Here is a 52592-nt window from a genome sequence, read left to right as displayed (position 1 = left end):
TATGCGCCCGTGCCTTCTGCCGGCACGCTCTGTCATGCCCGCCTTTGTTTTTTTTGTCATGCCCGACTTGATCGGGCATCTCCCTTAAACAGAATAAACGAAAAAGCCCCGGCGCTAGGCCGGGACTTTTTCAAATGCGCTATACCGCGCGGGGCGCGGCATTCTCGTCGATTAACCGAGAACTTTCTTTTCGAAGTCGCCGAGGCAGTCAACGAGAGCCTGCACGCCTTCGACCGGCATAGCGTTGTAGATCGAAGCACGGAAGCCACCCACAGAGCGGTGACCCTTGAGCTGCTGGAGGCCGCGAGCCTTAGCGAATTCAAGGAATTCCTTAGCGAGATCGTCTGCCTTGTCGGCTGCAACGACGTCCTTGTTGAACACGAACGGAACGTTCATGATGGAACGGTCTTCCTTAGCAGCCGTACCGACGAACACCTTGGAGTTGTCGAGTGCGCTGTAGAGGAGAGCAGCCTTGGAACGGTTCACCTTTTCGATAGCGTCCACGCCACCGAAATCCTTGAGCCACTTGAGGGTGCGGTTCATCACGTACACGGCAAAGACCGGAGGAGTGTTGAACATGTTGGCAGCGTCGATGTGGGTCTGGAAGTTGAGCATGGTCGGGATGGTGCGGTTCACCTTGCCGAGAAGGCCCTTCTTGATGATCGTGACAGTCACGCCAGCGCAGCTGATGTTCTTCTGAGCGCCGCCATAGACGACACCGAAGTCAGACACGTTGATCTTACGGGCGAGGAAGTCGGAGCTCACGTCAGCCATGAGGAAGCCAGACTTCGGCTTCGGGAAGTTGTGCCATTCCGTACCGTAAATCGTGTTGTTGGCGGTCACGTGGAGGTAAGAAGCGTTGTCGCTGAGCTTCAAGTTCTTGTCGATGCGGCTGTAAGTTTCAGACTTGGTGTCGCAAGCGGCGAGAGCGTTACCGAACTGCTTAGCTTCCTTGTAAGCCTTGTTTGCCCAAACGCCGGTCAAAGCATAGTCGGCCGTAGCGTCCTGGTTGAGGAAGTTCATCGGGAGCATGCAGAACAAAAGTGAGCAACCACCACCGAGGAACACGATGTCGTAATCTTCCGGGATGCCCATCAATTCACGGAGGTACTGTTCCGTCTGGGCGAACATGTTTTCAATCGGCTTTGAACGGTGACTCATGGAGAGGATACTGATGCCGCTGTTTTCGAAGTCGATGCATGCAGCAGATGCTTCCTTGAGTGCCTGTTCCGGCAAGACCGACGGTCCTGCGCTAAAGTTATAGACTTTATTTGCCATTGTTGTGTTCCTTTTTAGGGGTTGTCTTGGGCGTGAACCCAATTTAAAAATTACGGGGTAAAAATAGCAAAAACCGCTCTATCCGGCTATATCTGTGTCAATAAAAAGATTTTATGGGCTGTTATAACTTCAAAAGGATTGTTTTTCTTCTAGAAACAAATTATTATTTCTATCGAAATAAGGAGGAATCCATGTTGGTTCGGGTAAAATCGGCCTTTTTGTGGGCTGTTTGTTGTTTTTCGTCGTTTTCGTTTGCGGCTTGGGATGGGACGGCTGAGGTTCCCTCGGCTCGGGATACCGTAATTTTTTATGATTATGAAGATTTTCATTATGAAGCTTCGCTGCCGCTTTACCATATTTCTACGCCGGAACAGTTGGCGGGTTTGGCGCAGCTGGTAAATACCGTTGATCCGGCTGAAAATCCGGAAAAAGCTACTGAAAATATCCCATGGCGCGGCGTTGTCTTATTGGATAACGACCTCGTGTTCGGAAAAGACGAAAATTCCGTCTCGGAACACCCGTGGATTCCAATCGGCAAAAATGAAAAACGCATCGGCGAGATGATTTTCGATGGCAAGAACCATACTATTTACGGTCTCGATTTAACGACCCAGTCCGATTCCATTTTCGGATTGTTTGGGTTTGTGGAACATACCGAATTGAAAAACGTGACCCTCGCGAATTACAAGGTCTCGATGAAAGCGGATTCCACTTATAGGGCCGGGGATTTTTATGGCGGTAGCCTTGTCGGGTATGCTAAGTATTCGAATATTCACAACGTTCATACCCGAGGCGGAGCGATAAAGATCGAAGTTCTTCAGAAAACAATGATCAAAGACGAAGAAAAGGGAGACTACTACGTAGGCGTAGATGAAGTTTCGATTGGTGGCATTGTTGGTTTGCTGAAGGGTTGGATTGATAGCTGTTCCAATGCAAGCGATGTTGATGTGACTTTCTTCGAAAGTCAAAACGTGGGCGGTATTGCAGGCGAAATCCTTAGACAAACCGAGGGTTCCTACGATTCGGTTACTTATTGCTCCAATTCAGGGAATATTACATCCAAGTCTCCCGAACTTTACAACGATGCCCGAGTCGGCGGAATTGCTGGATTGTCTAATGCTCCTGTAGCCTATAGCCAGAATACGGGGGCTGTTTCGGGCGATGTCGGAATGATGGGCGGCATTGTTGGCACGGGCGGTGGATATGGCGATATCGCTTATTGCGAAAATTCAGGCGATATATCGACAAAGAAACTGTATGCGGGCGGTATTGCTGGTTACGGTTCTAAAGTCCGTAATAGTGTGAACAAGGGTCGCGTGGAAGGAATCTTCGCTGGAGGAATTATCGGCAATGCCGGTCCCGTTACGCTTTGCATTAACGAAGGCTTTGTGAAAGGGCAGGTTGTTGGTGGTATTTCTGGTATGACGGATAGGGGGCTCAGCCAGGTCGTCAATCGTGGAACGTTGGAAGGGGATACGGTTGGTGGAATCTGCGGAAGAAATCTTGGCGCGATTTCGTCTTCGTACTCTTATGCATCCAAGGTGACTGCGAAGGATGTGGTGGGTGGAGTTGTTGGCTACAATCAGGGTACGATTATTACCTCGGCTTTTGATTCTACGTTGCAACCTTCAGTTAAATTGGTTGGTGTAGAGGGTGAGGGGAATCGGGTAAAAGAGTCCTTTGCGTTATCGACAAAGGAAATGCAGTCCGTTGAATTTGCCGACAAACTGAATGAAGCGGACCGTGACGATGGCAAGTCTCGAATTGCTTATGATGAAGCAGAACATCCGAGACTGACGTGGAGCTATGATGGCGGCTATCCGATTTTTAGCGATTCTACGCATTTGCCCGTTTACCGAATTGACCTCGATGATAGTGTTTTTGTGTCCTATGCTTTGACGGATGCCAAGGGACATATTGTCGATTTGCCGCCTGCTTATTCTACGGAAGGTCGTTATTTTGATAGCTGGGTTGATTCCACGGGAAAAACCGTGACGAAGACGACTGTGTTCAATGCTCCTTCGACCATTTATGCCAAGTATTCCAAGACAATCAAGGATCCTTCTTTGGTCGTGAACCGCCCGGACCCGACTACGATTGGCTGGAATGGCGAACTGAGCGTTCCGAAATGGCGTATGCACCTCGATACTTCGCTTTACGTTGCGATTTTCACTCCGTCGGAATTGGCGTGGTACTTGTCGACTGGAGCCTCCTTTACGCAACGGGCCGCGCTTGTCAATGATATTGTGATGGGGAAGGATTCGTTATCGGTAATGACGCGTGAGTTGAAGACGATTTCGGAATATGGTCGATATATCAAAGGTTATGTTTTTAATGGCAATGGACATAATATTTACGGTTTGAATGGAGCCCTGTTTGGTACGAACTATGGTACGATAAGGGATGTGCATCTGGTCAATTATCTTGTTACAGGTCATGGAGCTTTTGTAGATACCAATAGAGGAATGATTTCAAAATCGTCGCTTCGAAAGGGTGTTATGGACCAGATGGATGAGATACGGATTAGCGGCTTTGTGTCGTTGAATTATGGATATGAAACTGGATTCTCTATTATAGATAGTTGCGTCAATTACAGCAATTATGATCTTTCTGCGGGGAATAATCCGGTGTCTGTTGCGGGAATCGCCTATGAAAATCGAGGAACTATCAGCAATAGCCGCAATCTCGGGAATATCAAGGTTCAAGGCAGTGGTTCGAAGATCACTAGTGTCGCCGGAATTACGTTAATCAATGGCACTACGGGAAACATTTTGAATAGCACAAATGAGGGCGATATCGAATACGATGGAACCATAAGTGTCCGACTTGCAGGGATTGTGACGGATAATAGAGCCGATTTGATTAAAGGGGCCAAAAACTACGGAAAAATTTATGCAAGAGTGGGTGCACCGGCGTATGTTGCCGGATTAGCCATTGGTGCTAATGGTATTGATTCTTGTGCCAATTATGGTGATATTACCGTCGTTGTTGTTGCAAATGAACTTAGCGGTGGTATTAATTTCGGTGGTATTTTGGCCGGAGACTATTTGCGTACCGGAATCAATGTTAAGAATTCCCTGAACAAAGGTGCCATTACGTTTGTAGATTCTTCTTCTTCAAAGCTTGAAAACATCAGATTTGGCGGTATCGCTGCCAGGGCGAATGTCCTTTCTGGCAAGAATGAGGGCAGTGTCAAATTTGTACAGTCGAATCCTTCAAAAAAATATGATAGTTCGAAAGACGTTCTTGTTGGCGGTCTTGTAGGCGAAGCGAAAACGCTCAAGGATTGCGTTAACGAAGGCTATGTCGTTGGGGCTGGTTCTGTTGGAGGCCTTGCTGCCAAAGCGGATTCTATTGTGAAGGGTGTAAACTATGCCCGTATCGATGGGATTACGACGGGTAAATGGAGTCAACTGGGTGGAGTTTGCGGCGAATGTGGTTATTTGGAGAACGCTTTCAATGGGGGAAGTGTCTCGTTGGATGTCGCTGAAAGTAACTCTGTGTCTTATCTTGGTGGTGTTGCTGGCTCTTTAGGTAATGGTCGCATGATTGCGAATACGGGCTCTGTAAAGGCTGTCGGAAATAGTGGAGAGATTTTTGTCGGTGGTCTTTTGGGAATGATGGGATCCGACATTGTTTTAGATGATGCCTATAACTGGGGCGAAGTCTCGTCGGAAGTGGCCGCTGGTGGTATATATGGACTTGCGGCAAAAGCTCATTCGTCTGTTGCAGGTTTTGATCACTCCTATCTCGTTACCAATATTGCTTTTAAGAACGTCTATAATGCAGCCCCGGTAAAAGCCCCTAAAGCGAACCCGATTGCTGTTATGGATGAATGTGCAAATGCTACCGAACCTGAATTTGCCGTATTGGTTTATAACGATTCCGCCTTCACTCAAGAAAGGGGATGTATCGAGATTGATGAGGTGCTTGGTTTTGAGGCAGATGAGTATTATAAGATCAATTTCGTTTTAACAAGCCCGCTCAGCACGAAGTACATGCAATCCGATGAGTTTGTGGAATTGTTGAACACTTCCGGCAAGACGGTTGAAAATAGGCATGTGTGGAAAAAGAGCGATACGTATCCAGTGTTTGACGAAGTTGCGTTCGGCATGTCTTATAGCGTAGAACCGTCTTCGTCAAGTTCCGCTGTTTCTTCCTCGTCCTCGGCAACAAGCAGCTCGTCTTCTAGCAACGCCATCCTGAGCTCAAGCGAAGGATCCAGTGATTCTAAGTGGTCTTCCTCGGCGGTAAACAGCTCGTCTTCCAGCAATGTCATTAAGTCGTCGTCCTCGACCGCAAAGAGTTCTTCGTCGAGCGTCAAGGCTCCGTCTAGCAGTAGCAAGAAGGCTGATTCGTCTAGCTCTTCTGTCAAGTCGAGCAGTTCGTCTGCAAAAACGAGCTTGCCGGTGATTGCCCATCAGCGATTCCGCATGGCGGTGCAGGGCAGAACCATCACGTTGCATGCTTCGAAGGGCAGAACCGTTCAGGTGTTCGATGCGCTCGGTCACCATGTTATGTCGAAAGCGATTCCTGCGAATGGCGAAACAAGTGTCACCTTGCAGGAATCTGGCGCCTACATCGTGCGTGTCGATGGAATGAGCCAACGCGTAGTGCTGAAATAGCCCGCGCAAAAAAAAGACCCTCTGCGCGAGGGTTTTAAAAAAGAGATGCCGGCGCAGTGGCCGGCATGACATTTAAAATGTGACTGGATCCTTCACTTCGAACCTTCGGTTCTCCGTTCAGGATGACGCATTGTGTTGCCTTGCGGCATTCCGACGCATTGTAAGGTCCCTGAGCTTGCCGAGGGGACTATACTCCCAATGCCTGGATGGCTGCCTTGTACTTCTTGAGACGGAACTTCGTCTTGAGTTCGCGGCGTTCCTGGCGGTGGATGTACTTGTCGTCCATGAGCACGTTCAAGATAGCGCTCTTTGCCTTTGCTGCTGTCGGATTGTCCTTGAGCGTTTCGACAAAGCGGACAAAGTCCTTTTCGCGTGCGTCGTAGGTGGCGTCTTCGGCCGGCACACCCTTTTCCATGAGGTGGCAGCTGTATTCGTCAATCCAGGACTGGTTCTTGTGGTAGGTCATCTTTTGGATGAGATCGACCATGTCGGCCGGAACACCCATCTTGATCATGTCGTCCGGAGTTTTTTGGGTAGCAGATGTAATGGAATCCTGCAAAATAGCGAGAACTTGGACATCTTCGGATTCGCCTTTGTTTTTAAGATAATCGGCGACGTTCTGGAGAAAATCGATGTATGGACCACCGGCCTTGTCCTGTTGACCTTTGTGGACATCGGTCGCGATTTTGTAGGCGTCTTGATAAGAGAGCATTATTAACCTTTCTTTTAAAAATTCGAGCATCCACGATGCCCATGCCTTGAATATACATAAAGCATAGTTAAAAAAGCGTCTGTTGGTTTCTTTTTTGCTCCAAAAGACCTCATTTTCTTTACAAACCGACTATTTTGGTTGATTTTTCTTTGAAATTGGTCGTTTTGTCTTGACAACTAATCCAAACGGATTATGTGAAGTTCCCTTTGAATTTCTAGTAAAATAAGCTATCTTTGCGCACAAAACAAAAAAAACATAAAAAAATAGGATAATGAGTATGAACTCTCGATATCTTAAATTGGGGTTGGCCGCTTTTGCTGTTTCTCTCGGCATTACAGCTTGCGGTGATGACGTGTTAGTTTCCGAGGACCAGTTTGTTACCGTCAATTCGTTGAATGACGAAAAGTGTAACGAAGAACGCGAAGGCTCCATGGCTTTTGTGAAGTCCAAGGCCACGATGTACCTGTGCTCTGAAGGCGAATGGATTGCCATGAAGGACCAGGATGCCATCAAGTACCGTTGCGAATCCAAGGAACTCAAGGATAAGTCCGGTATTGCGATTGTTTGCGATGGCACTGACACTATCGGTGTGGTCTACAACGGTAAGGATGGTGCCAACGGTAAGGACGGTACCAACGGTAAAGATGGTTCTAATGGTAAGGATGGTACCAACGGTAAAGACGGTACTAACGGAAAGAACGGTACCAACGGTAATGATGGTACGAATGGTACAAATGGTACGAACGGCACCAACGGTACGAACGGTGTAAGTGTCGATACCGCCGCTATCAAGAAGTCTATCAACGATGCCTTGAGCGCTGCATCTGCCAACAACCAGAAGCAGATTGACGAAGCTCTCAAGAACTTGAGCAGCGCCTCTGCCAAGAACCAGAAGGACGTTGACAACGCTATCGGTAACTTGAGCAGCGCTTCTGCCAAGAACCAGAAGGACGTTGACAATGCTCTTGGCAACTTGAGCAGCGCCTCTGCCAAGAACCAGAAGGATGTCGATGACGCCCTTAAGAACTTGAGCTCTGCTACGGACAAGTATGGCAAAGATCTCGATGACAAGTTCAGCGATGCCTACAGCAGCTGGACCGCTGAACTCGAAAACAAAAAGTGCGAAATCGTCAATACGGAACGCAACGACGAAACGGCTATCATCACTGTGACCATCAAGTGCGGTAAAGCTGAAACCAAGATGGAAATCCCGTTCACGGTCCCGAACGAAAATCTCGAAAAGAAGTTCACAAAGCACGTGGTGGTTCGCCTCCCGGTGATGAGTGAAAAGAAGACCGATTCTGACGACATCTACGAAGAACTCTGGTCTCACCTGAAGAGCGGCAAGTATTCCGAACTCTCCATCATCGACCTCGACAAGAAGTACGATGCAACGGGTAAGGTGTTTGTCTCTGACCTCGTGGCTTCTGCCTCCCAGCCGTTCGTGACGGTTGAAGAAGTCAACCAGAGAGAAGTGAAGTACAACGTTGTGCGTCTCGAAGGCGACATCGATGTGACGAACTTGACAAACCCGATTGTGGAACTCCGCGTGAAGATGAACCTCGGCGGTCTCAATTTCTCGACTGTTGATTTTGCCTATAACACGATTGTGGACTTGACCGACAAGGATCCGAATGTTCTCGATGCAACGGATACGGTTGTCATTGACTTCTTGACCGACTACAAGACAGCCCGCATGAAGTACTTGCTGAAGAATGGCAGAGATTTTGATAATGCTCTCTTGCAGGCTAACGATGAACTTGCTAAGGCCCTTTACTTGAAGAAGGATGGCGAAGACTACCCGCAGTTTGAACATTATCTGCCGAACAAAGTGGACTTGAACGAATACTTCAATAGCGTATTCTGGATTATGGCTTTGGTCGACCAGGCCGATGTCGCTAAGAATGTGAACAAGGCCTACAACGACTTCCGTACGATTTTCGCAGAAGAAGGTAACTTCAAGAAGGGGGCGAAGACGCTGTTCGATGGCCGTGAACAGAGCATGTATTTTGTGGACTACCTCGCCTTGCTCATCAACGCAAACTTTGATAAGTATCATTACTGTGAAGGTATGTGCTTTGACTATATCTATGAAGACTATAATTCCGACAGGGACGATAAGTACTACAAGATTTTGCAGAAGGGCTTTAAAGAGGTTTACAGACTTGATGTAGAGGCTGCAACGGATTTTGAAGATGGTTACAAGATCCAGAAGACTTCTGTTGATGATGGCTATTTTACCTACTTCAAGTACGATACCAAGCAGGAAGTATGGTTCCCGGTTGTAAGTAGTGGTAATTACTTTATAGAAACCGTAGCAGCTACTGCTGAAAATGGTCAATGTACATCTGCAAAAAAAGGTGAGATTATAGCCATTACTTCTGAAAAGCTTGATTTCAGCTTAAAGTGCAATTGCGATTATGATTTTTGCGCATGGAACTTGGTGGATGCTTGCGAAGGTCGTGAAGAAGGATACACAGGCTTTACTAGGGAACATGGGTCTGAACCATGGGCTACCTATGAATTTGAGTGCGTGCAGAATCCTCGTTGTGAAGGCTCTGACGAAGTCTGTTCTTTGCAAGAAAAGAGACTTCCGTCTTCTGCTTCATCATCTTCTGTCTACAAGAACGATGAAGAAATCCTTGCCGATGCACTTGGTGCTTGCAATGAAGAAATCATGAAGAATGATGAGAAAAACTTCGTGAAGCTCAATTTGAAGGAGCTTATGCTTTCTACGATGACCGGCTATGGTTATTACAAGTGCGATCATGTCTTTAACGGTGACGGAGTAGATTTTTATAAGTGGGTTTCTGCTAGCGATATGGATGTTGAATTCAATCAAGCTTGTGTTGAAGCTCGTAAAAATGAAGTTAAAAAAGTTGGTGACAATCATTATATCTGCCGAGAATACGCACCAGGTAGTTCAACTTCTTCTCATTCCTGGAGTGAAGAATATGATGGTGAATTTCTTGGTGATCAACATTGCTCTTTGGACAATCAGGGTGACATCGCTACGTATGAAAAAGAAGGAAGTGATGGTGTCGGTTATAAAACTTGCAATCATGATCGAAACAATGTTCCCAAATGGATGGATACTCAAGTGGATGAGTTTTGCAAGGACAACGTGAAAATCAATGGTACGGTGACGAACAACATCTCTGCAACAAAGAAGATTGTTGCTAACGAAGATCTTAGTGGCAAAACATTTGGAGAAAAGTGCGAATTCGATGGAACGCTCTATGTCCGTAATTCTGAGGGTACTTTCCTGAATTGGATGAACGTAGAAGGGTATATCAGCTGGGTGTACAGCGACCGTTCTGGTATCGTTTATGGTAATCGCTACTATATATTCATGGATGGCTATACGGATCATAAGATCTATTTCTGCACTTACGAAGGGAACGATTTCACTTGTAAAGAAACTTCTGTTGAAACAATCCGTGGCTTGACTCCTGCTGAACCGGGTTCATGCACTGATGATAATGCAGAAACGTGCATTACCGCGATGGAACAGTTGAACCTCCTCGCCAATATGACTGATTACAAGCAAGAAACTGCAGAACATGTTTCCTTAATCGAATTTGTCACGGAAGTTCTGCTCCCGGGGGCTACCGAGAAGACTAAGGTTGTCGCTTCTGTTGTCAGAGACGATTGGCATGAATTTGGTTTAGATGATTATTGCTCTTACAATGCAAACTTTGATTATTTAGTTTATGATGATGGTTCTTCGTCTTCTACAACAAGAGACAGAATGTGCAATGAAAACGGTGCTCCTAAGTACATTAGAACTGCTGCCGGCAGCACTTATGACCGCTATTATGACTATGATGACGATGGATACAAGTCCTATTCTGACAAGTGGTATACCGTTAAGGAATACTGTGCTACGAAGAATAAACATTGCTACATAAAAGGTCTAGAACCTGCAAGTGCATCTTCTAGCTTTGACTGTGCTTTTGGCGAACCTTACGTGAATAATAAAATCTTCTATTGCGACCAGGCCGATGGTGAATGGAAAATGGATGCATCCATAACTACGGCTGAACAGTATTGCGACAAGAAGTTGAAATTCAATAGAGGCTGGGATGAATGTAGCTACGAAGCAATTGCTGCTGTAGAACATCCTAATGATTGTGCAGAGGATGATGCCGGCTGTCAGCAATGGGAATATAATGTGTATGATGAAACATGCTTTGCTCCGTCTGGTTTAACATGGCCTGAAGGTGTTGAACCCGATGGACAACCGTTGGTTGGGTACTGTGGCTTGTATACTGGAGGATGGAGTTGGGGTAATGGAGTCTAATCGCTGAGATAATCTAACAGTATGAAAAAACTTGCTTTGATTCTCGCACTTGCGCAGGCGGCGGTCTTTGCTCAGACCGGTCTCCTGGGGGGTAAAACCGGCCTCCACCAGCAAGATGCGAATACGATTGGATTTTTCCACTTCCGTGTGGGTACGGGTGGTACCATAGCAACCGATAACTGGGGCTATACTCGTGGCGCCTTGTTTACGGACCGCTTTGGACGTACCCAGCATCTCGATGTGTGGGATGCCCGCATGGAAAAGGGCCGTATTGACGGTGCTTTGGCCGGTAATTTCAACTTCACGTTCGGTCTGCGTGATGACTTGGACATTTCTGTAAGTCTCCCGATTTACTATGACCACGCGAAGGATTACTCCGGTGAAGCTATCCGCGCTCACATGGGCGAGGGTGGCCTCGGCGACTTGCAGTTCTATGCCAAGTACCGCACACCGCATTTGTTTGGCCCGGATTACATGACGACCGCAGCTGTTGTCGACCTTACGCTCCCGACCGGTTGGAAGGGCGTGGGTATGCGTCCGCGTCACGCCTGGTTCCTCGATAACGAAGGTGGCCCGACGTATGCCTACACGGCAAACAGCGTAATGCTCGGCCTTACGGGTGTTGTCGCCGTAGACTATACCAAGAAGGGAGTTCCGCTGACGTGGAATTCTTCTCTTGGACTCATGATCGGCTTTGGCGATGCCTCGAACACGCTTGTCTATAGCACTGGCGTGAACTGGCTCGTGAATGATTACTTCCAGCCGTTCCTTGAATTCAGTGGCGAAATGCGCTTTGGTAACGATGCGTATCCGTTCAGCCCGATTACCGACCCGATGGTACTCACGCCGGGTATCAATGTGAAGATTCCGTTCTTCAACATTGACTTTGCTGCTGGTATCGATATCGGTATTGGGAACCTTGTTGATGGCTATGATCGAAAAGATGCCATGGACAACTGCAAGGATTTCCAGATCAAGTACAAGGGTGAAAATGGCTACCGCGCCAGTTATTGCTATGTGTCCCAGCCGCTTATTGCCGGTATCGCAAAGCTTACGTGGACGTTTGGCTTTGACGGTGACGACGACAACGATGGCGTAAAGAACCGCAAGGACAAGTGCCCGGATACGTTCCCGCCGATTGTCGTGGACGAAGACGGCTGCGGTATCGATACGGATGAAGACAAGGTCTTTGACGGTCTTGACAAGTGCCCGGATACGCCGAAGGGCGTGCCTGTGGATAGCGTCGGCTGCCCGTTCGATACGGACGAAGATGGCGTCTATGATTATAAGGATATGTGCCCGGATACGCCGAAGGGTGTGCCTGTGGACAGCGTCGGTTGCCCGTTCGATACGGACGAAGACGGCGTGCTGGATTACAAGGATCAGTGCCCGAATACGCCGAAGGGCGTCAAGGTTGATTCTGTTGGCTGCCCGCTCGACACCGACAAGGATGGAGTCTTTGATGGACCGGATAAGTGCCCGAATACGCCGGAAGGTGTTGCCGTGGATGCTGATGGTTGCCCGCTTGATACCGATAAGGATGGCGTGCCGGATTACCGCGACAAGTGCCCGAATACGCTCCCGGGAATCAAGGTGAATAAGCGTGGTTGCCCGTTGCGTCGTAAGGAAGACTTGGATTACCTCAAGAAGGGTATCCAGTTCGAATTCGACTCGGCAAAGCTCTTGAAGTCCAGTTACCCGACTTTGGATGACATTATCGCTCTCTTGGAAAAGATTCCAGAAGTGAAACTTGAAGTCCAGGGCCATACGGATATCGTGGGTACTGAAGATTACAACCAGAAGCTTTCTGAAGATCGTGCTCACTCTGTGACGGATTACTTCCAGTCGAAGGGTATTCCTGGCGAACGTCTCCGTGCAATCGGCTTTGGTACTCGCGTGCCTATTGCTGATAACGTAACGGACGAAGGCCGTGCCAAGAACCGCCGCGTGGAACTCATCCCGTTCGGTTACTACACCGAAGGCGATAGCACCGTGGCTGCACCGTCTGATTCGCTTTTGAACGACAGCACAGCCGTGCCGCCTCCGACAAAGTCCGAGGTGAAACCGGAATCCAAGCCCGAAGTGAAGGTGAAACTCAAAGTGGATCCGACAAAGAAGGTGAGGTCGGCATCGAAGGCTGGTTCTAGGCGCAAAAAGGAAATTGAGGCAAAAGCCGCTAAGGCCGTTGAAGAACTGAAAGCCGAAGTGAAAACGAAGGCTGAAGAAATCAAGGCCAAGGCCGCTCCGCCTGCGGAAGCGCCGAAGCCTGCAGCTGAAGCTGCGCCGGCGAAGACAAGTGCGCCGGCCCCGGCAGCACCTGCCGCTAATCCGTAATATTCACAAAAAAAGACCTTGCTCGTTTCGAGCAAAGTCTTTTTTTTTATAACTTTAAAAAAATACCTTCTTTACAAATAAAAATGAACCAGAAAAACAGTGGTATGAAAAAACATTGCCTTAAGTTAGGTATGGCCGCTTTTGCGGTTTCAATTGGCATTACCGCCTGCGGTGATGACGTATTAGTTTCCGAAGACCAGTTTGTTACAGTCAATTCGTTGAAAGACGAAAAGTGTAACGAAGAACGTGAAGGCTCCATGGCGTTTGTCAAGTCGACGGCCACGATGTATGCCTGTACGGACGGTGAATGGGTTGCCATGAGCGACAAGGATGCTATCAAGTATCGTTGCGAATCCAAGGAACTTAAGGACAAGTCCGGATATGCCATTATATGCGACGGCGATACAATTGGCGTTGTGAATAATGGTAAGGATGGCGCCAACGGTAAAAATGGTTCTGATGGTAAAAACGGTTCCGATGGTAAAGAAGGTAATAACGGAAAGAATGGAACCGATGGTAAAAATGGTACCAACGGCAATAACGGTACAGATGGTACTAACGGCACCAACGGTCAAAATGGTGTAAGTGCCGACACGGCAGCAATCAACAAGGCTATCAAGGATGCCTTGAGTTCTGCATCTGCCAAGAATCAGAAGGAACTTGATGAGGCTCTCAAGAACTTGAGCTCTGCTTCTGCAAAGAACCAAAAAGACGTTGACGATGCTCTCGGCAACTTGAGTTCTGCTTCTGCAAAAAGTCAGAAAGATGCTAACGATGCTATCGGCAATTTGAGCTCTGCTTCTGCCAAGAATCAGAATGATGTTGATGAAGCTCTCAAGAATTTGAGCAGCGCAACGGACAAGTTTGGCGAAGATGTCAATAAGAGTTTCAATGATGCTTACAGCAGCTGAAACTCTGAAATCGATGGCAAAAAATGCGAAATCACCAAGACGGATCGCGATAATGAAAAGGCTATTATCACCGTGACCATCAAGTGCGGCGATGCCGAAACCGAGATGGAATTCCCGTTCACGGTCGTGAACGAAAACCTCGCCAAAGTCTATAAGAAGCATGTGGTGGTGCGCTTCCCGGTGCAGGCCACGAAGGAAGCGGATTCCGAAGACATCTACGAAGAAATCTGGAAGGACCTCAAGGGTGGCGACCATGCGGAATTGACCGTCACGGACCTCGACGAAAAGTTCGATGCGACTGGAAAGTTGTTTGTTACGGACCTCTTTGCAACGGCAAATCATTCTTTGGTGACAATCGAAGAAGCTAATGAAAGGACTATGAAATACAAGGTTGCGCGCCTTGAAGGTGACCTTGATGTGACGAACCTGACGACCCCTGTTGCTCAGTTCCGTATAAAGTTGAACTTGACCAACAACGCGTTCAATTCTTTTGGCGGATTCGGTTCTAATGCTACGGATGTTATCTACAGTGCCTATGTGGATTTGTCCGAAGATGCTGACACGGTTGTTGTGGACTTCTTGACGGACTACAAGGCTGCTCGTGTAAAGAACTTGGTGGATGCTGGTAAAGATTTTGCCGAAGCTAGCAAACTTGCTAACAAGGAACTTGCTGCCGCACTTTATTTGCAAAATAAGGATAGTGACGAATATCCGTCTTTCGAACACTTTGTTCCGGATCAGCTCGGCTTGGCTGAACAATTCAATAGCATCGTCTGGGTGATGGCCCTTATTGACCAAAGCGAAAAAACTCCAAGCTTTAACGCTGTTTATAACGCCTACCGCAAAGTCTTTGGCGAAAACGGCAACTTCAATACTGCCGTCAAAACGACTTACGCTGGCAAGGAACGCAGTATGTATTTTGTGGACTACCTCGCCATGCTTATCGATGCAAACTTCTATAGATGGAGCTGCTGGCAGAACGGAAATTATGATTGCGAAACAAACGTCTGGAACGAAACAGATGCCGCTTATTACAAGATAGTGCAGTATGGCTTTGTTGACGTGTATAAGCTTGATGCAACTAAGGCTAAGGTTTACAAGGGCTCTGACGATGGTGAAAAATCCAGAAAAGTTTTGAAGTCCGATGTCGAAGATGGCTATTTCCGCTACTTCCAGTATTTCGATGTTTCTGAAACTTGGTTCCCGATAACTTACTGGGTCGTTGGCGCTGCAACGGCGGAACAAGAGTGCAGTGCAACGCTCGCTGCTGCACATACAATGTTCTCCTATTCTATTGAAGATGAAGTATTCAATGCAATTTGCCAGTGCAATGGTGAAGATTGTGGTTGGGAAGAAGTTGTAAACCCGGGCATTACGGATGCTATTGCAGAAACAACGGTGTCGAAGAACGGCAAAACAGTGTCGGAAATCATGAACGATGGCCGATTCGGTGAATGTAACGACAATAATGCCGGTACTGAAAAAACGTTCAATTTAAGAGAAGCAATGCTTGCTACAACGACTGGCTTTGCTAAAGTTGTCTGCGATGGAAAGAGGTGGAGACTTTATTCTGAATTAGACGAAAAATATGGTGCGTGCACCAAGAGTGTCATGAATTTGGCAGAAATTAAGGATGATGGTTATGCCGCTTATAAGTGCGATTATCTTGACAAGCAGGAAATGTATTCATGGATTAACGCCACGGATTCAGAAAACCGCACTATAGGCGCCTGCCACTATGGCCGCGCCGAGGAAGGTTCCAAGAACGAAGAAGGTGATTACCAGTGCAGAACGACCGGCACGGACGACAATGGTAACCACGTCCATGAATGGATTGCATTGACTCCTGAAGAACTCTTTGGCACATGCTCTGAAGCGGTAATGATTGATATCTCAAAGAATTTGCAGAGTTTCAAGGCTGACTATTACAAGTGCGACTGTGAAAAGGATGGAAACTCCTATAAATCTTGCGGATGGGTTATGGGGTCTGAAGAAGAAATGTCTTTAAGACTGGCTTGCACGGCGAACATTCTTGGAGAAGTGTCTGGTGCGTATGTTTGCTTGGATGCCAATGTTGGCCATAACTGGCGAACGGTATCCGCTGAGGAATGGTGCCCCAAGCATGGCCAAAATTTAACTGGTGGAATGAGCTACCACGGCATTTGCGATGACGTTCCGGGGGACAACACGACATACCTCCTGATTGGTTCGGCTTCTTCTTGGGCGCAAGTTCCTAATACATACCGATGGAATGACGATAATATAACTACAGCCGATAAGAAAGCGGTAGAAGCGCAGTTGATTAGTGGCAATAGCTGCACCGATAAGGATATTGTTAGCTTGCTGTATGACTATACCATCAAGGGTACGACAGACCGTGTTCATGATTTTATCTGCAAAAATGGCAAACTGAGAGTTGCCAAGGATGAACAGGAAGCTTGCGGTAAGGTGTATGAAACGACTGAACTTTGTAAATACATGAAAAATTGGTATAAGTATGATAACGGGACATGGCGAAAGCCGACTTGCGACGACGTCTCGTTTGATGCAACGGGCCATTTCTGTGATGCCCGCGATAATGGTAGCGTGACCGTTTACAGAAAGGTGACTATCGGCGAGGGTGAAAATGCACAGACTTGGATGGCCGAAAACCTGAACTACGAAACGGAAAACAGCAAGTGCGGTGGCGGAAGCGAAACGTCCGGTGGCAATTGTGACGTCTACGGTCGCTTGTACACTTGGACAGACTTACAGAATATTTGTCCCTCAGGCTGGCATTTGCCGGATACAACGGAGTGGAGAATCCTTGCTTCCAACGTGGATCATTATTTTATGGGATTTAAAGGTGACGATCGAGATAACAACAAAGTGGGCCAGTTGCTCAAGTCAAAGAATGGTTGGGGTAATAATGGTAATGGTACTGATACTTACTTGTTCTCGGCGTTGCCTGCTGGTTATTACGATGACAGCGATGATAAGTACTACCCTAATGCATACTTCTGGACTTCTACAGAAAATAGTAATGACGATTCATTCCTTATAAGATTGACCAGTGCCAATAATTACGTGAGACTGACCACTGGCTTCAATGTTGACTGGTTTTCAGTCCGTTGCATCAAGGACTAGCAACCTAAAAAACTATCCATCATAAATTTTGAAAGACCTGGCTTACCGCCAGGTCTTTTTGCATCTTGTCTTTAAATTACCCTGCAAAGTTCTTGCCGAGGATGGCAGAGACGTTCTTGAGGATTCCTTCGGCGACGTCCGGCTTGTTCATGGAATAAACGTGGACGTTCGTGATGCCGTTGGCATAGAGGTCGATAATCTGATCGGTGGCGTAGATGATGCCCGCCTGTTTCATGGCGTCCGGATCGCTACCGAACTTGTCCACAAGCGACTTGAAACGCTGCGGCATGAAGGAGCCCGAAAGCTTGATGGCGCGTTCGACCTGGTTTGCGTTCGTGATGGGCATGATGCCGGGGAGCACCGGGCAGTTCACGCCTGCATCGCGGAGCTTGTAAAGGAAGCTGAAGAAAAGGTTGTTGTCAAAGACCATCTGCGTCGTGAGAAAGTCTGCGCCTGCGTCGACCTTTTCCTTGAGGTGCTTGATGTCTTCGGCCTGGTTCGGGCTTTCCGGATGCTTTTCGGGATAGCAGGCAGCGCCAATGCAAAAGTCTGCATCAGCGGCTTTGAGTTCGCGGATGAGTTCCACAGCGTGGTGGTAGTCGCAATCGCCACGGCCGTTTGCAATGAGTTCCGGCGTGAGGTCGCCACGGAGGGCCATCACGTTCTTGATACCGGCGGCCTTCATGTCTTCGATGCGCTGGTGGATGGTTTCCTTGGTGCTCGAAATGCAGGTGAGGTGGGCGAGCATCGGAATGTTGAAATTGTACTTGAGATTCTTCGCAATTTCGAGCGTGTACTGGCTCACGCCGCCGCCTGCGCCGTATGTGACGCTCATGAATGCGGGGTTAAGCTTTGCAATTGCTTCGGTAGCTGCTTTAACGTTTTCAAAACTCGTTTCTTTTTTAGGCGGGAACACCTCGAAGGAGAGGCTCATCTTGTCTTGCTTCAGGATGTCGATAATCTTCATTGTATCTCCGTGCAACGATTGGCCTTGTGCTGTTGATTTGCGGGGCAATGCCATGCGTTGCGCTACAGGTTTATGCAAATATTTAAATTCATGCATAAATGTAGATAAAACTCCCGCTAATGGCAATGGGGATTACGTAATTTTTTAGAGAGATTGGGGGAAGGACTGTGCGAGAATTGACGAAAAAACAAATTATTTACTATATTGTGTGCTCACAAATGCCGTCGTAGCTCAGTTGGATAGAGCAGTTGCCTTCTAAGCAACGGGTCGTGGGTTCGACTCCCGCCGACGGTATAAAAGGTTCGTGCGCCATTGGCGCGCGAACCTTTTATATTTTCAACGGAACCCACGACGATATCATGTGGGTTCGACATCTTCGCAAGGCGAGCGTCGCGGGCAAGCTTGCTTGCCCATGACCGAGCCGAAGAAGATGCTACAAAGCTCGTAGAGCTTTGTGCCTCCCGCCGGCGCAACAGTGCTTTGTGCCTCCCGCCGACAGCCCATAAAAAAGGCGACCCCGGCACGGTGGCCGAGGCTGCTTAAAAATGGAGATTCCCCGTTAGGGGAATGACAAGTCTTATTACTTCTTCAAAATGGTGTTGAGCGTAGCGCGCAAATGGTTCATGTTCGCTTCGTTCAAAGTTTCGTAGCGGTAGAACGTTCCGTCCTTCTGCACCAGGTAGACGACCGGAATGTAGCCGGTGCCATAAGCTGGTCCAAATTCACTATCAGTGTCCTGGAATACAGGAATGACGGCGTGGTACTGGTCAATGAAGAGACGGATGTCGTTCTTCTTGATGCCGCCGTTCAGACCGATGGCAATGCCCGTAAGTCCCTTGGCTTCATATTCCTTGATGAGATTCTGAATTTCGGGGAAGTGCTTTTGGCAGTGCGGGCACTTGGGGCTGAAATAGTAGATGAGCAGCGGACGGTTTGCGAAATGGCTGAACATGATGCCCGGATCGCTGATGCCCGAAAGGTGCTTGGAAAAGTCCATTTTCATGGGTTGCTCAGTCTTGGAATCCATCATCAATTTAATATCGGCAACTTGCGGTTCCGGTGCAAACTGTGCAAAACTCATTGCTGCAGCAAAAGCGATCAATGTGAAAATACGACTTAACATTCTCATACTCCTAAAGACTTTGGGTTAATCCCTGGGAATCCTATTTAAACAGTTGTAAAATACCAAAAATTAAGGGCCTTAATTGTGATTTTCGTCAAAAAAAGGCAAAAATAATGTAAAAAATAACGTTTCTCGGGCGGTGGCGCTATTCTCTCAAGATTCTCTTGAAATTCTCCGGCGAAAATAGCGGATTTTCCATGAATTCTTCCTCTAAAATGCCCATGATTTCTTCGGAGTATTCAGTTTGCTTGCTCAGTAATTTTATGGCGTCGATTTTGGTTAAAAAGGGGCCTAATTTTTGCACTATAATCCAGAAGTAAATGGCGAATTCGACTTTGGTAAGGCTGTTGCCGTCGAACAGGCTTTTTTCGTAGTAACGGAACAGCAAATAGGCTATGATTTTTTCACCATCGCTATCGGTGAAGAGTCCGACGCTCATACCGGTTGAGCTTTGTAACAACTCTTTGTACGCGCTGTCCCAAGCGGGCCCGTAGCTTTCGCCTTTGCTCAAAACTTCGATCCACGACCCGAGGATGTTGTTCGAAATTTTTGTGTTGCTTGCGCTATCGGTTGACTCTGTTGGATTACTGTTAAAACTTTGTTCAAAATCTTCAAAGCCGCTTGTTTCAACGGCAAAGTCTAGCAGCTCGATTAAACGTTCGTTAAGTGGTTTGCTGTGGTCTGCTAAGATTTTGAATAAATGATTTCGTTCTTCAAATATGGCATCGCGGGCTTCGAGTGCATCGTCAGGAATGTCGTCTGGCTCGTCATCGATTTCGCGTTCGACAAATGCAATGGGCGAGGTGGCGGTGCTTTTGCTTTCGAGCAGTAGGCGTACGCCTTCTTCGCAACAGAGGCCAATCCCTTTTTCCATGATGTCGCCGTAGACTTCGACAAAGCGGGGGTGCTCTCGGCAAATGTCGCAGAGACTGTCTTCACCAAGATGACAAATCATGTCGCAAAGTCCATCTTGCCTTAAAAACGGGCAGCGGTCGCCAGGACTCAATTTGAAGTGTCCGTCCTCGATGTTTTCGCGGAGCTTTTCTCCGAATGGACCTTTGATTTTGGCGTAGCGCTTGGCGCTTTCGTCGTCGATGTCGATTTCCCAGCCTACGCAACAAGTGTCGGTGCATTTGCCTGCGATGCAGTGGAACGAATCGTAAAAATCAGGAACACGAAGAAGCATGGAATAAAATTAGGAATTCGATGACTGCCAACCAATATCCACTTCTAACAAATTTCTTACGTAAATATTATCTTGAAATTTTAAAAATTTGCTCAAATGAGCAAATTTCTGTGTAAAATTTTGCACATCTAGGGCCAAAAGTATGCTTTTTTTAAGCTCGACCCCTGAATCATGTTGCCACCGTGGGTGAAAGTGGGTATATTTACCACGTGTGATAAGTGTTGTGGTAAAATGTGTCAAATATGAATTTCACTTCTTTCATAGGACAAGCCCAAACGGCGATCGATGGAAAGGGAAGGACCTCCTTCCCTAGGGAATTCCGTCGTCAGCTTTCGGCGTCCGAAGGGAATGAGTTCGTGGTCACTCGTGGCCCGGACCGCACCCTCCGGTTGTTCGTCCTATCCGAGTTTGAGAAATTCATGGCGGACTTGGATGCTAGGTCCGACCGCCGTCAAGCCGATTTAGTTCGGAGAGGCCTCAGCCCCACAGTTGTGGAGATGGATGGCCAGAATCGCATTTTACTCCCCAAGATTTTATTGGAGTATGCCGGCCTTAAAGACGAAGTTCTTTATGTCCAGGCCCGCGGTAAGACTCTCGAATTATGGAATCCTGAACGTTACAACGAAAAGTATGGATTGCAGACAAATGAAGCAATCGAAGCTTTCGATGCCGCGTTCTATGGTGAAGGCTTGACGGAGGGGGATAATGGCAGATAACAATCTCCGCAAGTCAGTACATGTAAATGAAATTTCGGAAGCCGCGGTCGCTGGGGTTCAAGGGAGAGAATTCTATCACGATCCGGTAATGCTCAAGGAATGCCTTGAAGGCTTGAACATCAAGCCGAACGGCACCTATTCGGACTGCACGCTTGGCGGTGGCGGCCATTCTTACGCTATTGCCCAAAAGCTTGATTCCGAGGGCACGCTCCATGCGTTTGACCGCGATGATGAAGCGGTCCAGTTTGCAACGAAGCGTCTTGCTAATGTTGCACCGAAGTTTATTGTCCATCCGGTTCCGTTTAGCGAACTCGGAAATGAAATTGCGCCAAATACACTCGATGGCGTCCTTTACGATCTCGGCATCAGCAGCCATCAGGTAGATGACTCTAGCCGTGGTTTTACGTTTGTTGGCGACAATCCGCTTGATTTGCGTATGGATCGTCGCGAAAATGTATCTGCACAGGAATGGCTCCGCACGGTAAGCGAAGATGATTTTGCGGCTGCACTCCGCAAGAATGCCGATATGGATCGTGCATTTAAACTCGCGACCCGCATTAAGGAAAAAGTGGGAGAAATTGCCACCGAAGGCCGCGATGTGCTCCCGAGCGATATCAAGGCCGTTGTTGAAGCCGTATTCCCGGACAAGCGCCGTGACGCGAATAGCCTTTTGGCTCGCGTGTTCCAGGCTATCCGCATGGAAGTGAATGGCGAACTCAAACAGATTGAAGATAGCATCCGCGCTGCGGTAGACTGCCTCAAGGTGGGCGGTCGTTTGGTCGTCATGAGCTACCACTCCGTGGAAGACCGCTGTGTCAAGGAAACTGCTGCTGAATTTGAAAAAGCATGTATTTGCCCGGAAAACTTGCCGGTGTGCATGTGCGGTGGAAACCACCAACGTTTAAAGAAAGTGAACCGTAAGCCGATTTTGCCCTCGGCCGATGAAATCAACAGGAACAGTCGGGCACGTTCTGCAAAGCTTAGGATTTATGAAAGAGTATGACTAAGGATGAGCAGAATTTGTCAGTAAATTCCGGAAGGGGCGGTGTCATGAGAATTGTGTTCTTGTTCGTTCTCATGATTACGGCAGCGTGCATGTTCCCGGTGTACATGCAGAACCGCATCAACCGTCTTTATGGCACTTTCTATGGATTAAGGGAAAAGGCAAGCTTGCTCAATCGTGAAATTCTTTTGAAGGATTACGAAATCAACAAGCTTACTTCCATGAGCCACTTGGCAAAGTTTGCGGAACAGACGGGCCTCGGTCTTTACGAGGTACCGGTAAAAGTCATGATAACGGGGGAGTCGAATGAATAAATACGGCGCAGATCCCCTGTTCATATTGAAGAGCCTTGTGCTTTGCACGATTGTCGTTTTGGTTTTCCAGACGTTTGATATCCAGGTGATGAACCGCAATCTTTATCAGGTGAATACAAAGTCTATGGTGACACATACGAAGAACTTGTATGCGGAACGCGGTTCGATTATGGACCGTAATGGCATTGTGTTTGCCGAAAGCATGCGCGATACGAGCGACAATTTGGGTTATAGTCGTTTGTTCTTGCAGGGCTCGCTTGCATCGCAGATTGTAGGCAAGGTGGGCTATAATGGTATCGGCAGCATGGGCATGGAAAAAATTTACGACGATAGCCTCCGTGGTGATGAAGGGCTTCGCGTGAGCGTGCAGGATGTGCATCGCCGTGAAGTTTATTACCGCTCGAAGAATGTGGTCGAAGCAAAGTCTGGCCTGAATCTTGTTTTGACGATTGACCGTAACATGCAGGAAATCGTCGAAAAGGCTTTGAAGGACGGTGTTGCTGAATTTATGGCAACGAGCGCGAGCGCTGTTGTCGTGGATCCGTACACGGGTGAAATCCTTGCGATGGCGAGTTACCCGACATTTGACCCGAACTCCAAGAATCAGGGTGTCGGCCGCATGTCGAAAAATGAAATCATTTCGATGTCGTATGAACCGGGCTCTACGTTCAAGGTGATTACGGCTGCTGCGGCGCTTGAAAATAATGCCGTTAGCCCGAACAAGATTTTTGTGAACGAAGGACGTTGCTGGCAGTGGAACCCGAGATCCGAAAAGATTTGCGATACGCACGTTTATGGCGACATGGACATGAGCGAAGCGATGGTGCAGTCTTCGAACATTGTATTTGCAAAGATTGCCTCTGAAGTGGGCGCCGAACGTTTGTTTAAAATGGCCCGCGCATTTGGTATTGGCACAAGAGCTTTTGATAATTACGAAGGCGAAGAAAACGGCAGACTGTTGACGCCGACGGAACTCACACGTGACGACAGAACGTTAAAGACGATGGGCTTTGGCCACGCTGTTTCTGTAACGCCGATCCAGATGGTGATGGCTTATGCCGCTATTGCCAATGGCGGTAAGCTCATGCGCCCGCAGATTGTAAAGGAATGGCGCAATTCTAATGGTGATGTTGTCGAAAGGAACAAGCCGGTAGAACTCCGCAGAGTAGTTTCTGAAAAGACGGCTGCAACGATTCGCAAGATGCTCAATCGCGTGGTGAACAGCGGTACGGCAAAGCGTGTTGCATCGCAGAAACTTACGGATGTTTTGTTTGGCGGCAAGACGGGTACTGCAGAAAAGTACAATCACTTGACCCGCTCCTATGACCGTAATTCCCAGGTGGCTTCGTTTATTGGTCTTGCTCCGTCCGAAGATACGCGCTATGTGTGCTTGGTGCTTGTCGATGACCCGCAAGGAAAACATGTGGGTGGCCTTACTGCAGGTCCGATTTTCCGCCGCATCATGGAAGGGATTTATTACCATCCGGCGCTTTCCCCGCTTGCACATAACTTAAAGCAGGTAAAGCTGGGTTCTCCGTGCGATAAGGATTTTGCGGGAATGACCGTTTCTTCGGCTAAGGAATACGCAAAGAAGCATCGTTGCCCTGTCCGCTTTGAAGGCAAGGGACTCCGCGTGATTTCGGAACGTGTCGATGCGGGCTTGGTCAATGGAAAAACGCTTTTGCTCGGCGATGCAGTGGCAAGCCGTATGCCGAACTTGCAAGGACTTTCTTTAAAGGATGCTCTCGAAGTGATGGGGAACATCCGCATGAATGTTGAATATACAGGAAAGGGACGTGTAGTCGCTCAGGAACCCAAGGCTGAAGAAACTTTGCAGAAGGGGGCGATTTGCAAGTTGACCTTAAAGGAGAAAAGCTGATGATTTCGGAAGGACTTATGGAAAAGTTGTCCGTGACGGGGCTTTGTGATGATTCCCGCCGTGTGAAACCGGGGAATTTGTTCTTCTCCGTTCCGACGGAAGGGTACGAAGCATTTGCCCGTAGTGCAATTGCGGCTGGCGCCGTGGCTGTTGTGGGCGAGACGATTGCTCCGGAAGGGCTTACGTCTAAATGGATTCAGGTGCCTGACGTCAAGGCTGCACGTCTTGAAGCCGCAAGGATATTTTACAAGGATCCGTTTAGCAAGTTGACTTGCCATGCGGTTACCGGCACGAACGGCAAGACGACCAGCGCGTTCCTTATGAACGCGATGCTCGAAGCCGCGGGCCACAAGGTGGCCCTTCTTGGCACCATCTTGAACAAGATTGGTGACAAGTCCGTGCCTGCGACGCTTACGACTCCGGGTCTTTTGGACCTTTATGCTTTTGCAGCCCGCGCCGTAGACGCCGGCTGTACTGACCTTGTGATGGAAACGTCTTCACATTCGCTCCACCAGGGACGCGTTGCGGGTATCCATTACAGAAGCGGACTCTTTAGCAACTTGACGCAAGATCATCTTGATTACCATAAGACGATGGATGCTTACTTTGAAGCAAAGAAATTGCTCTTTACGAAGTACCTTGCCGAAAATGGTGTCGCCGTAATCAATATTGATGATGAACATGGCGAAAAACTTTTCAATTCTCTCGATTGCCGCAAGGTGGCTGTTTCGAGACTGGGCAAGGCCAAGGCCGATGTAAAGCCGTTTGGCGAAGTGAAGAGCACGGAAGATGGTCTTGAATTTACGCTTCCGATGATTGCAACGGAAAAGTTTGAAACTCCGCTTTGTGGCGAATTTAACGTAGATAACGTGTTGTTGGTGCTTTCTTGGGCTCATGCGCTTGCGCTCCCTGAAGATGCTATGCGCAAGGCCATTGCAAATGTCCGCGTTCCGGGTCGTTTTGAAAAGGTCTGGAGCAAGGATGGCAAGCACGTGATTGTGGATTACGCCCACACGCCGGATGCTCTTGAACGTGTTTTGAATACGGCCCGTAGCCTTTGCCGCGGCAAGCTTTCGACCGTATTTGGTTGCGGTGGCGACCGCGATAAGACAAAGCGCCCGATTATGGGGGGCATTGCCGAACGTATTGCAGACAAGGCTTGGCTCACGTCGGACAATCCACGTACGGAAAAGCCTGCCGACATCATCGCTGACGTTCGCGCTGGCATGACGACGGACAAGTTTGAAGTTGTAGAAAACCGCGAAGAAGCGATTAATCGCGCTTGTGCGGAACTCAAGAGTGGCGACTGGCTTGTGATTGCAGGCAAGGGCCATGAAGATTACCAAATCATTGGTAAGACTAAACATCATTTTGACGATCGTGAAATTGCGATGAAGGCTATGGAACAATGCTAAAGCTTGATTTGACAATTGGCGAAATGCTCGAGATTCTGGAAACCGAAGCTGTCGGCGTTCCGGCTCGCACCTTGAAACGCAAGGTGAATCTCTGCATGGATTCTCGTGAAAAAGCCAAGGGCGTTGTCTTTTGGCCGATTAAAGGGGCCCGTTTTGATGCCCACCAGTTTATATCTCAAATGGAAAAGGATGGAGCTCTGATGAGCGTTGTAAACCAAACTGCTATCGATCCGAATTTCAAGATGTACGCTCCGGTCGATGATACGACAAAGGCTCTCTTGAAGCTTGCTAAGGGCTATCAAAGACTTTTCAAGTTGAAGAAGGTCGCTATTACCGGCAGTAACGGCAAGACGACTACAAAGGAAATGACGAAGGCCGTACTTTCCATGAAGTACAATACCCATGCCACGCAGGGTAACTTCAACAACCATATCGGTGTTCCGATGACTTTGTTCCAGCTGAAACACAGTCATGAAGCCGCTGTTGTGGAAATGGGCACGAGCGGCCCGGACGAAATCCGCCCGCTTTCTTTGGCCACTGAACCGGATGTTGCCGTGATTACGAACATTGGCGCGAGCCACTTGGAACGCCTTGGCGATTTGGATGGCGTGTTCAATGAAAAGATTAACATTGTGGCTGGCCTCAAAAAAGGCGGCACGCTGATTGTGAACGCCGATGATGAACGTCTTTGCAAGGTGAAGGCTACCAAGAATTACAAGGTCGTGACGTTCGGTGTGCGCCGAGGAGTCATCAAGCCGGAAAAGCTCAAGTGGAACGAAAACCTCTGTGCTGATTTCTATGTCGGCCGTACGCACTTTACGCTGAATGTTCCGGGTGATCACAACCTTTATGACGCTCTTGCTGCTATTGCCGTGGGCGAAGCTTTCCGCATCCCGAAGGGCGATATTGCCAAGGCTCTTGCAGGTTTTACATCCACGAGCATGCGCATGGAAGTGAAGTTGGCAAACGGCTTCAAGATTATTTCGGACTGCTACAATGCAAATCCGTCTTCGACGAAGATGGCTCTCCAGACGCTTGGCAACATGAAAGTTGCAGGTTTGCGTATTGCTGTACTCGGCGACATGCTTGAACTCGGCAAGGAAAGCGGCAATTTGCACAAGCAGATTGGTGCCATGGTTCCCGAAATGAATTTTGACTTGCTCCTTGCTGTCGGAAACGATGCGAAAAAGTATATCGAAGGCGCAAAGTCTCGCGGCATGAAGAATGTGTTCCATTTTGATACTGTCGATGAAGCTGTGACTCACTTGAGCCAAACGGTTGCCGAAGGTGACGTTGTCTTGGTGAAGGGTAGCCGTGGCATGCACATGGAACGAGTGGTAGATGCTCTGTTGCACATGGTGCCGGTGCTCAGATTTTAAGGTAGGGATTTGTAGTTAAAATGTCTTCAACGGCTCAGACACAAGGAATGAACAAGCTTTTGCTGTTTGTCACATTAATATTAATGTGCTTTGGCGTAGCTATTATCTATTCTGCGTCTGCCCCTGTTGCATCTTCTAAGAACTTGTCCCCAGAACACTATCTCATGGCCCATCTTTCGAAGGTTATTGCTTCGGTGATTATTTTGGCGGTGTTCTGCAAGATTGATTATGCGTTGTGGAAGGTCCTTGCTCGCTTTATCTTTGGCGTGGGTGCTGTCCTTACTTTGGCAGCAACCATTTCAGGTGTTGCGACGAAGGGTGCTTCTCGTTGGATTTTTGGTATCCAGCCTTCTGAAATTTTGAAGTTTGCGTTTATCATTTGGATTTGTTCGAAACTTTCGGATGCGGGCGACGAAATCAAGTCGCTCAAGTGTACGATTATCCAACCAGCGGTTCCTCTTGGTATTTCTGCGGTTCTGCTTTTGAGCCAGCCGAACTACTCGATGTTTATCATGTTCTGCACGTTGTTGCTTGTGCTGCTCATGATTGCAGGCGCGAACTATAAGTATGTGGGCTTGGGCGTTTTGGTGAGTGTGCCGATGGGAATTATCGCGATGCTTTGCAAGTCGCATACCCGCCAGCGTATTCTTGCGTTCTTTACTAACGATGGCACTATGAAGAATTCGCAGTACCAGGTGGATCATGCTCTTGAAGCGCTCGGAAATGGCGGATTCCTCGGAACTGGAATTGGCATGGGCGAACAGAAGCTGGGTTACTTGCCCGAAGCGCATAAAGACGTTGTGTATGCTGTGATTGGTGAAGAATTTGGATTTGTGGGTACGTTCTTGGTCTTGCTTGCTTTTGCGATTTTGTTCTCGCAGGGCTATAACATTGCAAGGGCTTCGACGACTCGATTTGGTAGGTATTTGGCTGTGGCGCTTACGACTTCGGTGTTCATGAATTTCGTGATTCACGTTTGTGTTTGCGTTAGGCTTATTCCGGCCACTGGTCAACCGCTTCCGTTTATTAGCTATGGCGGAACGAACTTGATGGTTACGGCAGCATTTATTGGAATTTTGTTGAATATTTCGCGCCCGACGAGTGGAAAGAGCATTCGTGAACCTTATATAAGCAACAATGTTTCGTTCGACACGGGTTCGTTCATGAATTTTAGGACAAGAAGGAGTTCTATATGAAAAAGTTCCTCTTTGTTTGCGGTGGCACTGGTGGCCACATATTCCCGGCAGTGGCTATTGCCGAGAGTTTAAAGAAGATGGGTGTTACGGATATTACGTTTGCTGGCCGCAAGGATTCTATGGAAGAACGCCTTGTTGCTAAGGATTGGCCGTACGAATATATTTCGGCCGTTCCTCTGCATCGTGGACCGTTCCTTAAAAATTTGGCTTTGCCGTTCAAACTTTCGAAATCGCTCATTCGTGCAAAGAGTGTTGTGAAGAAGGTGAACCCCGATGTTGTTGTTGCAACGGGTGGCTATGTGTCGCTCCCGATTGTACTTGCTGCAGGTTCTATGGGCAAGCCGGTTTATTTGCAGGAACAGAATGCTGTTGCCGGTATTGCAAACAAGGTCGGCGCTCGCTACGCAAAGACGGTCTTTGTTACTTCTGAAGAAGCAATGAAGGGTTTCCCGATAGAAAAGACTCGTATTCTTGGGAACCCGATTCGTGATTTGCCTGCTGCAGATTCCTTGGCTCGTCCGGTGGAATTCCGTGAAGGTCGTAAGGCCGTGTTCATTGTCGGTGGCTCCCAGGGTGCTGTGGGCATCAACAACAAGATTGAAGAAAGCATTGGCCGCATTGCCGCCCACGAAGATATTAGCGTAGTGTGGCAGGTGGGCGCAAAGAACGTGGACGATATCAACAACCGTCTTGGCATTTTGCCGAACGTTGCAGTCCGCGGATTCTTGGATAACATTTATGCGTACATGAAACATGCTGATTTGATTATCAGCCGTGCTGGAGCTTCGGGACTTGCTGAAATTCTTGCGTTTGGCAAACCGTCTATTTTGCTCCCGTACCCGCATGCAACTGCAAACCATCAGGAACACAATGCCCGCGTTGTTGAACACGCCGGGGCCGCTCTTGTGGAACTTGATGATGAACCGAACGATCTTTGGAATAAGGTAGAAGCGCTCCTGTACGATACAGAACGTCTGGAGAAAATGAGCGAAGCCGCTAAAACGCTTGGCATGCCCGATGCTGCTGACCAAATTGCGAAAATTATTCTGGATATGGAGAGAACGTAATGCAGATTAATGATTGTAAACGTGTTCGTCGCCTTCATTTTGTGGGTATCGGTGGCGCCGGTATGTCCGGTATTGCCGAAGTGCTCCATGAAAATGGCTTTGTGGTGACGGGTTCCGATATGGGCGAAGGTGCTGTCATTGACTATCTGAAAGGTCTTGGCATTCGCATTGACCCGAAGCACGAAGCGAAAAATGTCGTAGATGCAGACTTGGTCGTTTATTCTTCTGCTATTCCGTTTGACAATCCGGAACTTGTCGAAGCTCGCAACCGCCGTATTCCGGTGATCCGCCGTGCCGAAATGCTCGGTGAACTGATGCGTCTCAAGTACACGCTTTCCATTGCCGGTACGCACGGCAAGACGACAACGACTTCTATCGTTGGCGCTATTTGGGAAGAAGCTGGCCTTGACCCGACAATCATCGTGGGTGGCATTGTGAAGGGGAAGTGTAGTGGTGCCAAGGTGGGCCATGGCGATTACCTCATTGCCGAAAGTGACGAATTTGACCGCAGCTTCCTTTCGATGATGCCGTCTTCGGCAATCATCACGAACATCGATGCCGACCATCTCGATACTTACGAGAATATCGATGCCATCAAGGATGCTTTCACGCAGTTTGCAAACAAGATTCCGTTCTACGGTCAGGTGATTGTATGCCTTGACGATCCGAACGTGCAGCAGATTTTGGCGCACCTCAAGAAGCCGGTGATTACTTACGGCTTTACGCGCCAAGCAAAGTACCGCGTCGAAAACCTCACGTTTGTGAAGGGCTATCCGCAGTTTGAAATCCTCTGTGATGGCAAGAGCCTCGGTGAATTCAAGCTCCAGATTCCAGGCCGTCATAACGTTTTAAACGCAACGGCTGCTGTGGCACTTGCTGTTGAAGAAGGTATTTCGATTGAAGTTGCCCGCAAGGCTGTAGCTGCTTTCGAAGGCGTGAAGCGCCGCTTTGAATTCATTGGCGAAAAGAATGGTGTGATGGTCTTTGATGACTACGCTCACCATCCGACCGAAGCAACGGCAACACTTCTCGGTTTCCGCGAAGCGTTCCCGGACAAGCGTATTATTGTCGCTTTCCAGCCGCATTTGTTTACGCGTACCCGCGACCAGCATGAAGCTTTTGGTAGCGCGTTCTCGAACTGCGATGTGCTCTTGGTGACAGACATTTATCCGTCTCGTGAAAAGCCGATTGAAGGCGTGACGGGCGCCATGGTGGCAAACAGCGCTGCTGACCGCGGCCATCGTGATGCCCGCTTTATTGGCGATGTGAACAACTTGATTCCGGTTTGCAAGGATTTGCTTAAGCCGAACGATGTGATTGTTCTGATGGGCGCCGGTAACATTTGGAAACTCGGCCAGACGATTTTGGAGAAGAGTATTTGAGTTTAGAAGATACGAACATGTTCGGTCGACGGATCGGCTACAACGAACGTAAGCGCAGACGCAAGCGCTCCCGTATTAGACGGAAGCGTATTGGCAGTGCTGTTCGTTGGTACAAGCGCAAGGGTTGGATTTTGACCTTGCTCTTTGTCATCGCCTGCGTTGCACTGTGGCAGAGTCGTTTCTATTTGAACCAAATTAACCCGCTAGAATTCAGGCATTTGCAGTACATCGAAATTGAAGGCAATCGCATGCTTTCTTGGGAAGATGTGGTGCAGAGCGCCCAGGTGGAAACAGGCATGCTCATGTCGGAACTGGATGCAGACTCTGTCAAGAAATCGCTCTTGCAGATTCCATTAATCCATTCAGCTGAAGTCGAAAGCAAGTTCCCGTCGTCTTTGTTCATCAAGATTCAGGAAGCATCCCCGATTTTGTCGGTTCTCGAAAACGGCAAGGGAACGGTCTATTCCGAAAGAGGTCTTTCGCTTCCGATGTCCATGATGACAGCTCTCCACATGCCGATTCTTGAAAATGAATCGGTGGGGAAGGTAAAGCAAGTGGCTTTGTTCCTGTCGGCCATGCGCAAGATGGATAAGCAACTTTACGAACGCGTTTCGCAAGTGGGCTGGTCTGAAAAAGACCGTGCATTTGAAGTGTTCTTCAAGGATGTTGGATTCCGCGTGATGTTCCCGGAATCGAACTGGGATAAGGATCTGTTTACTCTGTACGATGCTATCGGAAAGGGCTTTAGGAGAGATCTCCTTTGCGCTAGCGAGGTCGATATGAGATTTCATGGATTTGCGTATATAAAAAACATCGATAAGAGGTGTATCAATGGATGACAATAAGCAAATGGTCAAAAAAGAGGACTATATTTTCGGGCTCGATATCGGTGCCTCGAAAGTAAATTTGTTTGTCGGCATCTCGGAAGGTGAATCCGTCCGAGTCGTGGAATGTGGTGACTTCCCGCTGGAATCGTCCGATGAATACGATTCTGTCGTCGAGACATTGCAGAAGGCCGTCCATATGCTTGAATCATCGGCTGGTGTCGATGTGCGCGATGTCTATGTGGGCATTGCGGGTAAGCATGTGTCGTCTTACAGCTATAAGGGTCTGGTATCGTTACCAACAAACGAAGTCCGCGATGAAGATATCGTGAACGTCCAGAGACTTGCAAGTACGCTTCCCGACAAGGCTGGCGAAATCATCCATGTTTTCCCGGGTGAGTATACGCTGGATGACAGAACGGGTATCCGCAATCCCAAGGGCTATTCTGGCCGTCGCCTCGGTGTTGAAGTTCAGGTGGTTACCTCACGCCCGAACGCTCTCCAGGATATTGCAAAGTGCGTGACTCGTGCAGGGCTTCAGGTAGCAGGCTTTGTGCTTGAACCGCTTGCGGCTGCATCTGCAGTGCTTTCGAATGATGAACGCGAACTTGGTGTAGCGTTGATTGACATTGGTGCAGGTTCTGCCGACGTGGCCGTGTTTGTGAAGGATTCAGTGCGTTATACGGCATCGCTTGATATGGCCGGTAACATTATTACAAGTGATATTAGCAAGTGCCTTCAGGTTCCGGTTTCTCTCACTAAGGCCGAAGAACTCAAGAAAAAGTATGGCACATGTTCGCTCAACAATTTGATTGAAGATGAAACCTTCCCGGTCCCAGGTGTGGGTGACCGTGGAGAAGTTCTTTGTTCTCGTAAACTTTTGGCACAAATTATTACTGCGCGTGTTGCAGAAATCTTCAAGCTTTTGGCGAAGGATTTGGAAAAGCATCACCTGGATACCGTTATTGATGGCGGTATTGTACTTACGGGTGGCTGCTGCAACCTTCCTGGAATTGAAGAAATTGCAGCTAAAGTATTCAAGAAGCCAGTCCATATCGGTAAGCCGAGAGGCATGAGCGGCATTCAGGAAGCATTCCAGAATCCGTCTTATGCAACGGGCATTGGCCTTTTGTACTACGCGAACAAGAAACATCGCGAAAGAAAACAGCGTGACACGGATACCCAATTGCTCGTTTCTGTAAAGAAGGGTATGCAGCGCATTCGCGACATCATCAAGACTTACTTTTAACCGTTAAACCACTCAAATCAGGGAGATAAACTATGAGTGACTATGAAAACATCAACTTCGAGGCAATGTCTCGTATCACAGGTGACGATACTCCATCCAGAAACGCCAAGGTAAAGGTGTTTGGCGTCGGCGGTGCCGGCGGTAACACAGTTAACCGCATGAAGCAGATGAATATTGAAGGTGTAGAATACTACGCTATCAATACCGATGCTATGGCTCTTGACCAGAGTCTCGCTGACCACAAGATCCTTATCGGTGAAAAGAGCACGAGAAATCTCGGTGCTGGCATGGATCCGGAAATGGGTCGCAAGGCTGTCGAAGAAAACATCGATGACTTGAAAAAGGCCATGATGGGTGCAGACCTCGTGTTCGTTACTGCAGGCATGGGCGGTGGTACCGGTACGGGTGCTGCTCCGATCGTTGCAACTGTTGCTCGTGAACTTGGCATCCTTACGGTTGCCGTTGTCACAAAGCCGTTCCGCTTCGAAGGTAATGTACGTAATTCCTTGGCTCAGAATGGCGTTCGCGCTCTCCGCGAAGCTGCTGACACCATCATCGTTATCGAAAACAAGAAACTCTTGAACCTCATCCAGAACACGAACAAGAACGCAACTGTTGATGAAGCCTTCAAGATGGCTGACGAAATCCTCGGCAATGCAGTGCAGAGCATCTGCAGCATCATGTTCCGTCATGGTCTTGTGCATGTTGACTTTGCTGATATCCGCAAGGTTATGCTCAAGGGCGGTTCCGCTCTCATGGGTACGGGTACGGCTGAAGGCGAAGGCCGCGGTGTTGCCGCTGCCGATGCAGCTCTTTCTTCTCCGCTTCTCGAAGATATCGATATTCAGGGTGCTTCTGGCGTGCTCATCAACGTCTCTCATGGCGAAAACTACTCCTTGCTCGAACACAACGAAGCAATGGAACACATTTACGACGCTGTGGGCGAAGAAGGCAATCCGAACATCATCGTCGGTGATATCACTCTTCCGGAACTTGGCGACAAGGTTTGCATCACCATTATCGCAACGGGTTGCGGTGGCACGAACAATGCTGCTGCTGTAGGCTACGCTGGTATTGGTACTGCTGGTTACCAGCCGGCTTATCAGACCCCGGCTGCTCCGGTGCAGGCTACTCCGCGTCCGACGACTAACTTCGTCGCTCTCGCTGGCCGTGCTACTGCTGCTATGCCGGCATCTGCAATGCCGACCGCTGCAATGCCTGCTGCTGCTCCGACTGTCGTTGCTCCGGCTGTTGCTCAGCGTACCGTTTCTGCCGCTCCGTCTTACGCTTCTGCTCCGCAGAACACCTATGCAAGCGCTCGTCCGGCAACTCCGATGAACCAGGCTGCGGCCATGTTCGCTCCGGCATCTTCTTTTGCTTCCCCGAGCTTTGACGCAAAGGCCGGCTATGCAGAAGAAGCTGTTGCAACCGCAACTGCAACGCTCCGCGAAACGGAAGAAATGCCGGGTGCTGCCGATGCAGATCCGCTTTCTAACGGCAATTACGCAAACTCCTTCAAGCAGGAATCTCGTCCGGCTCAGACCGAACAGGTGAGCGCTGTGGACTATGGTACTCCGGCTTTCATGCGTAACCAGAAAGGTTCCGAAGACGCACTCAAGGAAAGCAATGTCGATTACGACTTGCCGGCCTTCATGCGTATGAATGACTTGTTCTAATCGTGTATAACGATTAGCCTACATTGTAATACCCAAAAATTCGACCTGGTGCGTTCGAATGTTTTCGAGTGCGCCTCCGAGAAAGAACACACACACACGGGTGCGTGAGTGCGCACCTACCACAACACAAGGGATCACCCGGGTCTCCCTGCCTGGGTGGTCCTTCTTGTGCCCGCTTCGCTCTGAATCAATAGAAAAGCTCCGTCGGCGCTACGCTCTCGCCAACACGGCACGCTTACGCCGTGCCGCTTATGGCTCACGGGTGTCCGCTCCGCTTTGATTTAATAGAAAAGCTCCGTCTTCGCCTCACTACCACCTAAAGGTGGCCATGCCCACATAAGTGCTAAAGCACTAAGTTGTCAAAGGTCGCCAACACGGCACGCTTACGCCGTGTCGCTTATGGCTCACGGTGTACCCGCTTCATACCTGATTTGTCATGCCCGCCTTGAGCGGGCATCTCCTTTTAAAAAACTTTTTATACATTTATATTATGTTATCTCGTACATTATTATTTGCTTGCTTGGCGGCTGTGGCGGTGTTTGCTTCGGCTGAAAATGTCTCGGAGAAGTCCGAACCGAAATCCGGTTATTTCCAGTTGGGGACTGATTTTAATATCGGTTTTAACGGTGGCCCGACTGACCCGATGTTTGCCGTGGATACTGTCGATAAGTATGGCAAAAATTGGCGTGGTCTCCGCATTCCGCTCGAAACGGCCCGCAGTTACGAGGAACGCGTTGAGCCGTTCTTTATGCTGAGCTTCCGCGCTGGCTACAAGAATTTCCATTTCTTGCTCGAAGCTCCTTTGCGCAAGGATTTGGAGGCTTGGTATAATAGCGAACTTAAGACGAATTTCACCTACAAGCCTAGTGAACTTGATATCAATGTCCCGATTAACGCTTATGCCAAGTGGGATAACTCTGTGGGTTTCGTTCAGTTCGGTCGTTTTGACCCTGAAGACTTGAAAATTTCCAAGAATGATATATTCCTTGGTGGCTTGCCATACCATGATGGTATTCACTGGAATTTGAAAATTGGAATTTTCCGTTATGACTTTTTATTGAGTTCGTTGAATGCTTGGCTTTTTTATGATGTGATAAATCACGAGACGGGTTGCCCGCCGGAAGGTAGCGAAGCGTATGCCCAAAAATGTACGCAGCCTGGTCATCAGGTGAGCAATCAGCGCAATCGCACTTATACGGAAAATGTGAAGAACTTGGTTTTCCATAGACTCGGTGTAGATACGCGCAAGTTCTGGCTTTACCTTGTGGAACAAAGTATGATTGGTGGCAAGTCCTTGGAATTCCGCTCGTTCAACCCGTTCATGTATTGGCATGATAATTATGCGACGGGATATACTTCTGCAGCGACTTCCGTTGAATTAGGGTACAAGACTTCGAATGGTGCAAAATTCTATACGCAAATTAATATGGAAGATATTGCAAGCCCGGTTGGCGAAGACAAAAAGATGGGAACAAACCGCTCCATTATTAATTACATGGTGGGCTACTATCACGAACTTGAAACCCGCAACTACGGCAAATTCTCGTGGCGCTTGGATGTTGTGAAAACAGATCCGGCGGCAGGCAATAGCAGACTCCCGCTTTTGAAGTATACGGGACGTCGCAATTACCGCAGTAACTACCGCGAGCAGGGCGACAGTGATTATGCCGATGCTTATTTTGTCGATTATCCTGTAGGGTACCGCCGTGGTGGTGATGCACTTGATTTGTGGTTTGATATGAACTGGAAATGGAGTGTTCATTCGGCATCGCTTACTCTTGCTTGGCTCCGCCAAGGCAATAAGGAAATTTATACGGATTATGACAAAGCGCTGAAATCAGAAAATTCACTTTCAGGCGTTGTTGAAAAACAGTTCCTCGTTGATGTTTTGTATGAAAGAAAAGTGTCGGATTGGTTCAAATTCTATGCAGGAGGTGGATTCCGTGTGTTCCGCAATCTTGCACACGACAAAAATGAAGATGGTTCCGATGCTTGGATCCGCTCTGGCGTGAAATTCAACTTCAATCCTGTGGATATGAAGTTCTAATAAGTTCTTTTTTCCAAAATTTAGTTGGAAATTCGTTTACTAAATTTGTATTTATATCCTTAATAAAGGATGAGGATCATGAGTAAACGATGTGCTTTTCTGTCTGTTGCAAGTATGTTTATACTTGTAGTTTTGGCTGCGTGTGGCTCTACACGAAATTCGTCTAGCGATGCGGAAAATCCTCTGCGTGATGGTGTTGAATACGGAACCATGACAGATAACCGTGACGGCCAAATTTATAAGACCGTGAAAATCGGCGAACAGACTTGGATGGCCGAAAACCTGAATTATAAATTCGAAAAATATTACAAGTTTATTGTATATGGAAATGGCTTTGAGGCAATGGGTGAGGAAGGATACGAAGAGGAGCGAATTTCTAGTTATTGTTATGAAGGCTTCATTAGCAACTGTGTCAAATTCGGATATCTTTATCCACAAAAACAGGCGGTAAATGCATGTCCTGTAGGTTGGCATCTTCCCGATACAACCGAATGGAATGCGTTGTTTTCTTTTGTAGGTGGAAAAAATTCCGCAGGTAAAAATCTTAAATCTTCATTTGGCTGGCTGAATGGGGGTAATGGCGTAGATGATTATGGATTTTCTGTGCTTCCGGCTGGTGCAAAGGGCGGACCGAATTCTTTCGGGGATTTTTTCTCCAAAAAGGATGATGTCTATTATATTGCAGAAGAAAAGAATGCTGTATTCTGGAGCTCGGTAGATTCGAATAGTGTGTCTTTCTACTACTATAAGGATTCTATTAGTATTAATAAAAATCTTCCAGAATCTGCTTTTTCAGTTCGATGCGTGCAAAACGATAGCCTTGAATTGTCGAATTACTCAAGTTCAGAATCGGCGACAAGCTCATCGTCATCTCAAAAGGTTGAATTAGATTCTTTGGTTGATACCCGTGATGGTCAAATTTACAAGACTGTAAAATTCCGTGGTCAAGTTTGGATGGCTCAAAATCTCAATTACAAAAAAGATGAGAGTTATTGTCGGGCGAATGACGATTCGAATTGCGATAAATACGGAAGACTTTATACATGGTCGGCCGCTCAGAATGCTTGCCCTGTAGGCTGGCATTTGCCAACAAAAAGTGAATTGCAAAATTTACTGGGTAAGTGGAGACAACGTATAAGGGATGGTTGGGCTTATGTGATAAAATTGAATTTGGCAGGCAATGCGCTCAAGTCTTCTGATGGCTGGTTTAATGGACAAAATGGCTTTGATGAAATTGGCTTTGCCGCTTTGCCGGGCGGTATTCGATTTAGTGATGGCTCGTATAGCGCCGATGGTGAAAGTGCTTTCTTTTGGAGTTCCTCAGAAGAGAATGACGGTGCGTATGGATTGTCCCTGTATTATTACGATAAAGTTGATTTGGATGTTGATGACAAAAAAATTGGCATGTCTGTCCGCTGTTTAAAAGGAGAACCGGCTGTTGATTTATCCTCTAGTTCTATGGCTAAATCAAGTTCTTCTTTGAAAGTTGAGAAAGGATCTGTAACTGATTCCCGCGATGGCAGGCTGTACAAGACTGTAACTATTGGAAAGCAAACTTGGATGGCGGAAAACTTGAACTACGCAACGGTGGGTAGTTTCTGTTACCAGAATGAATATCGTAATTGCGCTAAGTATGGTCGTCTTTATACGTGGGCTTCTGCGGTAGATAGCGTAAACATTCTCCGTGCAACAGGCAAAGAATGTGGTTACGATAGACGTTGTTCGCTAACAAAACCAGTACAAGGCGCTTGCCCTGCTGGGTGGCATTTGCCGACGAAGGCTGAATGGGATACGCTGGAAAGGGTTGCTGGCCCGGTGAGTTGGTTGAAGTCTAAGGATGGTTGGATAAATGGTAATGGTAAGGATGTTTATGGATTTTCGGCGCTTCCGGCTGGGGATAAGGATATTGACGGTACTTATCTTATGGGTTATATCGCTGCTTTTTGGAGTTCTTCAGAAGAAGATGTGACTAGAGCTTGGTATGAGAGAATGCAAAACGATTTTTCTTCGCCGTATGAGTTTGAAGAAAAAAATCGTGGATTTTCGGTGCGTTGCGTCAAGGATGAAATTACATCGGAAAATGAAAGAAAAACGGATACTGAAATTTTGTCATCATCTTCGGTACTTGTTGAACCCGGCTCTATGACGGATGAGCGTGACGGTCAGACCTATAAGACTGTGAGAATTGGTTCGCAGACGTGGATGGCAGAAAACTTGAATTTCGAGATGGAAAATAGCAGTTGCGAAAGGGATACTCTTCCTTCTTGTGCTGAGTATGGACGCTATTACAAATGGGCTGCGGCAAAGAATGCTTGCCCTGCGGGCTGGCATTTACCTGATTCTGTAGAATGGAATACTTTATTTGCAACTGTGGGTGGTGATTCCGTGGCGGGCCGAACGCTTCATGCCGTGCCTAGCAATAAATGTGGTCGGATTGTAGGTTGGTCAAAATGTTCATCGGGCTTGGAATGGAATTTTGGCATTTCCCATCGGTTTGAAGAAAAAACACCGCGCATTAAGCTTGCGGATCGTTTTGGGTTCACGGCGCTTCAATCAGGTCTCAAGGAGTACGAAACTCCACAAAAATCCAAAGAAAAATCAATGCCTCGTCACCATAGCAAAAGAAAATATGGAGATTTCGGTTATGCGGAATTCTGGAGTTCTATGGATCGGTCGTTTGTAAATCTGTATGATGATAAGCCTGTAGAATGGGGGAAAGGCAAGGATGTTTATGAAATTCCGATTCGATGTGTTTTAGATAGTGAACCGCCTGTGGCAAAATCAAAAAAGGCGAAACCAGTTCGTAAAAAGAAGGCGACGATACTCGGCTCTGCAACGGTATCTCCATTGAATGTTGTTAAAGATTCTTTGGTGGATGGTCGTGATGGCAAAATCTACAAGACTGTGAAAATAGGTAAACAGACCTGGATGGCTGAAAATCTGAATTACAAAACAACGGATAGCTATTGCCTTGGAGATAGTCTGGAAAATTGTGCTAAGTATGGTCGCCTTTATAAAGGGAATGCCGCAAATGAAGCATGTCCAGGCGGGTGGCATTTGTCCACTCGTGCGGAATGGGAAAATCTGTTCAAATCAGTGGGTGGACCGCTTATAGCTGGATTTAAGCTTAAAGATGCCCAAAGCTGGTATAACGACCGTAAAAGTAAAGATGAATATGGATTTTCGGTACTTCCTGGGGCAAAAAGAAATGAAATGGGAGAATATTTCAAGGGTGGACTTGATGCATATTTCTGGACTCCAGAAAAACATTTGTATTGGCCTGGACGCTCCCCGAATTATGATGTTGTGCATTTTGATTATGTGACTTCTAAAGCTTCTGTTATTGGAGCGTCCGTTATAGAATTTTCTTTTTCTTTGTCTAGTGATGAACGCGAAGCGCACTCCGTTCGCTGTGTTATGAATGATGTGGATGCTGTAGAGTCTTCTTCCTCGAAAATGTCTTCTAGTTCGTCTGCGAAATCAAGTAGCTCTTCTTCATCTTTTTCTGTTGTTTCTCCTTCAAGTGTAATCAAGGGGACTATGATCGATTCTCGCGACAATCAAGTTTATCAAACGGTGACTGTAGGCACGCAGACTTGGATGGCTCAAAACTTGAACTATCAAACTGCCAATAGCTATTGTTATAAGGGTGAACTAGATAAATGTGCTGAATACGGTCGCTTTTATACGTGGGCTGTTGCTATGGATAGCGTAGGTGAATTTAGCCCCAATGGTAAAGGTTGTGGCTACATGGTGGATGATGAAAAATGTAAACCGAAGGGCCATGTACGAGGAATTTGTCCTGAAGGTTGGCATTTGCCGTCTTTTGGAGAATGTAATGATTTTATAGGTGGTGTCGGTGGTAAGTTTGTGGCTGGTAAAATGCTTCGTTCAACGGTTGGTTGGAAAGACAATGGAAATGGCTCGGATGACTATTCGTTCTCGGCACTCCCTACTGGGCTTAGGGATGGCAAAGGTAACTTTAAATACACCGGCGAAACGGCTGGCTTTTGGACTTCTACGGAATCGCGTGAACGTAAATCCTATCTTCTGCTTATGTATAGCGGCATCGAAAGTGTCGAACTTGATGGTTACAGGGACAGTTCTGAAAAAAATTATGGAGCAAATATTCGTTGCATCAAGGATTAAGTTATGAGTAAACGTGTTGCGTTAATTGCTTTTGTTTTTTGCTCTGTTTTTGCAACGCTTGTCGCCTGCAGTTCTTCTAAAAATGCAACGGTGGTTTCTGATGATGCTGCTGTAAAATCAGAAACGTCATCTCGCGAGATTCTTGTGGACTCTCGCGATGGTCAAGTCTATAGGACCATGAAAATAGGTGAGCAAACATGGATGGCCGAAAATTTGAACTATAAAACGGATGGCAGTGAATGCCTAAATAATCTCGACGTTAATTGCGCTCGATTTGGACGTTTATACGAATGGGGCAATGCTATGGATAGTTCTGCGGTATTTGCAAAAAATGGTGAAGGCTGTGGACTATGGGTATCGTGTTCTCCGACTTATCCGGTGCGTGGAATTTGCCCTGCGGGCTGGCATCTACCTTCTCACGATGAATGGAAAAAGTTGATCTCTTTATTAGATAAAAAAGATACGGTGGGGTTTGTGCCCAGGTTGATGAATGAGCGTAGAATATATAAAGATGTTGGCTTTTGGAGTTCTACCATATATGATGAAGATCGGGCGTATAGGTTGTTTTCCTATAATAACGATATATCTTTAGACAAACATTCTAAGTATATGGATAATTACATTCGTTGCATAATGGATGAAGATGGACAAGGAATTCCGACGTCGTCATTATTGCGCACAGAACATTCCATGGTTGATTCCCGCGATGGTCATGTGTATAGAACAGTAAATATAGGCGACCAAACATGGATGGCCGAAAATTTAAGCTATGACATGGCGGGCTCTGAATGTTGGGCTGATGATAGTACGTGCGATGTACGAGGTCGTTATTACGGATGGGATAATGCGAAAAATGCATGTCCTGTAGGTTGGCATTTGCCGTCAATTGCGGAATGGTATACCTTGTTCTCTGCTGTTGGGGGGCAACGTGTAGCGGGTAAGACGCTCAAGGCTAAAACAGGTTGGGATCGTTGCGACGATTGTGAAGATGAATATGGATTTTCTGCAATGTCTACAGGTATTGCTTATTCAACGGTTCAAGTCTCTGATGGAAATGCAGATTTTTGGAGCTTTGCAGAAAGTGATTCAAACCATGCATATTTCATGTCCTTGGCTTTCTATACGGATATGGCGAATATTATCGACCAGGATTATTCGGCGCGGTCTTCGATTCGTTGCGTTAAGGATGGTGCTAGAGAAAAGGTTAATCCTGCAAGCTTACCGGTGAAAGTCGAAAAAGGTGTTGAGTCCTTTATGACGGACAAACGTGACGGACAAACTTATAAAACCATAAAAATTGGTGAACAGACGTGGATGGCGGAGAATTTGAATTATGATGTTCCCGGTAAAAGTTATTGCTATGGCAAAATTCCGAGTAACTGTGCCAAGTACGGTCGTCTTTACGAAAACCGCATAGCTATGGAGGTTTGCCCTGCAGGTTTTCATTTGCCGTCTCCATCGGAATGGGAAACGTTGTTTAATGCCGTGGGTGGGCAATTCATTGCAGGGAGTGTACTCAAGTCTAAAAAAGGCTGGATAAATGATGGAAATGGAATGGATCCGTTTGGATTTTCGGCAATTCCCGCTGGCTATGGCTCTAGTGTTGATAGGGAAGAAGGCAAGTCTGCCAATTTTTGGTGCTCTCAGGAGGCTGATGATAAAAATTTCTATTACGTGAAATTGAAGCATGATGTCTTTTATGCTGATATGAATCGTTTTCAAAGCGACTTTTTTTCCGTTCGCTGCGTGATGGATTAGAGGAATAGACTATGAGGTCACTTTGTTCTCTTTTATCTGTTGTTTTCTTGCTCTTGCCTGCTGTTCTTGCATACGGCTCCATGAAAGACCCGCGTGATGGTCAAATATATAAGACAACCCAAATTGGCAATCAAATCTGGATGGCTGAAAATCTGAATTTTGGCGGAACATGTTATGATAATCATGTTTACAATTGCATAAAATATGGCCGCCTTTATACTTGGAACGAAGCGAGGAGCGTTTGCCCGGCTGGATGGCATTTGCCGTCGCGAATGGAATGGGATTTCTTGATGGATCAAGTGGGGGGAACATCGTTAGCCGCAAAAATGCTCAAGTCTGCAAAGGGCTGGATCCATGAAGGCAATGGTCTTGATAATTTCGGTTTTCAAGCGATTCCTGCGGGTTATGATTTTGTTGTTAAAACAAAAGCTAGCCGTATTTTCGATGCTAAGGAACGCAATGCGCTTTTTTGGAGTTCTACAGATAGTAATAAAGACGATGCGTATGCCGTTTTTCTGTCTTATTCCAGCGACAGTGTAGAATTTATTGCAGATTATAAAAAACTTGGTCTATCGGTTCGCTGTGTTATGAACAATGCGGAGAACCATTTTGTTGAAGCCGATAGCTTGCCGCAACAAGTTCCTCTCGCTTCATCGAGTTCTGCGATTTCTGTAGTCAATCCGAACTTTATTCCAAATGATTCGTCTAAGGTTCAAGAAGTTCTCGTCGATTCCCGCGATGGTCATGTTTACAAGACGGTCACGATGGGTTTACGGACTTGGATGGCTGAAAACTTGAATTACAAGACGGCCAATAGTTCGTGTGCTGATGAAAGCGATAGCGCCTGTTCTCTAGGCCGCCTTTACACATGGGTCGATGCGATGAGTGTGTGTCCTGATGGCTGGCATTTGCCGATGCAAGAAGATTTGAATATCCTGTTTTATGCCGTAATTGATTCTGCTTATGCAGGCAATGCATTCAAGTCGACCGTAGGTTGGTTTAATCGTGGGAATGGCTGGGATGCTTATGGGTTCAATGCGATTCCTATTCATGGCAATGGACGTTATGCATTTTTTTGGAGTTCTCAAGAACATTCGGCTGATGATGCGTATAGTTTATTCTTGAATTATTATGACAAGGGCGCTCGTCGTGTAATTGATTACAAGGGGAGGGCTTTGTCTGTCCGTTGTGTGAAAGATGTTTTCAAAGGAACTTTAACGGATTCACGGGATGGCCGAAGCTATAAGACAGTGACGATTGGCTCCCAAACTTGGATGGCTGAGAACTTAAATTACGATACCAGTTTTACTTTTTGTTATGACAAAAATTTTGACGGTTGTTCGAAATATGGCCGCCTTTATTTAGAAAGTACCGCAAAAAACGTATGCCCGACAGGTTGGCATTTACCGACTGATTCAGAATGGAAAACTTTATTTAAGGCGGTAGGGGGATTGTCCTTGGAAAAAAATGCTTTCTCGGTTGTTGGCCGAGCACTCAAATCTAAGACAGGTTGGGAAAAGTACGAAAAGAAATTCGGAGAGAAGATTGTTATAAATTGTGAATATTGTACGGATGATTATGGATTTTCGGCGTTTCCTGCGGGTAAGGCTTTTTTCATAGGGACTCCTGATATTTGGAAAGTGAAAATAGAGGACTATGAGGCTGAAACTAAGAATACTCGGTTCTGGAGTGTAGGGAATGGAGATATGCGCTCGTCTGATTCCAAGTCTTTTGTAGAACTGACTCACGATAGCGAAAATGCGTATTTGCGTCACGATGGTGATAGTACTTTTATGAATTCGGTTCGTTGCATAAAGGATTAATAAAATGATTATGGATAAGCGAATCGTTAAGTTCTTTTTTATTTGCGCTCTTGCTTTTGTGATGCTTGATGCCTGCAGTGCTACAAAAAATTTGTCTAGCGATGAAATTGCTGAATCGCCTTCCTATGTTATGAATAACGCTGGTGAATTTTTTACGGATTCCCGCGATGGACAGGTGTACCGAATGGTGAACATTGGCGGGCAAACTTGGATGGCGGAAAATTTGAATTACAAGATGGAAAAAAGCTATTGCTACGATGACCATCCGAGTAATTGCATTAAGTATGGGCGTCTTTACACGTGGGGCGCTGCGATGAATCTTACAGATTCGCTTTGTGTAAGAAGCAAGCGTTGTAGAGACTCTGTCTCGGCTTTTGCTGTACAAGGTGCATGCCCCATAGGTTGGCATTTGCCAACGGAAACAGAATGGGATACTCTATTGACCTATGTGCGAGGCAGGGGTGATCTGTTGTCATCGGGACCGGAAGCGGGCTGGACTAAATGCAAACAAAATTACCGTTTCTGTTTTGATATTTTGGGTGAAGATAAATATGGCTTTGCGGCGTTACCTGCAGGTGGCTTGAACTTTTTTGGTTATGAAAATGAAGGTAAAATAGCTGTTTTTTGGGGACCGCGTGGTGCGATACGCTTGGTAAAACAGTGCAAATTGCAAACGAAATGCCGTTGTTGTCCAGAATATGTTTTTTGTAGCTACGAAGTGAGCCCCGTTTGGGGAGGAACTAGCGATGCGTTTTCGGTTCGTTGCCTTAGGGATGAACCTTTACAAAAAACTGAAGTGATGGTTGATGAATCTATCTCCGATAAAGAGATGATTCCAGATTCTATCGTAAAGGAATTGTCTGTATGCCCTAAAAACGATGATGATGGTTCTTCTGATTATGAATTGGATGATTTATAGGGGGTGATTCCTCGGTCGTGCCAACTATATTTATATTTGTAGTCACAACAAGGAGTTTTTATGGCTGAAATCGGTACACCTCTTAGTTCTACCGCAACAAAGGTTCTCTTTTGCGGTTCTGGCGAATTGGGCAAGGAAGTCATCATCGAGATGATGCGTCTTGGCGTCGAAGTGATTGCTGTAGACCGTTACGCCAACGCTCCGGGCATGCAGGTGGCTCATCGCAGCTACGTGATCAACATGCTTGATGGCAAGGAACTCCGCGCCGTCATTGAAAAGGAAAAACCGGATTACATCGTGCCGGAAGTCGAAGCGATTGCAACGGACACGCTCGTGGAACTTGAAAAGGAAGGCTACAACGTCATTCCGACAGCAAAGGCCACCAAGCTTACGATGAACCGTGAAGGCATCCGCCGCTTGGCTGCCGAAGAGCTCGGACTCAAGACGAGCCCGTACCGCTTTGCCGATAACTACGAAGATTTCAAGGCTGCGGTCAAAGAAATCGGTATCCCGTGCGTTGTAAAGCCGGTGATGAGTTCTTCCGGTCATGGTCAGAGTGTCATCAAGACCGAAGCCGACGTTGAAAATTCCTGGAACATTTCCCAGACGGGTGGTCGCACTGGTGCTGCTAGCCGCGTGATTGTCGAAGGCTTTGTGCCGTTCGATTACGAAATTACTTTGCTCACGGTTCGCCATGTGGGCGGCACCAGCTTCTTGGAACCGATTGGTCACCACCAGGTGGGTGGCGACTATCAGGAATCTTGGCAGCCGCAGCCGATGAAGCCGGAACTCTTGGAACAGGCAAAGGTCATTGCGAAGAAAGTCACGGACGCTCTTGGCGGTCGCGGCATCTTTGGTGTGGAATTGTTTGTCTGCAAGGACGAAGTCTTGTTCAGCGAAGTTTCTCCGCGTCCGCACGATACGGGCATGGTGACGCTCATTTCTCAGGACCTTTCTGAATTTGCATTGCACGCCCGCGCTATTCTCGGTCTCCCGATTCCGAACATCGCTTTCCACGGCCCGAGCGCATCAAAGGCAATCGTCGTCGATGGCAATTCTGACCATGTGAAGTTCAGCGGTCTCGAAGAAGTTCTTGCAGAACCGGATACGGGCCTTCGCTTGTTCGGAAAGCCGGAACTCAAGGGTCACCGCCGTATGGGCGTTCTCCTTGCTCGTCGCGACACAGTCGAAGAAGCCAAGGCAACTGTCATGGCTATGCGCGAAAAAGTGAAAGTTAGTTTGTAGGTTTTAGGTGGTAGGTTGTAGGTTTTAGGAAAAAACACGGGCTTTCGCCCGTTTGTAATGGGGCGGCGGAGCCGCGATAATTTACCTAATGCCTAAAACCTAATACCTGCTACAGCACTTTCCCTAGTGCAATAACTGCGGCTGTTCTTGCTCGCAAGCGAGTGTTGCCGAGATTCAGTAAATAGACCTTCCCGTTCTGGAAGGTCTTTATTGCTTCTATTTCGCGTGGAGAAAATCCGCCTTCGGGGCCTACAAGTAAAGTAACCGGCTTGGCGGGCACATTGTTTGCTGTGTTCTCGGAACTGTCCGCGTTTTCCCCTAAACCCAAATCCAATTTGCGTTCCCCGTCGATGTCGCAGAGAATCAAGTCGCCTTGATAATCCTTGAGCCACTTGCTGAACTCAATTGGGCCTTCGATGCGTGTCATCCAGGCTTTTTTGGATTGCTTTAAACTCACGAGACTCTTGAGCTCTGAACGGCGCACGAGCTTGTGCAAGTCGGAATTCTTGGGTTCCTGCGAATAGTCTGTACGTAAAAAGACGATGCTGTCCGTTTCTGTTTGCGCTACATGAAATACGACTTCTTCGAGCGCATCATCCTTGAGGCAAGCGATGCCTAGGTTCAAACGCGGACGTTTGAACGGCGCGTCTTCGACTTTGTCGACTTGCACTTCGCAGGCCTTGGAGTCTGCCTTGGTGATTGTTGCATCGGCATAATGCCCGAGTCCGTCGCAGAGCTGTAGAATGTCGCCATTTGCGGCACGGCATACGCGCACGGCATGGCTACTTTCGTTTTCATCCAGGACAATGGTGCCCTCAGTAATTAACGGGCAATAGAAACGGCTATCGGGAGTTTTCATGGCTGTAAAAATAGCAAACCAAACTACAAATCACTATAGACCAATGACTAGCGACTCGAGACTAAAGACTAAATTTCTATATTACATCCCGTGAAAAGTCCTGTAAAAGCTGTTGTTTTTGATTTAGACGGAACTCTTTATTTGAGCGGTCGCCCGTATCCGGGTGCGGTTGAAACAGTCAATCGCGTGGCAAAGCGCGTGCCGGTCTATTACTTGAGCAACAACACGAGTAAATCTCCGGTCTTTTACGAGAACCGCCTCAAGGTCATGGGGCTTCCGCTTGCAAAGGACTCCATCATTTCGGCACTGTACCTCTCGCTCGATGCGATTCACGAACGCAAAATCAAGAATGTCTTTTTCTTTGCGAATCCGGAAGTGTACGAATGGTTCGCGGCGCAGGACCCGAGCCTCAATTTGCGCCCGTCGGTCGAAGAAACGGAACTGGTGCTTGTTGCTTACCACAACAGCTTTGATTATCGCGAACTTTGCGAACTCTCCTTTAGAGTACAGTGTGGGATCCCGTTCTGGGTCACGCATACGGATTTTGTCTGCCCTGATGAACGCGGTCCCGTGCCCGATATCGGTAGCTTCATGGCTCTCCTCAAGACGGCTTACGGTGTCGAACCTGAGATGAGCTTTGGCAAGCCGAATCCGGCGATGCTTTCGGGACTTTTGAAACTTTACCGCCCCGAAGAAATCTTGTTCGTGGGGGACCGCCTTTATACGGACTTTGAACTTGCCAAGCGCTCCGGCTGCCGTTTTGTGTTGCCCTTGTGTGGCGAATCGAAAATGTCGGATGTCGAAAAGCTTGATGTGAAACCTGAGTTTGTTGTCAACAACGTTAGTGAAATTGATTTTAACGCCTTTTTAGAAGGGAAAAAATAATGCGCTTTACTCGTCTTTTGTTTTTGGTCGTTGCTATTTCTGCTGCAATTGTTTTTGCTGATGATGGAAAAATTACCGTTGCTGTTTCTTTGCAACCGTATGCGACACTCGTTAAGATGGTGGGCGGTGATCGCGTGAATGTGGTGACTCTTTTGCCGCCGGGTGCCGATCCGCATAACTTTGAACCGAAGCCGGCTGTAATCAAGGCGTTTTCTCTTGCCCAGGTTTATTTTTCTGATGGCTCGGGATTAGATAAAGTTTGGATGCCTCGCTTTTTGGGTGCAAATAAAAAAGTCGAAGTCGTTGATATTTCCAAGAATATCGAATGGATGAAGTCGGAACATGGAGAACATCATGGAAAGGCTCACCACCATGACGAAGAATTTGACCCGCATATTTGGACCTCTCCGCTCCGTGTGAAGTTCCTTGCCCAGAATATTTTCCATGCGCTCAAGAAACTTGATCCGGGACATGATATTTATTATATCAATCAAATCCAGGCTGTTCAGAACCAGTTAACGTCTATTGCTCGTACCTTGAAAGAAACCGTTATCGATATGCCGTTGAATCGCCGGTCTTTTATTGTGTTCCATCCGTCGTATGGATATTTGGCCAAGGATTTCGGGCTTAAGCAATATGCAATCGAAGTGAATGGCAAGGAACCTAAACCGAGAGATTTGGCAAACCTTATCATGATGGGCCGCAAAAATGGCGTAAAGGCCGTGTTTGTGCAACCGGAATTCAGCAAGCGTGCTGCAGAAACGATTGCAAAGGATTTGGGCGCTGTCGTTGTTGAAACGGATCCGCTCGCCGCTGACTTTATTGGCAATACGCAAAAGTTTATTGACGCACTCAAACAGGCTGGCAAAAAGTAATGTCTGCTATCGACATCAAAGATCTTTCTTTTGGCTATGGAAAGTCGCCCGTACTGACGGACGTGAATCTTTCTATTGACGAAAATGACTTTGTTGCAATTATCGGGCCGAATGGCGGTGGCAAATCCACGTTGATGAGGCTGATGGTCGGGCTCTTGAAGCCGACTTCTGGAAGTGTGCGCTTGTTTGGCGAAAAGGTTCCGACGAAAAAGGTTGCTGTCGGTTACGTTCCGCAGAATACGAACAAGAATATTGATTTCCCGATTACGGTGGGCGAGTGCGTTGCTACAGGCAAACTGGGACTTTCCCCGAAATCGGACGAAGTGAAGGCTGCGCTTGACCGCGTGCATATTGGCGGCTATCTGGACCGTCGCTTGGGTGAACTGAGTGGCGGTGAACGTCAGCGAGTCTTGATTGCTCGTTCTCTTGTCTGTAATCCGAAGATTCTCTTTTTGGATGAACCTTCCAATAACATTGACGTCGCTGGAATCGAAGCGCTTTATAACATGCTTGCCGAATTCAGTGAAACGATGACAATTGTGATAGTGACACACGACCTGATGGCGCTCTCGCACAAGGTAAAGAGCGTCGTTTGCGTGAACCATTCTGTTCACTATCATGAGGGTGGTAACCTGACCGAAGGAATGCTCCACCGCACGTACGGCTGCGAAGTGGACTTGATTGCCCACGGGGTGCCACATCGCGTTCTCGGGAGCCATGACCATACCCATGGCGGTTGCTGCGAACATCATCACCATACTAGTCGTTAGTTCTTGGCCAATAGTTATTGGTTGTTGGTCATTAAACCTCGAAATCCTAACTCTTGCCCCTAACACCTTAAAGAATAATGTTATAATTGTATAGTACTTGTGTTTCATTGGAGGTAAAAATGAGTGCAGAAGTCGAAGATTTGACCGTCGAATATACCGACGAAGAAACCGGCGAAGTCGTCATCAAGGAATTGAGCAAGGAAGTCCTGTCGAAGGGCGCCTGGCCGACCGTGATGTTCTTCTATCAGGACCGCGATCCGAAAACGGGTGAATTCAGCGAACCGAAAGTTTCTCTGCGCCGTTACCGAAAAATGCAAGGCATGTTCAAGCCCCAAGGCAAGTTCAAGATTACAGGCAAGGCGCAAGCCGAAGCCATTATCAACGTATTAAAAAAGTGGTATAACATTTAATGCCAGACCCTGCTAGTAAAAAGAAAGACTACACTATCGATTTCCTGTGCGAGGGGAATATCGAATCCTTCCCGTGGAAGGATAAGTTCGAAGCCATGGCCCGCAAACTCCTTGCCGAAGAAGGCACGGAAAATAACGTCAATATCGTGCTCTGCACGGACGAGTTCGTTCGCGAGATGAACAAGAACTATCGCGGGCTCGACAAAGTGACGGACGTGCTTTCGTTCGAATGGCACGAAGAAATCCCGGGCGAAGAAGAAATGCTCGGCGAAATCTACATCGCGAGGGACCAGGTCAAGCGCCAGGCCCCGCAGTACGGCAACAGTTTTTTTGCCGAGATGAAGCGCGTGATTGTCCATGGCTTGCTCCACCTGTCGGGGTACGACCATATCAAGGCTGTCGACCGCAAGGTGATGCGCGCCCGCGAATGTGAGTTCTTGGGACTGGATCCATACAAGGACAAGGAGAGCATGGAAAATGGGTGATACGAACACCATTGCTATTGTTCTTCTCGTTTTCTTTCTTTTTATTTCGGCGTCTTTTACTTTGGTCAAGGCTGTCTTTGCAGCCATTTATGCCAAGCGTGAAGACCATGACCGTACGGATCGCGAAGCAAAGATTGCAAAGATCGTTGAAAACCGCGGTTACAACGAAACCGTCTCCATTGGCCGAATTTTTTCGGACGTGGGAATCGGTGTGTTCGGATTTTATCTGTTCTCGAATGCCCCGTGGCAGTGGACTCACGATTTTTGGTTGCTCGGAATCATGGCGTACATGCTTTGCGCTTGTGCCGTGATTTATGTGGTGACTATTTTCTGCCCGAACTTGATTGGTAACTTGAAACCGGATACTTTGTCCGTTGTTCTTGTGCCGTTGTACAGGTTCATCCGCATGCCGTTCGTACCGGTGGGTCGCGTTTGCCATACTATTTACCTCAAGTTGTTGAACGCTCTGGGTTACGATGCAAAGCTCAGCTTCTTGCCCGAAGAACGCCGTGATGCTGTACAGGCAGACCTTTCGGATTCTTCGCTCAGTGAAGAAGGGCTTGAAAAAGAAGAACGCCAGATGATCCTCAATATCTTCGACTTCGTGGAAACGCCGGTGCGCGAAATCATGACGCCGCGTGTGGACATGTGCGCGATTGATGTGGACACGTCGCTTGATGATTTGGTGAAGGTCTTGAACAACGAACGCCATTCGCGCTTGCCGGTTTACAAGGAAACGGTCGACAACATTGTCGGTATCCTTTCGAACCGCGACTTCTTGGAATGGTACACGGAACATCGCGACGAACCGTTTGACTTGATGAAGCTCGTGATGCCGCCGGTCTACGTGCCGTACCACAAGAAGATTGATGACCTGTTGACGGAACTCCGCAAGACGGGTAACCAGCTCGCCATTGTTGTCGATGAATACGGCGGCACGGCTGGCCTTGTGACGCTCGAAGACATTCTTGAAGAAATCGTCGGTGAAATCCGCGACGAAGACGACATGGACGAAGACGAGGACGTGCAGAAGTTGAAGGACGGACGCTACATTCTCGATCCGCTGATGACGCTTTCGGACTTGGAATACGAACTCGACGTAGAACTCAAGCCGCCTGAGAATTCCCACGTGGAAACGCTTTCCGGCCTCATCCAGGCTACGCTTGGTATCATCCCGTCGCCAGGCGCCGAAGTCAAGATTCAGGGTTACACGTTCCGCGTTTTGCGCATGGACGGCACCCGCATGGAAAAGGTCATGATGATTCTCCCTGCCGGCGTGAAAGGCCCCAAGACGCAAAGTCTCCATAAAGTGTAAGTCATATGTCATGCCCGCCTTGAGCGGGCATCTCCATTAAAAAATAAAAAGCTCGCGACCTTTGGAATCGCGAGCTTTTTCTGTAGATATTTAAGGTTTAGTCAATAGCTTTTAGTCAATGGTCATTAGTTTTTTAATCGCGACGAAGTCGCCAAACTATAAACTAAAAACTAATGACTAACGGCCGATGACCGCTACAGTTCTTCCACTGCTTCTGCTCGCAGGTTCTGCACAATGTGCTCCTGTCGGCTCGGCGTGTTGTTGCCCATGTAGTATTCCAGCATCTTGCCGAGTGTTGCGTCGGGCGGAATGCTCACTGTTTCAAGGCGCATGTCCTCGTTGATGAACTGTCCGAATTCTTCCGGGCTGATTTCGCCAAGACCTTTG

At 47.5% G+C, this 52592-nt stretch carries 36 protein-coding genes and 1 tRNA gene (1 of these 37 only partly in view); 30 read left to right on the top strand and 7 right to left on the bottom strand.

Annotated elements, in window-relative coordinates; translation table 11 throughout:
- Positions 1-171: 171 nt before the first annotated feature.
- Positions 172-1278: a 3-phosphoserine/phosphohydroxythreonine transaminase gene (gene serC, locus BUQ91_RS15055; RefSeq protein ID WP_074209871.1), complete on the bottom strand. Its 1107-nt coding sequence runs from the start codon at positions 1276-1278 to the stop codon at positions 172-174.
- Positions 1279-1469: 191 nt separating this feature from the next.
- Here serC and BUQ91_RS15050 point away from each other — a divergent pair, with 191 nt between their 5' ends.
- A complete protein-coding gene (locus BUQ91_RS15050) occupies positions 1470-5903 on the top strand; it encodes a T9SS type A sorting domain-containing protein (RefSeq protein WP_074209870.1) in 4434 nt (1477 codons plus the stop codon).
- A gap of 187 nt (positions 5904-6090) precedes the next feature.
- Here the strand turns inward: BUQ91_RS15050 and BUQ91_RS15045 are convergent, their stop codons facing one another.
- Entirely contained in the window at positions 6091-6615 is a 525-nt protein-coding gene (locus BUQ91_RS15045) for a hypothetical protein (RefSeq protein ID WP_254842394.1), read from the bottom strand.
- A 277-nt stretch (positions 6616-6892) separates the two neighbouring features.
- On the opposite strand from BUQ91_RS15045, the gene BUQ91_RS15775 reads away from it, so the two are divergent.
- From BUQ91_RS15775 to BUQ91_RS15815, 4 genes are all read left to right on the top strand, one after another.
- Complete coding sequence (locus BUQ91_RS15775; RefSeq protein ID WP_175566651.1) at positions 6893-10918, top strand: hypothetical protein; 4026 nt, start codon at positions 6893-6895, stop codon at positions 10916-10918.
- A 21-nt stretch (positions 10919-10939) separates the two neighbouring features.
- Entirely contained in the window at positions 10940-13252 is a 2313-nt protein-coding gene (locus tag BUQ91_RS15035; protein WP_074209868.1) for an OmpA family protein, read from the top strand.
- A 104-nt stretch (positions 13253-13356) separates the two neighbouring features.
- Entirely contained in the window at positions 13357-14163 is an 807-nt protein-coding gene (locus BUQ91_RS15820) for a hypothetical protein (protein WP_217693442.1), read from the top strand.
- A gap of 72 nt (positions 14164-14235) precedes the next feature.
- Entirely contained in the window at positions 14236-17289 is a 3054-nt protein-coding gene (locus BUQ91_RS15815; RefSeq protein WP_074209866.1) for an FISUMP domain-containing protein, read from the top strand.
- A gap of 76 nt (positions 17290-17365) precedes the next feature.
- Here the strand turns inward: BUQ91_RS15815 and metF are convergent, their stop codons facing one another.
- Entirely contained in the window at positions 17366-18256 is an 891-nt protein-coding gene (metF, locus tag BUQ91_RS15020) for a methylenetetrahydrofolate reductase [NAD(P)H] (RefSeq protein WP_074209865.1), read from the bottom strand.
- A gap of 220 nt (positions 18257-18476) precedes the next feature.
- On the opposite strand from metF, the gene BUQ91_RS15015 reads away from it, so the two are divergent.
- Positions 18477-18550, top strand: a tRNA-Arg gene (locus BUQ91_RS15015).
- 286 nt (positions 18551-18836) lie between these two features.
- On the opposite strand, the gene BUQ91_RS15010 is transcribed toward BUQ91_RS15015, so the two are convergent.
- Complete coding sequence (locus BUQ91_RS15010; protein ID WP_074209864.1) at positions 18837-19379, bottom strand: TlpA disulfide reductase family protein; 543 nt, start codon at positions 19377-19379, stop codon at positions 18837-18839.
- 145 nt (positions 19380-19524) lie between these two features.
- On the bottom strand, positions 19525-20565 hold the full coding sequence (gene fliB / locus BUQ91_RS15005; protein WP_074209863.1) for a flagellin lysine-N-methylase: 1041 nt from the start codon (positions 20563-20565) through the stop codon (positions 19525-19527).
- A 242-nt stretch (positions 20566-20807) separates the two neighbouring features.
- Between fliB and BUQ91_RS15000 the strand changes: the two genes are divergently transcribed.
- The 18 genes from BUQ91_RS15000 to purT all read left to right on the top strand — a co-directional run bounded on the left by BUQ91_RS15000 (position 20808) and on the right by purT (position 46606).
- Positions 20808-21281, top strand: coding sequence for a division/cell wall cluster transcriptional repressor MraZ (locus BUQ91_RS15000; protein WP_072826709.1), 474 nt, complete (start codon positions 20808-20810; stop codon positions 21279-21281).
- A complete protein-coding gene (gene rsmH / locus BUQ91_RS14995) occupies positions 21271-22284 on the top strand; it encodes a 16S rRNA (cytosine(1402)-N(4))-methyltransferase RsmH (RefSeq protein WP_074209862.1) in 1014 nt (337 codons plus the stop codon). The genes BUQ91_RS15000 and rsmH overlap by 11 nt, the downstream gene beginning before the upstream one ends.
- Complete coding sequence (locus BUQ91_RS14990) at positions 22281-22598, top strand: hypothetical protein (RefSeq protein WP_072826713.1); 318 nt, start codon at positions 22281-22283, stop codon at positions 22596-22598. Before rsmH ends, BUQ91_RS14990 begins: the two co-directional genes overlap by 4 nt.
- Complete coding sequence (locus BUQ91_RS14985) at positions 22591-24477, top strand: penicillin-binding protein (RefSeq protein ID WP_072826715.1); 1887 nt, start codon at positions 22591-22593, stop codon at positions 24475-24477. Before BUQ91_RS14990 ends, BUQ91_RS14985 begins: the two co-directional genes overlap by 8 nt.
- Positions 24477-25892, top strand: a complete 1416-nt coding sequence (locus BUQ91_RS14980) for a UDP-N-acetylmuramoyl-L-alanyl-D-glutamate--2,6-diaminopimelate ligase (RefSeq protein ID WP_074209861.1) — start codon at positions 24477-24479, stop codon at positions 25890-25892. The genes BUQ91_RS14985 and BUQ91_RS14980 overlap by 1 nt, the downstream gene beginning before the upstream one ends.
- Positions 25886-27271, top strand: a complete 1386-nt coding sequence (gene murF / locus BUQ91_RS14975; RefSeq protein WP_074209860.1) for a UDP-N-acetylmuramoyl-tripeptide--D-alanyl-D-alanine ligase — start codon at positions 25886-25888, stop codon at positions 27269-27271. Before BUQ91_RS14980 ends, murF begins: the two co-directional genes overlap by 7 nt.
- A 20-nt stretch (positions 27272-27291) precedes the next feature.
- The gene (gene ftsW, locus BUQ91_RS14970) at positions 27292-28467 is read left to right on the top strand and encodes a putative lipid II flippase FtsW (RefSeq protein WP_074209859.1); all 1176 of its coding nucleotides are present in this window, start codon (positions 27292-27294) and stop codon (positions 28465-28467) included.
- Positions 28464-29534 carry an undecaprenyldiphospho-muramoylpentapeptide beta-N-acetylglucosaminyltransferase gene (gene murG / locus BUQ91_RS14965; protein ID WP_072826722.1) on the top strand — a complete coding sequence of 357 codons (1071 nt, stop codon included), beginning with the start codon at positions 28464-28466 and terminating at the stop codon, positions 29532-29534. Before ftsW ends, murG begins: the two co-directional genes overlap by 4 nt.
- Positions 29534-30916, top strand: coding sequence for a UDP-N-acetylmuramate--L-alanine ligase (gene murC, locus BUQ91_RS14960; protein ID WP_074209858.1), 1383 nt, complete (start codon positions 29534-29536; stop codon positions 30914-30916). The genes murG and murC overlap by 1 nt, the downstream gene beginning before the upstream one ends.
- Positions 30913-31755, top strand: a complete 843-nt coding sequence (locus BUQ91_RS14955) for a cell division protein FtsQ/DivIB (protein ID WP_254794248.1) — start codon at positions 30913-30915, stop codon at positions 31753-31755. The genes murC and BUQ91_RS14955 overlap by 4 nt, the downstream gene beginning before the upstream one ends.
- A complete protein-coding gene (gene ftsA / locus BUQ91_RS14950) occupies positions 31748-32989 on the top strand; it encodes a cell division protein FtsA (protein ID WP_072826724.1) in 1242 nt (413 codons plus the stop codon). Before BUQ91_RS14955 ends, ftsA begins: the two co-directional genes overlap by 8 nt.
- Before the next feature lie 32 nt (positions 32990-33021).
- Positions 33022-34665 (top strand): cell division protein FtsZ, encoded by a 1644-nt coding sequence (ftsZ, locus tag BUQ91_RS14945; RefSeq protein WP_074209857.1) that lies wholly within the window; start codon positions 33022-33024, stop codon positions 34663-34665.
- Between the two features lie 490 nt (positions 34666-35155).
- Entirely contained in the window at positions 35156-36712 is a 1557-nt protein-coding gene (locus BUQ91_RS14940; RefSeq protein WP_254842393.1) for a hypothetical protein, read from the top strand.
- A 78-nt stretch (positions 36713-36790) separates the two neighbouring features.
- A complete protein-coding gene (locus BUQ91_RS14935) occupies positions 36791-40861 on the top strand; it encodes an FISUMP domain-containing protein (protein ID WP_175566650.1) in 4071 nt (1356 codons plus the stop codon).
- A gap of 3 nt (positions 40862-40864) precedes the next feature.
- Positions 40865-42619, top strand: coding sequence for an FISUMP domain-containing protein (locus BUQ91_RS14930; RefSeq protein WP_074209855.1), 1755 nt, complete (start codon positions 40865-40867; stop codon positions 42617-42619).
- An 11-nt stretch (positions 42620-42630) separates the two neighbouring features.
- Positions 42631-44442 carry an FISUMP domain-containing protein gene (locus BUQ91_RS14925; protein ID WP_074209854.1) on the top strand — a complete coding sequence of 604 codons (1812 nt, stop codon included), beginning with the start codon at positions 42631-42633 and terminating at the stop codon, positions 44440-44442.
- A 4-nt stretch (positions 44443-44446) separates the two neighbouring features.
- Positions 44447-45361 carry an FISUMP domain-containing protein gene (locus tag BUQ91_RS14920; RefSeq protein WP_074209853.1) on the top strand — a complete coding sequence of 305 codons (915 nt, stop codon included), beginning with the start codon at positions 44447-44449 and terminating at the stop codon, positions 45359-45361.
- Positions 45362-45421: 60 nt separating this feature from the next.
- Positions 45422-46606, top strand: a complete 1185-nt coding sequence (gene purT, locus BUQ91_RS14915; RefSeq protein WP_072826730.1) for a formate-dependent phosphoribosylglycinamide formyltransferase — start codon at positions 45422-45424, stop codon at positions 46604-46606.
- A gap of 109 nt (positions 46607-46715) precedes the next feature.
- Here the strand turns inward: purT and BUQ91_RS14910 are convergent, their stop codons facing one another.
- The gene (locus tag BUQ91_RS14910; protein ID WP_074209852.1) at positions 46716-47465 is read right to left on the bottom strand and encodes a 16S rRNA (uracil(1498)-N(3))-methyltransferase; all 750 of its coding nucleotides are present in this window, start codon (positions 47463-47465) and stop codon (positions 46716-46718) included.
- Between the two features lie 90 nt (positions 47466-47555).
- Between BUQ91_RS14910 and BUQ91_RS14905 the strand changes: the two genes are divergently transcribed.
- The 6 genes from BUQ91_RS14905 (at position 47556) to BUQ91_RS14880 (ending at position 52205) form a co-directional block, all read left to right on the top strand.
- Positions 47556-48350 carry an HAD-IIA family hydrolase gene (locus BUQ91_RS14905; protein WP_074209851.1) on the top strand — a complete coding sequence of 265 codons (795 nt, stop codon included), beginning with the start codon at positions 47556-47558 and terminating at the stop codon, positions 48348-48350.
- Positions 48350-49225: a metal ABC transporter solute-binding protein, Zn/Mn family gene (locus BUQ91_RS14900; RefSeq protein WP_254842392.1), complete on the top strand. Its 876-nt coding sequence runs from the start codon at positions 48350-48352 to the stop codon at positions 49223-49225. Before BUQ91_RS14905 ends, BUQ91_RS14900 begins: the two co-directional genes overlap by 1 nt.
- Complete coding sequence (locus BUQ91_RS14895; RefSeq protein WP_074209849.1) at positions 49225-49995, top strand: metal ABC transporter ATP-binding protein; 771 nt, start codon at positions 49225-49227, stop codon at positions 49993-49995. The genes BUQ91_RS14900 and BUQ91_RS14895 overlap by 1 nt, the downstream gene beginning before the upstream one ends.
- A gap of 119 nt (positions 49996-50114) precedes the next feature.
- Complete coding sequence (locus BUQ91_RS14890; protein WP_072826735.1) at positions 50115-50405, top strand: hypothetical protein; 291 nt, start codon at positions 50115-50117, stop codon at positions 50403-50405.
- Positions 50405-50890 (top strand): rRNA maturation RNase YbeY, encoded by a 486-nt coding sequence (ybeY, locus tag BUQ91_RS14885; protein ID WP_074209848.1) that lies wholly within the window; start codon positions 50405-50407, stop codon positions 50888-50890. The genes BUQ91_RS14890 and ybeY overlap by 1 nt, the downstream gene beginning before the upstream one ends.
- Positions 50883-52205 carry a hemolysin family protein gene (locus BUQ91_RS14880; RefSeq protein WP_074209847.1) on the top strand — a complete coding sequence of 441 codons (1323 nt, stop codon included), beginning with the start codon at positions 50883-50885 and terminating at the stop codon, positions 52203-52205. Before ybeY ends, BUQ91_RS14880 begins: the two co-directional genes overlap by 8 nt.
- 194 nt (positions 52206-52399) lie before the next feature.
- Here the strand turns inward: BUQ91_RS14880 and BUQ91_RS14875 are convergent, their stop codons facing one another.
- A protein-coding gene (locus tag BUQ91_RS14875; RefSeq protein WP_074209846.1) for a DNA topoisomerase IV subunit B crosses the window boundary here: on the bottom strand, positions 52400-52592 show its final stretch. It continues 1652 nt past the right edge of the window; only the last 193 of its 1845 coding nucleotides appear in the window; its start codon lies off the right edge, out of view — the gene reads right to left on this strand; it ends in the stop codon at positions 52400-52402.

It is taken from the genome of Fibrobacter sp. UWB11 (genome assembly GCF_900143015.1).
Taxonomy (GTDB): Bacteria; Fibrobacterota; Fibrobacteria; order Fibrobacterales; family Fibrobacteraceae; genus Fibrobacter.
Note: the sequence above shows the minus strand (reverse complement) of the source record. Positions and strands in the feature narration are given on the sequence as shown.

What these genes read in the sequence shown, in the direction of transcription:
- fliB (WP_074209863.1), bottom strand. Translation starts at nt 20,565, where the DNA reads ATGCTTCTTCGTGTTCCTGATTTTTACGATTCGTTCCACTGCATCGCA.
- rsmH (WP_074209862.1), top strand. Translation starts at nt 21,271, where the DNA reads ATGGCAGATAACAATCTCCGCAAGTCAGTACATGTAAATGAAATTTCG.
- BUQ91_RS14990 (WP_072826713.1), top strand. Translation starts at nt 22,281, where the DNA reads ATGACTAAGGATGAGCAGAATTTGTCAGTAAATTCCGGAAGGGGCGGT.
- BUQ91_RS14910 (WP_074209852.1), bottom strand. Translation starts at nt 47,465, where the DNA reads ATGAAAACTCCCGATAGCCGTTTCTATTGCCCGTTAATTACTGAGGGC.
- BUQ91_RS14920 (WP_074209853.1), top strand. Translation starts at nt 44,447, where the DNA reads ATGATTATGGATAAGCGAATCGTTAAGTTCTTTTTTATTTGCGCTCTT.
- ftsZ (WP_074209857.1), top strand. Translation starts at nt 33,022, where the DNA reads ATGAGTGACTATGAAAACATCAACTTCGAGGCAATGTCTCGTATCACA.
- BUQ91_RS14940 (WP_254842393.1), top strand. Translation starts at nt 35,156, where the DNA reads ATGTTATCTCGTACATTATTATTTGCTTGCTTGGCGGCTGTGGCGGTG.
- murC (WP_074209858.1), top strand. Translation starts at nt 29,534, where the DNA reads ATGCAGATTAATGATTGTAAACGTGTTCGTCGCCTTCATTTTGTGGGT.
- BUQ91_RS15000 (WP_072826709.1), top strand. Translation starts at nt 20,808, where the DNA reads ATGAATTTCACTTCTTTCATAGGACAAGCCCAAACGGCGATCGATGGA.
- ftsW (WP_074209859.1), top strand. Translation starts at nt 27,292, where the DNA reads ATGTCTTCAACGGCTCAGACACAAGGAATGAACAAGCTTTTGCTGTTT.
- BUQ91_RS14895 (WP_074209849.1), top strand. Translation starts at nt 49,225, where the DNA reads ATGTCTGCTATCGACATCAAAGATCTTTCTTTTGGCTATGGAAAGTCG.
- BUQ91_RS14890 (WP_072826735.1), top strand. Translation starts at nt 50,115, where the DNA reads ATGAGTGCAGAAGTCGAAGATTTGACCGTCGAATATACCGACGAAGAA.
- BUQ91_RS14880 (WP_074209847.1), top strand. Translation starts at nt 50,883, where the DNA reads ATGGGTGATACGAACACCATTGCTATTGTTCTTCTCGTTTTCTTTCTT.
- BUQ91_RS15010 (WP_074209864.1), bottom strand. Translation starts at nt 19,379, where the DNA reads ATGTTAAGTCGTATTTTCACATTGATCGCTTTTGCTGCAGCAATGAGT.
- murG (WP_072826722.1), top strand. Translation starts at nt 28,464, where the DNA reads ATGAAAAAGTTCCTCTTTGTTTGCGGTGGCACTGGTGGCCACATATTC.
- purT (WP_072826730.1), top strand. Translation starts at nt 45,422, where the DNA reads ATGGCTGAAATCGGTACACCTCTTAGTTCTACCGCAACAAAGGTTCTC.
- metF (WP_074209865.1), bottom strand. Translation starts at nt 18,256, where the DNA reads ATGAAGATTATCGACATCCTGAAGCAAGACAAGATGAGCCTCTCCTTC.
- BUQ91_RS15775 (WP_175566651.1), top strand. Translation starts at nt 6,893, where the DNA reads ATGAACTCTCGATATCTTAAATTGGGGTTGGCCGCTTTTGCTGTTTCT.
- murF (WP_074209860.1), top strand. Translation starts at nt 25,886, where the DNA reads ATGCTAAAGCTTGATTTGACAATTGGCGAAATGCTCGAGATTCTGGAA.
- BUQ91_RS15050 (WP_074209870.1), top strand. Translation starts at nt 1,470, where the DNA reads ATGTTGGTTCGGGTAAAATCGGCCTTTTTGTGGGCTGTTTGTTGTTTT.
- BUQ91_RS14930 (WP_074209855.1), top strand. Translation starts at nt 40,865, where the DNA reads ATGAGTAAACGTGTTGCGTTAATTGCTTTTGTTTTTTGCTCTGTTTTT.
- ftsA (WP_072826724.1), top strand. Translation starts at nt 31,748, where the DNA reads ATGGATGACAATAAGCAAATGGTCAAAAAAGAGGACTATATTTTCGGG.
- BUQ91_RS14980 (WP_074209861.1), top strand. Translation starts at nt 24,477, where the DNA reads ATGATTTCGGAAGGACTTATGGAAAAGTTGTCCGTGACGGGGCTTTGT.
- BUQ91_RS15045 (WP_254842394.1), bottom strand. Translation starts at nt 6,615, where the DNA reads ATGCTCTCTTATCAAGACGCCTACAAAATCGCGACCGATGTCCACAAA.
- BUQ91_RS14985 (WP_072826715.1), top strand. Translation starts at nt 22,591, where the DNA reads ATGAATAAATACGGCGCAGATCCCCTGTTCATATTGAAGAGCCTTGTG.
- BUQ91_RS14900 (WP_254842392.1), top strand. Translation starts at nt 48,350, where the DNA reads ATGCGCTTTACTCGTCTTTTGTTTTTGGTCGTTGCTATTTCTGCTGCA.
- BUQ91_RS14925 (WP_074209854.1), top strand. Translation starts at nt 42,631, where the DNA reads ATGAGGTCACTTTGTTCTCTTTTATCTGTTGTTTTCTTGCTCTTGCCT.
- ybeY (WP_074209848.1), top strand. Translation starts at nt 50,405, where the DNA reads ATGCCAGACCCTGCTAGTAAAAAGAAAGACTACACTATCGATTTCCTG.
- BUQ91_RS14935 (WP_175566650.1), top strand. Translation starts at nt 36,791, where the DNA reads ATGAGTAAACGATGTGCTTTTCTGTCTGTTGCAAGTATGTTTATACTT.
- serC (WP_074209871.1), bottom strand. Translation starts at nt 1,278, where the DNA reads ATGGCAAATAAAGTCTATAACTTTAGCGCAGGACCGTCGGTCTTGCCG.
- BUQ91_RS15035 (WP_074209868.1), top strand. Translation starts at nt 10,940, where the DNA reads ATGAAAAAACTTGCTTTGATTCTCGCACTTGCGCAGGCGGCGGTCTTT.
- BUQ91_RS15820 (WP_217693442.1), top strand. Translation starts at nt 13,357, where the DNA reads ATGAAAAAACATTGCCTTAAGTTAGGTATGGCCGCTTTTGCGGTTTCA.